The sequence below is a fragment of the Nocardia sp. NPDC050712 genome (assembly GCF_040654295.1).
Lineage (GTDB): Bacteria > Actinomycetota > Actinomycetes > Mycobacteriales > Mycobacteriaceae > Nocardia.
Genome location: NZ_JBFAHT010000002.1, coordinates 1130462 through 1185603, shown reverse-complemented (window position 1 = coordinate 1185603; position 55142 = coordinate 1130462). Strand labels below are relative to the sequence as shown.

The following is a 55142-nucleotide window of genomic DNA, read 5'->3' as shown; positions in this document are numbered from 1 at the left end:
GACGGCCTTGGTGTCGGCGGCGGAGGTGGCCGCGCTGGTCGTCGCCGCGGCGACGGTAGTCGCGGAGGTCGCCGGCGTGGCCGAGTCGTCGTCGGAGCCACAGCCGACGAGCGCCGTGGCGGTCAGTGCGACCAGACAGCACGCGGCGAGGACCGGGCGAAGGGAAGTGCGCATGGTGGAACCCTTTTCAGCTTCTAGGAAGACCGAGCACACGCTCGGCGATGATGTTGCGTTGAATCTCGGAGGTGCCGCCGGCGATCGTTCCGGCGAAACTGCGCAGGTAGCGCTCGAACCAGCTGCTCGTGAAGTGCTCGATGCTCATCGGGGTGTAGGGCCCGGTCATGGCGGGATGGTGCAGACCTTCGGACCCGGCGGCGTTCAGCGCCGCCTCCGAGGCCGCCTGCACCGCCTCCGAACCCAGCAGTTTCAGCACCGAGAGCGCCGGAACATCTTGTTGTCCACGGGCTTCGCGGCCGAGCGCCGCCGAACCGAGCAGCCGCAGCGCCTGTAGATCCATCACGAGCGTCGCGAAGCGGTCCCGGTCCAGCTCGGTCCGGGGCCGGGAATCGGCCACCAGATCCTCGAGCCGATCGGCGAAACTGAGCCACAGCAGCGTGCGCTCGTGGCCGAGCGATCCGGTGGCGACCTGCCACCCGCCGTGCAGCGTGCCGACGAGGTTCGCCGCGGGCACCCGCACGTCCTCGAAGAAGACCTCGTTGAAGTCGAGATCGTCCGGGGCGCAGGCGGAGGCGAACGGACGCCGGGTCACACCCGGTGTGCCGGTCGGGATCAGCAGCACACTGATGCCCTTGTGTTTCGGCGCGTCCGGATCGGTGCGGACGAAGGTCAGCAGCACATCCGCGTGGTGCGCGCCGGAGGTCCAGACCTTCTGCCCGTTCACCACGAAATGCTCGCCGTCCAGGACGGCGCGGGTCCGCAGCGACGCCAGATCCGAGCCCGCCGAAGGCTCGCTCATCCCGAGTGCCGCGGTGAGCTCCGCGCGCAAAATCGGTGTGGCCCACTGCTTCTTCTGCTCCGGGGTGCCGAAGGTCAACAGCGAGGCGGCGATGATGCCGAGGCCCTGTGGATTGAAACTGTGATAGATCCGGCGCTTGGACAGCTCCTGGAGATGCGCGTACTGCTGAAGTAGCGAGGCGTTCCGGCCGCCGAACTCGGGTGGATTCCCCGGTAGCAGCCAGCCGTTGTCGAACAGCAGGCGCTGCCATTCGCGCGCCCAGCCCGGCACCTCCGCGCTGGAACGCGAACGCTGCGCGACAGTGGCCGGGTCCGGCAGGTGCTCGGCGAGAAAGGCGACGAATTCGGCGCGAAAGGCCTCGACGTCGGCCTCAAAGGTGAGTTGCACGGTACTCCTCGGCGATCAGCGCCCGGTGCACCGCCGCGCCGCCGAGCAGCAGCTCGCCGAACTTGGCCCGCTTGAGCGCGAACTGCACATCGTTTTCCCAGGTGAATCCCATGGCGCCGAACAACTGCACGCCATTGCGGAACACCAGCGACTGGCATTCCCCCGCCGCCGCCTTGGCCATGGCCGCGGCGATCTCACGCCCGGAATGGGCTTCGGCGATGGTCAGCGCCGCGTAATACGCCAGCGCGCGGGCTCGTTCGATGGCCACGTGCATGTCGGCCGCCTTGTGCTTGACCGCCTGGAACGCGCCGATCGGCACGCCGAACTGCTCGCGGGTACGCACATGCTCGAGCACCGCGTCGAGAATGCGCTGACAGGCTCCGACCACGGTCAGCGCCATTCCGGTCAGCGCCGGCGGGCGCGCGGCGGGCGCCGGGACGGGACCGCGATCCGCGTCGCCGACCCGGACGTTCTCGAAGCGCACCTCGGCCATGTGCACTACCGGATCGAAGATCTCGGTACGCGCCACCGTGACGGCCGCCGCAGGCACCACGAAGACGCCGGCGGCGGTGACCACGGCCAACCGCTCGGCGCGATCCCCGTCCAGCACCCGGCGGGCGATGCCGTCCAGGCGCCACTCGGTGCCCTCCCGGCGAGCGCGCACACCCTCGTAGACGGCCGCACCGGTTTCACCCGGGCGCGCGAATTCGGTTACCAGTGGCGCGAATTGACTCATGGTCGCCAGATACGGCGTGGGGTCGTTCGCCCGGCCCAGCTCCTCGAGGACGATGGCCAGCTCGACCGCGGAGGCCGGCTCGGCGAGCTCGGTCCACCCGTGCTCCACGTAGGCCTGCCACACCGGCGCCGGATCCGTGCCGTCGTCGACGACCGCGCGAACCACCGCCGGCGGGCACCTTTTCGCGACAATGTCGCGCACGGTCTCCTGCCACAACCGTTGATCCGAGTCGAACTCGAAGATCATCCCGGCCTCCCTCGCACTGCCTCGGCGCATCCTGCGGCGAGAATAGCATTCTCATTTCAGGAAAGTAAGAGTCTCAAGCGAGGAACGACACACGGACCTACGGATCAGAACAAGGCACGTTTCCGGTAAGGTGCAATCATGTTCTCCACACATGACGCAGGACCGGTCGCGCCGTGACCCTCCCGAACGACGAGCCGGCCTGGAAGCAGCGCGCCGTGGAGCGCTCGCTGCGCAGCGCGAAACTGCGCGCCGAGCAGCGGGTCCAGCGCTTCCTCGATGCCGCGCAAGCGATCATCACCGAGAAGGGCACCACCGACTTCACCGTCCAGGAGATCGTCGAGCGCTCCCGCCAGTCACTACGCAGCTTCTATCTGCAGTTCGACGGCAAACACGAACTGCTGCTGGCGCTGTTCGAGGACGCCCTGGTCCGCACCGCCGATCAGATCCGCGCCGCCGCGGCGGGCAAGAAGGATCCACTGGACCGGCTCCAGGTAGCGGTCGAGCTGCTCTTCGAGCTGTGCCGGCCGGACCCGACCGCGCAGCGGCCACTGTTCACCGATTTCGCGCCACGCCTGCTGGTTTCGCACCCGGCACAGGTCAAGGTCGCGCACGCGCCGCTGCTCGCGCTGTTCACCGAGCTGATGTCGGACGCGGCCGAGGCCGGCAAGCTACGCCAGAGCGTCGAGCCGAAGCGGATGGCGGCGATCGTCATGCAGACGGTCATGTTCACCGCGCAGTCCAGCGGCAGCACCGACGAGGAGACCATCCACCCGATCACCGCCGGTGAGGTGTGGGAATTCTGCTCGACCGGGTTCGCCGGCAGCAAGTAGCGAGAACGCTATTCTCATTCAATGAGAATTGTGATTACATCGGTCTATGCCCGACCTCTGGACCGATCTGCTCTCCTGCCTCGAGTTGCACCCGAGGTCCGCCGCGACGCGCGACGGCGATCCGAACCCCCGGGGGATGGATCGCCCGGGCAGCCTCGCCACCTTCGAGGGGCCCAACCAGCAGCTGGAATATCACCGCCTGTTCGGCGGGCAGTTGCTGGCCCAGGTGCTGCGCGCGGCCGACCTCGCCTGCCCCGACAAGGCGGTCAAGTCCGTGCACGTGCTGTTCGCGCGCGAAGGCAAGAGCGACGCGCCGGTCCGCTACATCGTGCAGATCCAGCACCGGGGACGTTCGTTCGCGACCCTCGCGATCACCGCGCGGCAGAAGGGTGACGTGATCGCCACCGCCGCGGTCTCCATGCACGCTGCCGAGGACGGGCCCGCACATCAGACCGTCGACCAGGTGCCCCCGGTCCTGGAACCCGAGCACCGCGTGCGGCTCGACCTCATCCCGTGGGAAACCCGCGCGGTCGGCGATCTCGACGCCGCGGCGGCGCACGCCCCCGACTACGACCTGTGGATGCGCACCCCGGAGGTCGGCCCGGAGTACGGCCAGGCGCTGATCGCCTACGCCACCGACCTCAATCTCATCGGCACCGCCCTGCGCCCGATGGAGGGTTTCGGCCAGCGCGGCAACGGCACCGCCTTCACCTCCGCCACGACCTCGCACACCGTCTGGTTCCACCGCCCCTTCCGCACCGACGACTGGCTGCTGATGCGGCATCACAGTCCGGTGCTCGCCCATGGGCGCTGCTTCGGGCGCGGTGATGTGCTCACCGCCGAGGGCACGCTGGTCGCCTCGTTCGCGCAGGAGGCGCTGCTCCGGTTTCGGCCTTGAGGTCGGAGTTGTCGCACTGGCGAGCGGTGATGTGTCACTTCCGGGCTCACACAGCGGCGGCAACAGCGGTGACGCGGCGACGAAACGCTTCCGAACTATTCAGTGGCGGCGGCAGCGGTTCCGCGGTGACCTATCGCTTCCCACTTATCCAGCGGCGGTATCAGCAGTTCCGCAGCGGTGTAGGGGTCTGCGTCGCCGGTGGCGACGGCGGCGGCCAGGCGATCCAGGCTCGGGTGTACGCGTAGGCGGGTTTGTGCGAGAGACAGGATTTGCGCTCGGGCACGGGCGGTGCGGCGGGCGGGGGTGTCGGTGCGGTGGTGGGCTTCGATGGCCTGGGCGAGCTCGGGCAGTCCGTCGCCACGGGCGGCACTCAGAGTAAGAATCAGCACGTCGGTTTCAGTGCGTAAGTCTCGGACGGTCTGATCGGCGCCCTCGCGGTCGGCCTTGTTCACCACGATCAGGTCCGCTACCTCGAGCAGGCCCGCCTTGGCGGCTTGAATAGCGTCGCCCGCGCCGGGATTCAGGATCACCAGCGTGGGGTCGGCGAGGGCGGCGATCTCGATTTCGGATTGGCCGACGCCGACCGTTTCCAGCAGCACCAGGTCGTAGGCCAGCGCCGCCAGCAGCTGGATGGCGGCGGGTACCGCCTCGGCGAGGCCGCCGAGGTGGCCGCGGGTGGCGACGGAGCGAATCAATACATCAGCGTCGTTGATGTGGGCGGCCATCCGGATGCGGTCGCCGAGTAGGGCGCCGCCGCTGTAGGGCGACGACGGGTCTACGGCCAGGACTGCCACTCGCAGTCCCTGTTGCCGGTAGACGCCGACCAGGGCGGCCACGGTGGTGGACTTGCCCGCGCCGGGTGGGCCGGTGAAGCCGATGACGCGCACCGATGCGGGCCCGACCAGCGCCAAAACCTCCGCGCGGCGCGGGCTTTCGACCAGGCTCAGCAGCCGTCCCACCGCGCGCACCGAGCCGGCGCGCGCAGCGGTCACCAGTTCGGCGACGCTCGCGGGTTCGGCGACGCTCATCGGTTTCACGCCGCTCATCGGTTCGCGGCGGTCACCGGGCCGGCACCTCGATCAGCGTCGCGGAACCCATGCCGCCGCCCGCGCACAGCGCCGTGATGCCCAGTCCCCCGCCGCGACGGCGCAATTCGTGCACCATGGTGACGATCATGCGGGCGCCGGTGGCCGCCACCGGGTGCCCCAGCGAGCAGCCGCTACCGTTCACGTTCACCCGGTCGGGATCGAGATCGAACTCCTTGATCATCGCGACCGGCACCGAGGTGAACGCCTCGTTGAACTCGAACAGATCGATATCGCCGATCGACACCCCGGCGCGGGCCAGCGTTTTGCGAATGGCCGCGATCGGGGCCAGCCCGGTCAGCGCCGGATCGACGGCCGAGGAGGCCCAGGACCGGATGGTGCCCAGCGCGGGCAGGCCGGCTGTGTCGCTGGCGATGACGAGCGCGGCCGCACCGTCGTTGGCGCCGGAGGCGTTGCCCGCGGTGATACTGAAGCCTTCGATCTCCGGATGCAGGGGCTTCAGCGACGCCAGCTTCTCGGCGCTGGTGGTGCGGCGCGGATGCTCGTCCACCGCGAAGCGCCCGTGCGGCGTATCGATGGGGATGATCTCGGCGTCGAACCGGCCCGTGTCGATGGCGGTGATCGCGTTGCGGTGGGTACGAAGCACCCAGTCGTCCAGCTCTTTCCGTGTCAGACCGTATTTCACCGCCGTGTTCCAGCCGACCGTGATCGACATGTCGTGATTGGGTGCGTCGGGGCGGGCGGGGTGCGACGGCGAGACCCACGGATCGGTCCATTCGTCCGCACCGGTCCGGAATCGCGCCTTGGGCGCGGTGGAATCGGAGTTCACGCCGCCCGCGATGATCACCTCGTCCATGCCCGCGCGGATCGAGGACGCCGCCGTCTGCACCGCCGCCATGCCCGCGGCGCAATGCCGGTTGTGGGCCAGGCCGGGGACGGTGTCGAGACCGGCGGTGACCGCCGCGTGCCGCGCCAGCACGCCGCCGCCGTAGCGGCCCTCGCCCAGGATCACGTCGTCGATCGGCCGCCCACCGGTGTGGGCGACGCTTGCCGCGACCACGTGGTGGGCCAGGGCGAACGCGTCGGTGTCGCGCAGTGTTCCCTTGCGGGCGGTGCCGATGGGGGTGCGCAGCGCGGAGACGATGACGGCTTCAGGCATGGGTATTCTCCAGTTCGGTGACCAGGTTGCGGCGCAACAGCTTTCCGGTTTCGGTCTTGGGTAGTTCGGGGCGGAACACGATGCTGTCGGGTGTCTTGGCCGACCGCAGCCGCGCCCGCACCCAGGCTTTGATCTCCTCCGGGTCGCCCGCGCCGACCAGGACCGCGACCAGCCGCTGTCCCCATTCCGGATCCGGCACGCCGATCACCGCGGCCTCGGTGATGCCCGGGTGCGCGAGCAGCACATCCTCGATCTCGGCGGGCGCGATGTTCTCGCCGCCGCGGATGATGGTGTCGTCGGCGCGGCCCTCGATGAACAGATAGCCCTGGTCGTCCAGGCGCCCCAGATCGCGGGTGGGAAACCAGCCTTCGGCGTCCAGCGCACTGCGGCCGCCGTACTCGCCGGAGATCTGCGCGCCGCGGGCGAAGACCAGTCCGGTCGTGCCCGGATCGGCGAGTTCGCCGGCCGCCGTGCGGATTTGGATCTCGATCCCGGGCAGCGGGCGGCCCACCGACCCGAGCCGATCACGCACGGCCGGATCCTCGGAGGCGAAGGCGGCACGGTGCTCGTCGGGCCCGAGGAGCGCGATGGAGGAGGCGGTTTCGGTCAGCCCGTAGGCGTTGACGAAGCCGGTGGCCGGGAAGACGCGCAGCGCCCGCTCCAGCACCGGCCGGGGTGTGCGGGACCCCCCGTAGGCCAGGCTGCGCAGACCGGGCGTCGCCGCGTCGGCGCCGGCCACGGCGTCGACGATCCGCGCCAGCATGGTCGGCACCAGCATGGCGTGGGTAACCCGCTCGGCCCGAACGGTATCGAGCCACTCCCGGGCGTCGAACGCCGTGAGGTAGACGATGCGGCGGCCGGTGTAGAGATTCGACAGCAGGTTCGTCAGGCCCGCGATGTGATAGGGCGGCACCGACACCAACGTCGCGTCCGAGGCGGCGGCGGAACCGAATTCGAGGGTGTTCAGCACGTAGGCCATCAGGTGCCGGTGCCGCAGCAGCGCCGCCTTGGGGGCGGAGGTGGTGCCGCTGGTGTAGATGATCACCGCGACGCTCTCGCCGTTCCAGTCGAGCTCGGGTAGCTCCGGATCAATCTGCCCCGCAGTGACTTCCAGCAAGTCGTCCAGGTCCTCGGCGCGCAAGACCAGCGCACCGGGATGGCGGTCCACCAGCGCGCCCAGCTGCTCCGCGCCCAGCCGGTAGTTGAGTGGGACGAACGGCACGCCGGCCAGCACCGATCCGAACAGGGCCACGGGGTAGGCGAGATGGTTCACCCCCAGGTACAGCACCGCGGAGTGACCGCGGAACCGGCCGGCCGCGCGCCGGGACAACGCGGAGAGCTCGGCGGCGGTCAACGACCGGCCCGCGGCCGTCGCGACCACCCGGTCACCGTCCGCGGACACCATATCGAGAATCATGTTGATGTTCATGAGAATGTTATTCTCTCCGAACGAGAGCGTTAATTGCAAGAGAGGACGCGAGATGCAGATCAAGGGAAACTCGGCCCTGGTGGTCGGCGGCACCGGCGGCTTGGGTGAGGCCACCGTGCGCCGGCTGCATGCCGCCGGGGCCGAGGTGGTGGTGGCCGACGTCGCCGATGACAAGGGCAAGGAGCTCGCGGCCGAACTCGGCATCCACTACGTCCACACCGACGCCACCAGCGAGGAATCGGTGAACGACGCCATCGCGGTGGCGGAATCACTGGCCCCGCTGCGGATTTCGGTCGACACCCACGGCGGCCCGGCCGCCGGTGGCCGGCTCGTCGGCAAGGACGGCGCACCGCTGCCGCTGGAGGGTTTTCGCACGACCGTCGAGTTCTATCTCACCGCGGTCTTCAACGTGCTGCGGCTGTCCGCCGCGGCCATCGCGAGAACCGACGCGCTGGAGGAGGGTTCGCGCGGCGTCATCGTCAATACCGCGTCCATCGCCGCCTACGAGGGCCAGATCGGGCAGCTGCCGTACGCCGCCGCGAAGGGCGGGGTGGTCGGCATGACACTGGTGGCGGCGCGGGATCTGTCGCCGCTGGGCATCCGCGTGGTGACCATCGCGCCGGGCACCTTCAATACCCCCGCCTACGGTAAAGCGGCCGCGCAGCTGGAAGAGCACTGGAGCAAACAGGTTCCGCACCCGCGCCGGATGGGCCGCTCGCCCGAATACGGCCAGCTGGTGCAGTCGATCGTCGAGAACGATTACCTCAACGGCGAAGTCATCCGCCTCGACGGCGCCCTGCGGTTTCCGCCGAAATGAGCCACGGTGGCCCCGGGAAGCCCGGGGCCACCGCTGGTTTCAGCTCTTCTTCGCGGCGAGCTGCTCGATGATCGCGTGGAAGTCCGGATGCTGGAAGGAGATCTCCTCGGCGGTGGTGGCGTAGTCGAGAGCCGCGAGGACCGCGCGTTCCAGATGCAGGTTCAGCAGCCGCTTGGTGCTCTCGACCGCCTGCTGCGGTAGCCCCAGAATGCGTTTGGCGCAGGCCAGCGCCTCCGAGAGCGGGTCGGCCACCACGTGATTGACCAGGCCCATCTCGCGGGCCCGCTCGGCTGGGATCCGGGCGCCGGTGAGGGCGTACTCCTTGGCGAGCAGCAGGCTGGTGTGCAGCGGCCAGGTCAGCGGGCCGCCGTCGGCCGCGACCAGACCAACCTGCACGTGTGGATCTTTCAGGTACGCGGTCTCGGCGATGTAGACGATGTCGCTCAGCGCCACCAGGCTGCAGCCCAGGCCGACCGCCGGGCCGTTGACGGCCGTCACGATCGGCACCCGGCAGCGCGCCATGCCGAGCACGATGTCACGGCCGTGCGCGACGGTCTTGGTGCGCAATCGCGGGTCCCGCGCCAGCTCGGCGAGATAGGCGAAGTCGCCGCCGGCCGAGAACGCGGTGCCGCTGCCGGTGAGCACCGCCGCGCGGGCGTCACGGTCCTCGGAGAGTTGCGGCCACAACTTCGCGAGGCCGGTGTGCAGCGCGTCGTTGACGGCATTGAGCGCATCGGGGCGGTTGAGGGTGATGACGCGAAGCGCGCCGTCGGCTTCGACGGTGATTTCGTCAGGCAGGTCGTACACGGTCAGACTTCCAATCCGAGAATTCGCGAGGCGATGATGTTCTTCTGAATCTGCGAGGTGCCGCCCATGACGGACTGCGCGCGGCTGTACAGGTAGGCCGCGAGCAGTTCCGGATCCCCGGTGCCGGTGACAGCCAGCGCGGCGTGCCCGACCGACTGCTCCACCCAGGTCATGAGCAGCTTGTCGAGCGAGCCCTCCGGGCCGTGCGAGACGCCGTCCAGCTGTTCGGACAGCCGCCGGCGCACGTGCAGGCGCAGCATCTCGGTCTCGACCGCCGCCCAGGCGAGTTCGGCGGGCGGCGGGCCGTCGACACGGGCAGCCAACTGCCGCACGAGTTTTCCGTAGCGGGCCGCGTAGCCCAGGGTGGCGGGCTCGCGTTCGTGGCCGACCACGGTCATGGCCAGCTTCCAGCCTTCGCCGGGCGCGCCGACCATCTGGTCGGCCGGAACCACGGCCCCATCGAACTCGACCTGCCCGAATTCCGTGGTGACACCGCTGATCATGCGCAGCGGCCGTTGCCGCACGCCCGGCTGCTTCATGGCGATGACGAATGCCGAAATGCCTTGGTGCCGGGGCGCGGCGGGGTCGGTGCGCGCCAGCAGCAGGCACCAGTCCGCCACATCGGAATAGCTGGTCCAGATCTTGTGCCCGTGGATGAGGTAGTGGTCGCCGTGCCGGGTGGCGGTGGTACGCAGCGAGGCCAGGTCCGAACCGGCGCCGGGCTCGCTGAAGCCCTGGCACCAGCGTTCGCTGCCGTTGATCATGCCCGGCAGGAAGCGCCGCTGGATCTCGGTGCTGCCGTGCCGGCCCAGCCCGCTCACCAGATAGCCGAGGCTGGGTCGCGGCGGCGCGCCCGCGGCGGTCAGTTCCTCGTCGAGAATGACGTCGTACACCGGCGGCAGTGCCTGCCCGCCGATATCTTCCGGCCAGGACAACCCGAAGAAACCGGCTTCGAACAGGGCGCGATGCCACTCCCCCTGCCTGGCCCAGTACTCGTCACCGGAGGTGGGGAACTGCCCCGCCACCGCGGCGAGCCATTCCCGCAGCCGGGTCCGGAACGCGGCCTCCGGCGGCGAATCACGAAAGTCCACAGTCGATTTCCTCCAGTCGGACGGGGAACAGTTCGGTCGAGACCAGGGCCCGCCGCAGGTAGACGTGCGCGAGGCAGTCCCAGGTGTTGCCGATGCCGCCGTGCACCTGGATCGCGGTCTCGCAGACCGTGCGCGCGGCGCGGGCGCAGTACACCTTGGCGATTCGGGCGGCGCCCACCGCCGCGTCGGGGGTGAGTTCGTCCACGGCCCAGGCGGCATGGCGCAGCACGCTGATCGAACCCTCGATGAGCGCCAGCCCCTCGGCGAGCAGATGCGCCACCGCCTGGTAGGAGCCGATCGTATGGCCGTACTGCTCACGCACTTTCGCGTATTCCGTGGCCAGCCGGTGCGCGCCGCGCGCGGTGCCGACCAGGTCGGCGGTCGTGGCGACCAGGGCCAGTGCGTGCCAGCGCGCGGCCTGTTCGGCCGACAGGACGCCGAGGGGGCGCAACGGCGCCCGGATCTCGGCGTCCAGGCGGGTCGGATCGGCGCCATCCAGGGCGGGGCCGACCTCGCCGGCCAGTAAGCCGAGCCCGTCGAAGACCAGCACGCCGTCGCAGTCGCGGGCGTCCACGGCCCGCTCGCCCACCGCGATGGTCCAGTGCCGTGCGCTGTCGAGGCCGTGCGCGCGCAGGTCGTCGGCGAGCACCGGGCCCAGGAACGGCACATCGACCAGACCCCGGCCGAATTCCGCTGCCACGAGGGCGATCTCGACGCCGGAGGCGCCGTCGGAGCGGAGCGAGCGCCAGCCCGCCGTGTCGACGGCCTTCGCCAGCCGGGCGATCCGTGCACTGTCGGCGAGATCCGCGACCGACCCGGGGCCGAGATCGTCGGCCAGTTTGGCGGCGGCGTCGCGCAGCTGGCGCTGCTCACTCGTCAGACGTACGTCCATATTGCTCCTTCAGAACCCGGCGCAGAACCTTGCCGGAGGGCAGACGGGGAATCCGCGGCACGAACACCACGCGTCGCGGCCGCTTGTAGGAGGCCAGCCAGGCGCCGACGTGGGCGCTGAGCTCGCCGGGCTCGACCGGCTCCGAGGCCTGGACAGCGGCGACGATCGCCTCGCCGTCGGCGGTATCGGGTACCCCGAACACCGCGCAGTCGGCCACGGCCGGGTGCGCGTGCAGCACGGCCTCCACCTCGGCGGGGGCGACCTGGAAGCCGCGTACCTTGATCATTTCCTTGAGCCGGTCGGTGAGCCGCAGCCACCCGCCGGTGTCGATCGCACCGATATCGCCGGTGCGATACCAGCTCTCGCTGCGCGCCGCGGCGGTCGCGGAGTCCGGCAGGTACCCGGCCATCAGCGCCGGCGAGCGCGCCTGGATCTCCCCGATCCCGCCCGGCCCCAGCACTTCTCCGGTCTCCGGCGACACCACCCGCAGCCGCACTCCGCGCACCGGACGGCCGACGCTGTCCAGGCACGCGCGCCCGATCGGCGCGCAGGCGATGACGGGCAGCTCACTGGTCCCGTAGGCGGGCAGCCAGCCGACACCGGTCCGGCGGGTGACGGCCTCGGCGACGCTCGCCGAGACCGGCGTCGCACCCCACATGATGTAGCGCAGCGAGGACAGATCGTAGGACTCCAGATCCGGATGCGCGGCCAGCGCGAGCGCGATCGGCGCGACCGCCATTTCCACGGTGATGCGGTCTTTTTCGATGTGACGCAGCATCAGCTCCAGATCGAACCGCCGATGCAGGCGCAGCCAGGCCCCGGTCCGCAGCGCCAGCAGAATATTGAGCAACCCCAGAATGTGGGAGGGCGGAGTGAGCACCTGGATGCGGTCCTGTGCGGTGAAGCGCAGCGCGCTACGCCACTGCTCGACGGCCGCGGCCAGCGACGCGTGCGTGTGCCGCACGGCTTTCGGCAAACCGGTTGTGCCGGAGCTGAACACCAGAACCGCGTCGGCGCCGGGTTCGGGGGCCGGATAGACCCCGGCGGCGGGTGCGATGGGGTCGTCCAGGGACAGCATCGGCATCAGCCCGGCCAGGACCGGGTGATCTCCGAGGGCGTGCGCGGGCCGCGTGATCGCCAGCGCGTGCTCGACCTCGGCCTGCTTCCAGGCCGGACTGAGCAGCACGACCGCCGCCCCGAGCCGCCAGACCGCGTGCACTGCGATCACGAATTCCGGCCGGTTCGAGGACATCAGCGCGACGCGGTCCCCGCCGCGCACCCCACGCTCGCGCAGGGCGGCGGCGAGTCCACCGGCGAGGCCCTCGAGGTGGGGCAGCGTGAATTCGCGCTCCTCGAAAGCGAGCGCTACCGCGTCGGTCATCTCCGGGCCTTCATGTCCCGGCCCTGCTCGACGGCCGATCACCGTGCTCACCCAGCTGTGGCGGTGGTCCGTACCGCGGCCGATAGCCGCCGATCCGAATGGGACTGCCGATCAACCGGTGCCGACCCGCCGTTACGGCGACGTCGGCGGCAGCCTCCAGCGCTTCCGGCAGCGTGCGCACCGCCGCGGCCGGAACACCCAGCGGGCGCAGCCGCTGCTCCCACCCGTCCGCGGTGTCATCGGCCAACGCCGTGGTGACAGCCTCGAGGATGTCGGCACGCCGGGCGACCCGTTCAGCCATCGTCGTGAAACCCTTGATCCCGGCCTCCCCCGCGAAGGACTTCCAAAAACCGTCGTGCGTGATGAACAGCGCCAGATAGCCGTCGGCCGTCGGAAATAATTGCGCCGGCACGTAATACGAATGCGCGCCGAACGGCCTGCGCTGCGGCTCGGTGCCGGTGTTCAGGTACGCCGCAGCGTGATAGTTCAGCTGCGAGAGCATTACATCGCGCAGCGACACCTCCACCTGGCCGCCCCGGCCGGACACGATCTGGGCCAGCAGGCCGAGCGCGGCTGTCAGGCCGGTGGAGTTGTCGGCGGCCGAGTATCCCGGCAGGGTCGGCGGGCCGGTCGGATCACCGGTCAATGCCGCGACGCCGGTCGCCGCTTGGATGATGTAGTCGAAGGCGGGATGATCGCCGGCGTCCAGGCCGAAACCGGTGACGGCGACGCAGACCAGGCGCTCGTTCCAGCGCCGCAGCGCCGCATAGGTAAGCCCGAGCCGGTTGATCGCTGACGGTTTCAAATTCACCAGCAGCGCATGGGATTCCGCTGCCAGCTCGCCCAGGCGTTGCTGGCCCGACGCGTCGTTCAGGTCCAAGCAGACGCTGCGTTTGCCGCGGTTCAGGCTGGCAAAATAAGTATCCCCGACCTGGCGGGAGATGTCGCCCGCCGGTGGTTCGATCTTGATGACCTCCGCACCCAGGTCGGCCAGCAGCAGCGTGGCATACGGCCCGGCCAGCATGGTGCCGACCTCGAGCACGCGGATACCGGCCAGGGGCGCGGTCACCGCAGGTCCTGGGCCAGCGTGGCGATCATCTCGCGGGTGCGCCGCTTGGAGGCGACGAGTTCGTCGCGATCGGCGCCCAGCGGGAGCAACCGGATCGAGAGATCGGTGGCGCCGGCGGCCGCGTAGCGGCGCAGGCCGGCCGCGATGGCCTCCTCGTCGCCCGCGATGCAGAGATCTCCGATATCGCGGGCGGCGCCCTGTTCGAGCAGCCGCTGATAGTTCGGCGATACCTCGGCCTCACCCAGGATGCGGTTGGCGCGGGCGCGGGCCTCGTCGACCTCGGCTGGGCGGCACAGGCATACGGGCAGTCCGGCGACGATGCGCGGCGCGGGCCGCCCGGCCGCCGCGGCCGCCGCGCTGATCTTGGGGACGACATGATCGGCGATCGCACGCTCGTCGGCCATCCACAGGATGGTCCCGTCGGCGTGCGCCCCGGCAAGACGCAGCATGACCGGACCGAGAGCCGCGACAAGCAGCGGCAGCGGTTCCACCGCTCCCAGGTCCAGCGGATTACGGACGGTGAACGAGGCGTTGTCGACCTCGACCGCACCGGGGCCGGCCAAGCCAGCGTTCAGCACCTCGAGATAGTCGCGGGTGTAGGCGGCGGGCCGATCGTAGGGCAACCCGAGCATGTCCCGCACGATCCAGTGATGTGACGGCCCCACGCCCAGCGCGAGCCGGCCACCGGCCGCCGCGTGCGCGGACAAGGCCTGCCGGGCCAGCGCTATCGGGTGCTGGGCCTGCAACGGCACCACGGCCGTGCCCAATTCGATGCGGCTGGTCCGAGTTCCCATCAGCGCCACGGTGATCAAGGCGTCGAAGTCGGTGGGCAGCTGCGGGATCCAGGCGGTGTCCAACCCCGCCGACTCGGCCCATTCGATATCGGCCAGCATGCGGGCGAGCTTGCGCGCGGAATCGCCCTTCTCCGGACCGATCATTACCCCGATGCGCACTATTCCTCCACTGTCTGTCCGGCTCCGGGGGCGGTGGCCCCGGTCAGCGCTCGTATGTCGGTGACCAAAACGTCCAGGGGGGTGCCGGTCGGAAACACCGCTGCCGCACCGGCTTCGAGCAGTTTGGGCACATCGCCGCCCGGGATGGTGCCGCCGACGACCACGGCGATGTCACCCGCGCCGGCCGCGCGCAGCGCGGCCACCACCCGGCTGGTCAGGGCGACGTGCGCGCCGGACAGGATGCTGAGCCCCACGACCGCGACGTCCTCTTGCAGCGCGATCGACACGATGTCCTCGATGCGCTGGCGGATGCCGGTGTAGATCACCTCGAACCCGGCGTCGCGCAGGGTGCGGGCCACGATCTTGGCGCCGCGATCGTGGCCGTCCAGACCGGGTTTGGCGACCAGTACGCGCGCGGTCATCAGAACACCACCGGCTGCTGGAATTCGCCCCAGACATCCTTGAGCGCGGTGGTCATCTCGCCGACCGTGCAGTAGGCGTTGACGCAGTCGATGAGCCTGGGCATCAGGTTCTCGGTTCCTTCCGCGGCACGCGACAGGGTGGCCAGGGTGGCGCGCACGGCGGCGGGGTCGCGTTCGGCCTTCACCCGGGCCAGCCGCTTCAGTTGCAGATCCCGGCCCTCGGCGTCCAATTCGTAGGTGGAGATCTCCGGTGCGGGCTCCTCGGACACGAAGCGGTTCACCCCGACGACCGGACGCTCACCACGCTCGACCTCCTGGTGCAGCTGGTAGGCGGCGTCGGCGATCATGCCCTGCAGATAACCGTCCTCGATCGAACGGACCATGCCGCCGTGGTTTTCCAGGTCGGTCATGATCTCGATGATGCGTTCCTCGGTCGCGTCGGTGAGCGCCTCAACGAAGTAGGAGCCGCCCAGCGGGTCCGCCACCCGGGTGACCCCGGTTTCGTAAGCGAGGATCTGCTGGGTGCGCAGCGCCATGGTGGCCGACTCCTCGCTGGGCAGCGCGAACGGCTCGTCCCACGCGGCGGTGAACATCGACTGCACCCCGCCCAGCACCGCGGCCATCGCCTCGTAGGCCACCCGCACCTGATTGTTCTGCGCCTGCGGGGCATACAGCGACGCGCCGCCGGCCACGCAGCCGAAGCGGAACATCGAGGCCTTGTCGGCCTGCGCGCCATAGCGTTCGCGCACGAGGGTGGCCCAGCGCCGCCGGCCCGCCCGGTATTTGGCGATCTCCTCGAAGAAGTCGCCGTGGGTGTAGAAGAAGAACGAGATCTGCGGCGCGAACTGGTCGATGCTCATGCGCCCGCGTTCGACGACGGTGTCGCAATAGGTCACGCCGTCGGCGAGGGTGAAGGCCATCTCCTGCACCGCGCTCGCGCCCGCGTCGCGAAAGTGCGCGCCCGCCACCGAGATCGCGTTGAAGCGCGGTACCTCGGCGGCGCAGAACTCGATGGTGTCGGCGATCAGGCGCAGCGACGGCTCCGGGGGCCAGATCCAGGTGCCCCGCGAGGCGTATTCCTTGAGGATGTCGTTCTGGATGGTGCCGGTGAGCTTCGCCCGCGGCACCCCCTGCTGCTCCGCCGCGGCGACGTACATGGCCAGCAGGATCGCGGCCGTGCCGTTGATGGTGAAGCTGGTGCTGATCTTGTCCAGCGGAATGCCGTCGAACAGGATCTCCGCGTCGGCCAGGGTGTCCACGGCGACGCCGACCCGGCCCACCTCCTCCCCCACCTCGGGATCGTCGGAGTCGTAACCACATTGGGTCGGCAGGTCCAGCGCCACCGACAGACCGGTGCCGCCCTGCTCGAGCAGATACCGGTAGCGGCGGTTGGACTCCTCGGCCGTCCCGAACCCCGAGTACTGGCGGAAGGTCCACAGCCGGCCGCGATAGCCGGAGGAGAAGTTGCCGCGCGTGAAGGGAAACACGCCCGGCGCGGGCGGGTCGGCACGCCGGTCGTCCGGTCCGTAGACCGGCCGCAGCGGGATGCCGGAGGCGGTGGTGACATGGTCGTTCATTGATGAATACGGTACTTGCAGAAATGGAGAATGCCAATACCATCAAGCGCAAACGGACCGGCCAGAGGAGCGAAATGACCAGTCAGCAGCAACGTTTCACCGACCGCACGATGGTCATCTCCGGCGGCAGCCGGGGTATCGGGCTGGCCATCGCACGCGCGGTGGCCCAGCAGGGCGCCAATGTGGTGGTCCTGGCCAAGACCGCCGAGCCGCACCCGCGACTCCCGGGCACGGTGCACACGGCGGTCGCCGAGCTCGAAGCCGCGGGCGGTAAGGCGGTCGCGGTCGTCGGCGACGTGCGCAACGAGGCCGACGTGCGGCGCGCGGTCGAGGTCGGCGTCGATCGGTTCGGCGGCATCGATTTCTGCGTGCACAACGCCGGCGCCATCGCCACCACGCCCACCGCGGAGTTGCCGGTGAAACGGTTCGACCTCATGCAGGAGATCAACATTCGCGGCCCGTTCCTGCTGACCCAGGCCTGCTTGCCGCATCTGCGCCGGTCGGAGAATCCACACGTGCTCAGCGTGTCTCCGCCGCTGAACCCGAGTCCGCGCTGGCTGGGCGCGCATCCGGCTTACACCCAGTCCAAGTACGGCATGACCCTGCTGGCACTGGGCTGGGCCGCCGAGTTCGCCGCCGACGGCATCGCCGTGAACTGCCTGTGGCCGCAGACCTACATCGCCACCTCCGCCGTGGCCAACCTGCCCGACGGCCCGACGCTGCTCGACTCCGCCCGCGACCCCCGGATCATGGGCGACGCGGCGGCCGAAATCCTGTCCCGCCCCGCGCGGGACAGCACCGGCAGCTGCCACATCGATGCCCACGTTCTGCTCGAATCCGGCGTGCGGGACCTGGCCGGCTACGGCGGCGGCGACCATCCGATCCCGGACATGTTCCTCGACTGACCCGCTGCGCGTTGACTATTTTTCACCGGCGTGGAAACCTGTTATCCAGTTTAGGAGAATCCCATTCTCACGACAGGAGGATACCGATGCGCCTGCCGCCCTTGCCGGCCGAGAGCTGGGACGACGACACCCGCGCCGCGTTCCGGGCGCTGCTGCCCGCCGCGCGCCGCAACCCCGAGGGCGCGGGCCCCGCGATGTCGGTGCTGGCCAACCACCCGGAGCTGACCGAGGCGTTTCTGGGCTTCAGCGTCTACCTGCTGTTCCGCTCCAGCCTGCCGCCGCGGGTTCGCGAACTGGCGATCCTGCGCGTCGCGCACCGGACCGACTGCGCCTACGAGTGGCAGCACCACACCGGGTTCGCGGCAACCGCGGGATTGTCCGAAGCCGACATCGCCGCCGTCCAGAACGGCGCCACGGCCACGGAATTCGATCAGGCCGTACTCGACGCGGCGGACGAGTTACTGGACGAATCCACGCTCTCCGACCAGACCTGGGCGGCCCTGAGCGACCAGCTCAGCGACCGGCAGCGCATGGACCTGGTCTTCACCGTCGGCGGCTACAGCCTGCTGGCCATGGCATTCAACACCTTCGGCGTCATGCCCGAACACGAAAGGTAACCCGGTGGCCCATTTCACCAAACCCGAAGCGGGTAGCTGGACCGAGCAGTATCCACAGCTCGGCACCGGCCCCGTCGACTACACCGACTCCATCGATCCGGCCTTCTACGAGGACGAGCGCAACGCCATCTTCAAGAAGAGCTGGCTCAATGTCGGCCGCGTCGAACGGCTGCCGCGCGTCGGCAGCTACTTCACCCGCGAATTGGCTTGTGTAGGCACCTCGCTCATCATCTCGCGCGGCGCCGATCAGCAGATCCGCGCCTTCCACAACATCTGCCGCCATCGCGGCAACAAGCTGGTGTGGAGCGACTTCCCGAACGAGGAGACGGCGGGGTCCTGCCGCCAGTTCACCTGCAAGTACCACGCCTGGCGCTACAGCCTGGAAGGCGATCTCACCTTCGTGCAGCAGGAGAAGGAGTTCTTCGATCTCGACAAGAAGGACTACGGGCTCAAGACCGCGCGCTGCGAGGTATGGGAAGGGTTCATCTTCGTCAACCTCGACCCGGAGGCCAAGCCGCTCGCCGAGTATCTCGGGCCGATGCTCAAAGGCATCGAGGGTTATCCGTTCCACGAGATGACCGAGGTCTACACCTACAAGTCCGAGATCGGCAGCAACTGGAAGCTGTTCATCGACGCCTTCGCCGAGTTCTATCACGCGCCGATCCTGCATATGAAGCAGGCGACCAAGGACGAGGCCGACAAACTGGCCGGCTACGGCTACGAGGCGCTTCATTACGAGCTCTCCTCCCCGCATTCGATGATCTCCTCCTGGGGCGGCATGGCTCCGCCCAAGGACCTGAACATGGTCAAGCCGATCGAGCGGGTCCTGCGCAGCGGACTGTTCGGTCCGTGGGACCGCCCCGACATCGACGGTCTCGACGAGCTGCCACCCGGCCTCAACCCCGCCCAGCACCGAGCCTGGGGCGTGGACGAATTCGAGATCTTCCCGAACTTCTCGCTGCTGTTCTGGGCGCCGGGCTGGTACCTCACCTACCACTACTGGCCGACCGCGGTGAACAAGCACATCTTCGAGGCGAACCTCTATTTCGCGCCACCGAAGAACGCCCGCGATCGCATGGCCCAGGAACTGGCCGCGGTGACCTTCAAGGAATACGCGCTTCAGGACGCCAACACGCTGGAAGCCACCCAGACGATGCTCGAGACCCGCACCGTCTCGGAATTCCCGCTCAACGACCAGGAAATCCTGCTGCGGCACCTGCACGTGACCGCCCAGAACAAAGTCAAGGAGTACCGAGATGCCGCTACTGCCCGCTGAATTCGCCGATCTGGAGCCGTTCGCGGCCGAGTGGTGCCTGCCCACCGAGGCCGAACGCTATGCCCGGCGGCTGGCCTCGACGATGCCGCAGATGCAGGAGTTCTACGACGCCGCGTTCGCCCGCCTCGAAGCCGCGCTGGACTACTGCGACAAGCAGGACTGGCCGGACCTGCCCGAGGATGCCCGCGCGCTCTTCCATCTCATGCAGTCGCTGGTGATGGTCTCGTTCCCGGTCGAGGTGTGGAAACAGCCACGCGTGCCCGACAGCGGCGCGGCCTGGGCCGAGCTGATCAACGAGCCGGTGGTCTGACCATGCCCAAGGGTTATGTGATTTTCACCGAGGCCATCAAGGACCCCGCGGGCATGGCCGAATACGCCCGCGCCGCCCAGGCGGCGATGCGCGGGGGCGGGCTGCGGCCGCTGGCCGTCGACACCGCACCGAGCGTGCTCGAGGGGGAATGGCACGGCAACCAGACCGTCATCCTCGAATTCGATTCGGTCGAGGCGGCCCGCACCTGGTACGAGTCGCCCGAATACCAGCACGCGGCGAAGCTGCGGCAGGCGGCGGCCGACACCAATGTCGTCATCGTCGCCGGCTTCGAGCCACCGAAACGCGAAGCGTCCCAGCCATGATCACGGTGCGGGCAGCGGGACTGCTCGATGTCGACACCGGCGAAATCGTCCGGCCCGGCATTCTGCGCATCGACGGCGATCGTATCGCCGGCGTGGGGGGCGCGCCCGAGGGCGAAATCCTCGACCTCGGCGAGCTGATCCTGCTGCCCGGACTGATGGATATGGAGGTCAACCTCCTGATGGGCGGGCGCGGCGAAACCGGCCTGGCCTCCAGCGTGCAGGACGACCCGCCCCTGCGGATGCTGCGGGCGGTGGGCAATGCGCGCCGGACGCTGCGTGCGGGTTTCACCACGGTGCGCAATCTCGGCCTCTTCGTGAAGACCGGCGGCTATCTGCTGGATGTCGCGCTCGGACGGGCCATCGACGGCGGCTGGATCGAGGGCCCGCGGATCGTGCCCGCCGGGCACGCCATCACCCCGACCGGCGGCCACCTGGATCCGACCATGTTCTCCGCCTTCGCTCCGGACGTGCTGAAGCTGACGCTCGAGGAAGGCATCGCCAACGGCGTCGACGAGGTACGCAAGGCGGTGCGGTATCAGATCAAGCACGGTGCGCAGCTGATCAAGATCTGCGTCTCCGGCGGTGTCATGTCGCTGACCGGAGCGCCGGGCGCACAGCACTATTCGGATGAGGAGTTGCGCGCCATCGTCGACGAGGCGCACCGGCGCGGGCTGAAAGTGGCCGCGCACACGCACGGCGCCGAGGCGGTCGAGCATGCCGTCGAGGCCGGAATCGACTGCATAGAACACGGTTTCCTGATCGACGACAAAGCGATCGAGGCGATGGTGGCGGCCGGCACCTGGCTGGTGCCCACCACGCGGCTCGCCGATGCCATGGACGTCTCCAAGGCGGCTCCGGCCTTGCAGGCCAAGGCCGCCGAAATGTTCCCGAAGGCGCGCACCTCGGTACTGGCCGCCTACCGGGCCGGGGTGAAGATCGCGGTCGGCACCGACGCGCCGGCGATCCCGCACGGGCGCAACGCCGATGAGCTCGTCGCGCTGGTCGAACGCGGGCTGCCGGCGCTGGATGTGCTCCGGGCGGCCACGGTGCGCGGAGCCGAGCTGATCGGCGTCACCGATCGGGGGCGGCTGGCCGAGGGCCTGCTGGCCGATGTCATCGGCGTGCCGGGCGATCCGTTGCAGGACATCACCGTTACCCAGCAGGTGCGCTTCGTCATGAAAGGTGGCAAGGTCCATGTCCAGAGTTGAAGACCTGCTCGAGATCCAGCAGGTGCTCGCGCGCTACGCGGTGACCATCACCAAGGCCGATATCGAGGGGCTGCTCGCGGTATTCACCCCCGACGGCAGCTACAGCGCCTTCGGCGACACCTACACCCTGGATCTGTTCCCCGAACTGGTGGCCGCCGCGCCGAAGGGGCTGTTCCTCACCGGTCTGCCCGTGCTCCAGATCGACGGCGACAGCGCCGAGGGCACCCAGCCGCTGTGCTTCATCGACCAGAGCACCCACGACATGCGCATCGGCTACTACACCGACACCCTCGTGCGCACCACGGCCGGATGGCGTATCCGGACCCGCCGGATGACCTTCATCCGCCGCAGCGGCGACCACGACTCCGGCATTCCGCACGCCTTCGAGCGTTCGAGGACATGAACGGCCGAACACTGATGACCATCACAGAGTTTCGGACCTCGGTGCGGGCCTGGCTCGACCGGAACGACCTGTCCCCCGGGCCCGATCAGTCGCTCGACGGGCAGGTCGCGCAGCTGGCCCGGGTGCGGCGCGCGCTCTACGACGCGGGCTGGATGCGCTACGGCTGGCCCGCCGAGGTCGACGGGCTCGGCGGGCCCGCCGTCCTGCGCGCGGTGCTGGGTGAGGAGGTCGCCGCCCGCGACCTCGCCGAGCCCGGCATCTACTCGATGATCGAGGTGCTCGCCCCGACCATGATCTCCTACGCCCGCCCGGAACTGGCCGCGGCGATGGTGCCCCGGCTGCTGTCCGGCCGCGAACAGTGGTGCCAGGGCTTCTCCGAGCCCGGCTCCGGCAGCGATCTCGCCTCGATCACCACGAAAGCCGTTCCACGCGAGTCGGACTGGGTGATCAGCGGTCAGAAGGTATGGACCAGCCTGGCACAGTACTCCGCGCGGTGCGTCCTGCTCACCCGCACCGCGCCGGGCCACGACGGCATCACCGCCTTCTTCGTCGACATGGACTCCCCCGGCATCACCGTGCGGCCGCTGCGCACCATGCACGGCGTCGACGAATTCGCCGAGGTGTACTTCGACGACGTCGTCGTGCCCGCCGACCGGATGCTCGGCAAGCCCGGCGACGGGTGGCGGGTGGCGATGGATCTGCTCCCGCACGAACGATCCGCCTGCTTCTGGCACCGCATCACCTACCTGTTCACCCGCCTCGATCGCATCCTGGCGCACACCGCGATCCCCGACGACGCGGAACTCGGCGAGGCCTACCTCGCCCTGCACACCGCGCGCTGCCGATCCCGCACCACACAGCTCCGGCTGGCCGGCGGCGCGCGCCTGGGCCCGGAGACCTCCATCGACAAGGTGCTGCTGGCCACCGCCGAGCAGCGGCTCTTCGACACCGCCCGCGACCTGCTGCCCGGCGTCCTGGAACTCACCGACCCCGAATGGCGGACCGAGTACCTGTACTCGCGCGCCGCGACCATCTACGGCGGCACCGCCGAGATCCAGCGCAACATCATTGCCCGCCGCCTGCTCGAGCTCGGAAAAGAGTGAGCCATGGTTGATTTCGCTACCGCGCCGGATGAACTCGCACTGCTCGAGCAGACGGTGCGCAAGACCATGCTCGCCGCCACCGGCGCCGAACTCGACCATGCGCTGGCCGAACTGGGTTGGCTCGACATGCTCACCGATATCCCGGGTGTCGCGATACCGCTGGTTTTCCGGCTGCTGGGCGAGACGGGCGCGCACGCACCGGTGCTGAACGACGTCATCCAGCACGCGGCGGGTCTCGCCTTGACCGGCACCACACCGCTGCCTTTCACGGGGGGCACCTGGCTGGTGTGGGAACGGACCGACCGGCCCGGCACGACCGTCGACGAGCACCTGCCGCTGCATGCGGTGCATCTTGCCGGGCTCGAGCGGCAACAGGCGCCGGCGGCGGGCCGGCGCGCGCTGGCCTGGTGGCTTGTAGGTAGCAGCCGCGCAATGCTGGCGCTGGCTCGGCGGCATGCCTTGGAGCGCACGCAGTTCGGGCGGCCGGTTGCGTCGTTTCAAGCGGTTCGGCATCGGCTGGCCGAGACGCTTGTCGCGATCGAGGGCGCGGAGGCGACTCTTGCCGTCGCGGACGGTGAGCTCGGTGCGCTGCTGGCCAAGGCCGCGGCCGGGCAGGCCGCTCAGATCACTGCCCGGCATTGTCAGCAGGTATTGGGCGGCATCGGCTTCACCGCCGAGCACGACCTGCATCGGCATCTGCGCCGCACCCTCGTGCTGGACGGATTGCTGGGCAGCACAAGAGAACTCGTTCGCGAAGCCGGGCGATGGATTCGCACCGAAGGTGCGGCCCCGCGGCTGGCGCAGCTGTAAATCCGACCATCGATAGCGGAGGAATTGGTTCCCATGGCCCGACCCCCCTCGTTCCAGCGGGCGACCGTGACCCGGATCATCAAGGAGAGCGCGGACTCTCGCAGCTTCATCCTTGCCCCACACGACGAGCCGCTGGTCTATCAGGCCGGACAGTTCTGCACTTTCCGCGTGCCGGTGGACGGTAAGAACCTCTACCGGTCCTACTCGATGTCCAGCGCACCGGAGACCGACGGCGAGCTGATGACCACCGTGAAGCGGGTGCCGGGCGGTCAGGTGTCGAACTGGTTGCACGACAATGTTTCCGAGGGCGACGCACTCGAGATGAGCCGGGCGGCCGGGCGATTCTGCCTGCGCCCGGCGGTGGTGCCGCTGCTCGGTTTCAGCGGGGGCAGCGGTATCACCCCGGTGCTGTCGCTGACCAAGAGCGCGCTGGCGAGCACCGATCGCCAGGTCCGGCTGCTGTGCGCGGACCGCGATCAGCCCTCGGTGCTCTTCGAGGCGGCGCTGCGCGAGCTGGCCGAGCGCTATCCGGGACGGCTGGAGGTCATCCGCCACCTCGACTCCGACCGCGGCTTCCTCACCCCGGATCAGGTACGCGCCTTCGTGGGCGCGGACGCCCATGCGGACGCCTACGTCTGCGGGCCGGAAGCGTTCATGGAGATGATCGAAAACGCCCTACCGGGACCAGGACTCGTCTTCAGCGAACGATTCGGTGCGCCCGCCCCGGGGATAACGGCCGCGGCCCCCGCGGTAGCCGAGCTCGCGGACTCGATGGCACGGCCAGATCCCGCAGCGGCGTCACCGCCCGCCCCTGCCGCCCCTGCCGCCTCCGATGCGGGCGGGACGGTAACGATCTTTCTCGATCGAAAAACAGCCTCGGTTCCCACCCGGGCCGGCGAGACGCTGTTGCAAGCCGCGCGGCGGGCGGGGCTGACCCCGCCGTTCTCCTGCGAACAAGGCAATTGCGCCACCTGCATGGCTCGGATCACTGAAGGCAGCGCGACGATGACGGTGAATGACGCGCTGACCGACGATGAGGTCGCCGACGGCTATGTGCTCACCTGCCAGGCCGTGCCCGATAGCCCCACGGTCACCGTCCGATACGAGTAGTCGGTCGCCGAATCTTTCTCTAGTTCAACAATATTCGCTCATTTCACAAGTACGGAGGACGGCATATGGCCAAGGCACTCGCGCCCGAGGTCTCGACGTGGCCCGCGGCGGATCCGCAGCTCATCGGCAGCGGTTGCGGTGATTGCGGGGCGGTGACCTGGCCGCGCCAGCAACGCTGCCCCCGCTGCAGCGGGCCGGACATGACCGATCGGCTACTGCCCCGGCGCGGCACCCTGATCGCTTGGACCACACAGGGATTCGTTCCCAAGCTGCCCTACGCCGGGCAGGAGACGGCCGATTCGTTCGAGCCGTTCGGCATCGGCCTGGTGCAGCTCGGCGACGAGGTCCGCGTCGAAACCCGGCTCACCGAAGCCGATCCCGATCGGTTGCGCACCGGGATGGCGGTGGAGCTGGCGTTCGTGCCGCTGTACGCCGAGGCCGACGGCACCGAGGTCGTGACCGTGGCCTTCACGCCGGTCTGAGCACGACTTTCGGATGAGTAGAGGAGTAACCCCATGAACGACGTTGCCATCATCGGCATCGGCATCCACCCGTTCGGCCGCTTCGCCAAGACGGCGATGGAAATGGGCGCGGAGGCCATCCAGGCCGCCCTGTCCGACGCCGGAATCCAGTGGAAGGACATCCAATTCGGGTTCGGCGGCAGTTACGAGGTGAGCAACCCGGATGCCGTCACCCGCCTGGTCGGCCTGACCGGGATCCCGTTCACGAACGTGTTCAACGCCTGCGCCACCGCGGCCAGCTCGATCGAGCAGACCGCCGAGGCGATCCGCTCGGGCCGCTACGACGTCGGCATCGCGGTCGGCATGGACAAGCATCCGCGCGGCGCGTTCACCGACGATCCGGCCAAACTCGGCCTGCCCGGCTGGTACGCGGAGAACGGGCAGTTCGTCACCACGAAGTTCTTCGGCATCAAGGCCAATCGGTACCTCACCGATCACGGCATCTCCCAGCGCACGCTGGCCAAGGTCGCGGCCAAGAACTATCGCAACGGCGTGCTCAATCCGAATGCGTTCCGGCGCAAGCCGATCGGCGAGGACGAGATCCTGAACTCACCGATGCTGAACTACCCGCTGACGCACTACATGTTCTGCACCCCCGACGAGGGCGCCGCGGCGGTCATCATGTGCCGCGGCGACCTGGCCAAGCGCTACACCTCCACGCCGGTGTATCTGCGCTCCTCCGCGATCCGGACCCGCCGCTACGGCGCCTACGAGGTGCACAGCACCTGGGCCGCGGTCGACGAGGACGTCTCACCGACGGTCTACGCCTCGGCCGACGCCTATGCCGCCGCCGGCATCGGGCCGGAGGACGTCGACGTCATCCAGCTCCAGGACACCGATGCCGGCGCCGAGGTGATCCACCTGGCCGAGAACGGCTTCTGTGCGGACGGCGACCAGGAGAAGCTGATCGCGGAGGGCGCCACCGAGATCGGCGGGCGCCTGCCGGTCAACACCGACGGCGGCCTGATCGCCAACGGCGAGCCGATCGGCGCCTCCGGCATCCGGCAGGTCTACGAGCTGGTACTGCAATTACGCGGGCAGGCAGGCGACCATCAGGTACCCGGTAAGCCCAAAGTCGGCTACGCCCAGGTCTACGGTGCGCCGGGCACCGCCGCGGCGTCGATCCTGTCGCTCTGAACCACACAGCACTGCCGCCGCCCCGGTGCGGGGCGGCGGCAGTGTTGTCTGATGCTTCTATAGCGCAGCCTATTTGAGCATGCTGCCGGCATCGACGGGCAGCGTGACACCGGTCAGGTAGCGCGCCTCGTCGGAGGCCAGGAACAGCACCGCGTTGCTGACGTCGACCGACTCCACCCACGGGATGGGCAGGATGTGGAACATCCGGCAGATGGGCTCGAGATCGGCGGGACCCGGGTTCTCCAGGTCCGGCCGGAAGAGCTTGTAGGTGCCCTCGTTCATCACCATCGGGGTGTTGACGTGCGTCGGGTGCACCGTGTTGACGCGAATCGAATGATGCCCCAGCTCCACCGCGAAGGTGCGCATCAGACCCACCACGCCGTGCTTGGCCGCGATGTAGTGGCCGACATTCGGGTAGGCCTTGAGGCCGCCGACCGAACTGGTGAGCACGATCGAGCCACCGCGCTCACCCGCGATCAGATGCGGGATGGCGGCCTTCACGCTCTTCCAGACGCCACCGAGATTGACGTCGATCATGTCCTGCCAGAGGGTTTCGTCGAGTTCGCTCAATTGGCCGCCCTCGTTCCCGATCCCGGCGTTGGCGACCACGACGTCCAGGCGCCCGAGCTGTTCGACGCCGCTGTCCACCGCGGCCCGCAGCGCCGCGTAATCGCGCACGTCGACCTCCGCGGTGACCACGCGCCGCCCCTGCGCCTTGACCAGATCCGCGGTGGTCGCGAGGTCCTCGGGGGTAGACATCGCGAACGGCACATTGTCGAGCTGCTTGCAGACATCGACGGCGATGATGTCGGCGCCCTCCTGCGCCAGCCGCACCGCGTGACTGCGGCCTTGGCCGCGCGCCGCACCCGTGATGAATGCGACCTTTCCTTCGACCCGTCCGGTCATTGCTTGCCTCTATTCGCTATTCGGTGGTGAATTCGATGTGCAGCGCTTGGAGCCCGCGCAGGATGTAGGTGGGTTCGTAGTCGTAGCGGCGCGCGTCGGCGGGGCCGTGCCGCTGCTCGTCGATGCGGATGTCGAGCAGGCGATCGAGGATCCGCGCGAAGGAGACCCGGCCTTCCACCCGAGCCAGCGGCCCGCCGGGGCAGGTGTGCGCGCCGCGCCCGAAGGCGATGTGCTCCCGGGCATTCGGGCGATCGAGCCGGAACTCGTGCGGTTCCTCGAAGCGGCGCGGGTCGCGGTTGGCGGCGCCGGGGCAGAGCATGACCGTCGTCCCGATCGGCACGTCCACCCCGCCCACCTGGGTGTTCTGCTTGGCCAGGCGGAACATGCTCTTCACCGGCGCCTCCATCCGCAGCGTCTCCTCGACGAAGAGCGGAATCCGGCTGCGGTCCGCGCGCAACTGCCGCTGGATCTCCGGGTTGTCGGCCAGGAACCGGATACCGGAGGTCAGCAGTTTGGCCGTGGTCTCCTGGCCGGCCGCGAAGAGGAAGGTGGCCGAGCGGACCACGTCGAGGACCTCGGGGGTGGAGCCGTCCGGATACTTCGCCAGGGCCAGCTGGGTGAGCACGTCCTCGCGCGGTTCGGCGCGCCGGTCCTCGATGTAGGAGGCGAACTTCTCGTCCAGCCAGGCCAGCGGATTGCTGGACAGCGCATCGTCATCCAGCGCGCCGACCCGGGAACCCGGCCGATCGGCGCCGAGCACGACCCGGAACTTCTGGTGGTCTTCCTCCGGCACGCCGAGCACGTCGGCGACCACCAGCAGCGAGAAGGGTTTGGCGTAGGCGGCCCCGAATTCACAGCGCCCGTCGGCGAGGAATTCGTCGAGTTGCTGGTCGGCCAGCCGCCACATGAACTCCTCGTTCTCGCGCAGCCGCGCCGGGGTGAGCAGCCGGTTCAGCACCGACCGCGCGAAGGTGTGCTGCGGCGGATCCATGGTCACCATGTGCTCGAACATCGGCATCTTGTCCCGGTGCAGGTCGATCAGCGCGCCCAGATCCTCGCCCTCGACCTCGAAGGGCAAGGCCGGGAACGGACCGCCGACGGCGATGATCGAGGAGAAGGTGTCCGCGTTCTTGGTCACCTCGGCCGTTTCCTCGTATCCCGTCACCGCGAACACCCCGCGATGCGGCAGGGCGGTCACCGGGCATCGGGCGCGCAGGTGGTCGTAATACGGATGCGGATCGGGAACCAACGCCTGATCCGTGAAGTAGTCGACTGTGTCGAAATCAGTCATCCTGGCCAGCTCCTGCCATCGGTGAGGGAGATTCAGTCGATGGTAACGCTGATCTTCTTGTTTGAGAACATCATTCTCATAACCGTACCGCGAACGCGGAGGCGGCCGGGGTGGAAGACCACCCCGGCCGCATGCCGGACGTATTCGAAACCCTCAGGGCCTCACTCGACTTCGATCGCCCGCTCGGGGCAGGCTTCGACGGCCTCCGCTACCGCCCCTTCCAGGCCGGCGGGCACCGCACCGACCCTCACCTCGGAATATCCATAGTCGGTGAGGGTGAACACCTCCGGGCACAGGGACACGCAGACACCGAAGCCGCGGCAACGATCCACATCGATACCGACCTTCATCGACCACCCTCCTTCGTGCCGCCGCGACGACCTCCGCGCCCCGGCGGCTACCGTTTCTGGAGAATGTCATTCTCCAGTTCAGAATTGAGGGTTACACACGCCCGGGCGCGCGTCAATGGAGGTTCGCTGCCGATCAGCCCATGGGCAGCAGATCCGCCGCCAGGGCGGGCGTACCGACCCGGAAGGTCTCCACCGCGCTGGCCGGACCCGAAGCGCGGGCGGCGACATGGGCCCGCTCCTTGAACGCCTTCGCGGCGGAACTCATTCGGTACTGCACCGGACCGCCGACCCGGCAGTCGAGCTCGGCGGGCCAGGTCTCACCCCACAGGGCGACCTCGAATTCCGCGGTGTCGAGGCTGTCGAGCAGGCCCGCCCGGATGCGCGAATCGGTACCGAACAGCGCCGTATCCACCGCGAGCAGATCCGGCCGCGCTTTGACGCTCGTCGTCAGGCAGGTCTCCAGATCCAGCACGTCGGCGCCGAGGATCCGGACCGGGCGCGGGTCGTCGCACTCGGCCACCGCCACCCATACCTCCCAGCCGGCCAGCACCCGGTCGAACAACCAGCCACCGGCATTCTGCACTACCGCAAGAGGATTCGGACCGAGGATCGCCAGCCGGTAGCGGAGCTCGCGGGTCTCGACATGTTCGATGGTCGCGTCCACCGATGCCAATATGCACTCCTGCGGTGCAAAGGAATTCACCAATCGAGTCGCCATGTGGGGTCTCCGTCTCACCGATGAGCTCGGTCGATACCTGCGGAAATGGGGATCTCCTGGGAGGGATATCGGACCGCGCGCTGGTTATAGCGTGATTTACTTAACACTGCGTTCGACGGAAGGTCAACCGTGGAAAACCCGCCGGCACCACCCACTCCAGGAGTGGCCTTCGCGCCCGTGAATCGGCCGCCCGGTGCGCGAGAGCGGCCGGGCACTACCGCCCCGGCGCAGCGCGACGATCTCCGCACCGATGGCCAGCGCGGTTTCCTCCGGCGTGCGGCCGCCCAGCTCCAGGCCGATGGGCGAATGCAGCCGCCGCAGTTCATGTTCGGTGATTCCCGCCGCCCGTAGTTCGGTGCGCCGCGCGCGGTCGGCGCGACGCGAACCCATCGCTCCGACGTAGGCCACCGGTAGGCGCAGCGCCTGGGCCAGCACCGGGATATCGAACTTCGGATCGTGCGAGAGCACGCAGAGCACCGTCCGCCGGTCGACCTCGGCCGTACTCAGGTACCGGTGCGGCCAATCCACCACCACCTCGTGCGCGCCGGGGAAGCGCGCGTGGTCGAGGAAGGTCCGGCGCGCGTCGCAGAGCGTGACGCGGTACCCGAGCAGCCGCCCGACCGCGCACAGCGCACCGGCGAAATCCGTTGCACCGAACACGATCATGCGCGGCGGCGGAGCGAAGGACTGCACGAAGACCATGCGTTCGCGATCGGCGCAGCCGATCACCCGCACCGCGGTCGACCCGGCATCGAGCATGTCCCGCGCCTGCCGCAGCACGGCCAGGTCGGCGCCGTCGAGATCGAAGCCGGCGCCGACCGCGTCGTCCGCACGCACGGCGAGGACCGCCCCGGAAGCCAGGTCGCACACCCACGCCGCCGGTGTCCGCGCGTCCAGCACGGCTTCGACCACCGCGAATTCGGCCACCGTCACCCGATGGATGAAGACCTCCACCTCACCGCCGCAGGTCAAGCCGACCGCGAAGGCATCGGAGTCGCTGTAGCCGAACGCCTTTCGGAGCGGCTCACCGGTCTCGAGAACTTCGAGGCAGTGCTCGTACACCGCGGATTCCACACAGCCGCCGGACAGGCTGCCCACTACCGAGCCCGCCGCGTCGACCGCCATGGTCGCGCCGATCGGACGCGGCGCGCTGCCGCGAACCGCCGTCAGGGTGGCCAGCGCGTAGGTGGTCCCCGCCGCCTGCCAGCGCCGCAGGTGTGCGGCGAGATCCCGCATGGTCGCCCCCTTCAGCGTGCGTAAATTACATTCTCCTATCTTGCGATAGTACATTTCCGTTTCTGGCATAGTAGATATTGACACTGCGCAAACGGCACTGCTAAACAGGTGCTCAGCAGCGGCCTGCCCGCATCGTCTCCGATGTGAACGGAGGATCACCCATGACGCGTATCTGCCAGTCGCGCACCACAATCGATCTACATCGCCGGGCCTCCCGATGACCCGCACCGGCACCGAGACCGCCGGTGTCGTCGGCACCCGGGTACCCCGGCTGGAGGACCTGCGCCTGCTCACCGGCGCCGGCGCCTTCGTCGACGACGTCACCCGCCCCGCCATGGGCCACGTGTGCTTCGTGCGCAGCCCGCTGGCTCGCGCCCGGATCACGGGTGTCGACAGCACCGCGGCCCTGGCCCTGGCCGGGGTGCTGGCCGTCTACACCGCCGCGGACCTGAATCCCGACGTACGCGAGATCTCCTACGCCTTGGACATGATCGGCCTGCCGCCGGTGCCGCGCCCACCGCTCGCCGACGACGAAGCCCGGTTCGTCGGCGATCCGGTGGCGGTGGTCGTCGCGGTCGACCGCTATATCGCCGAGGACGCCGCGGAACTGGTGCTGGTCGACTACGACCCGCTGCCGCCGGTGCTCGACTTCCGCACCGCGGCCGAATCGACCGAACTGGTGCACGCCGCGTTCCCCGGGAACTCGGCCGGTGCGATGGGCGGGCGACCACCGGCCGATCTGGATCCGGTCTTCGACTCGGCGGCGCACGTGGTGCGCCAGCGCATCCATCAGCAGGCCTATTCGCCGGTGCCGATGGAAACCCGGGGCATCGTGGCCGAATGGTCCGCCGCCACCGCCGAAATGACCATCTGGACCTCTTCGCAGTCGCCGCACGAGGTGCGCGGCTTCTGCGCGCGGCTGCTCGGCGTCGACGAGCATCAGGTCCGGGTGATCGTCCGCGACACCGGCGGCGGGTTCGGGCAGAAGGTCGCGCCACAGCGCGAGGACATCTGCGTCATGCTGGCCGCGCGCCGGCTCGGCACCGCCGTGAAGTGGATCGAGGACCGCCAGGAGAATCTGATGTCGGCGGGGATGGCCCGGCACGAATACGGTGATATCCGAATGGCTTTCGACGCCGAGGGCACGATCCTGGCCGCCACCATCGAGCACGTCCAGAACGTGGGCGCCTACCCGATACCGTCGCCGGTCACCGCCGGCATGGTGGTCGGCTTGCTGCTGCCCGGGCCGTACCGAATTCCCCAGGCGGGGTTCAGCGCGGGCTTCGTCTACACCAATACCGTCGGCCGGGTGGCCTACCGGGGCCCGTGGCAGTTCGAGTCGGTGGCCCGCGAAGTGCTGCTCGATACCGCGGCCCGGCAGATCGGCATCGACCCGGTCGAACTGCGGCGCCGGAACATGCTGCGGCAGGGGGATCTGCCCTACGCCAACGCGAACGGCATGCCCTACAGCGACATCACGCCGCTGGAGACCTTCGAGCAGGCGCTGGCGATGCTGGACTACGACGCCTTCCGCGCCGAACAGCGCCGGGCCCGGGCGCAGGGGCGCTACCTCGGGGTCGGCACCTGCACCTATGTCGAACCCACCACCGGCAATACGCCCTTCCACGCCACCGAGGGCGCGACCATCCGGATCGAGCCGTCCGGGAAGGTGAACGTCTATGTCGCCGGTGGTTCGGCGGGCAACAGTCTCGAGACCACCGTGGTGCAGTTGACCGCCGACGCGCTCGGCGTCGACATCGCCGATGTGCGCACCGTGCAGGGCGATACCGCGGTGACGCCGTTCGGCGGCGGCACCGGCGGCAGCCGGTCCGGTTCCATGACGGCGGGCGCCATCGCCGAAACCGCCGCCGGACTGCGGGAACGTCTACTCGCCATCACCGCGCACAAACTCGGCGTGCCCGTCGAGGAGGTCGAGTTCACCGGCAGCCGGGGCTTCGCGCGCTCGGCCCCGGACACCACGGTGACGCTGGCCGAGCTGGCCGCCCTCGCCTACTTCCAGCCCGATGCCCTGCCACCGGGCGTCCCCGCGGGGCTCGAGGCCAGCGGGCGGCATCGGGTCGGCCAGTTGATGATCTGGGCGAACGCGACCCATCTGTGTACCTGCGAGGTCGACATCGAGACCGGTCAGGTGACGCTGCTGCGCTACATCGTCAGCGAGGACTGCGGGCCGATGATCAATCCCGCGGTGGTGGAGGGCCAGATTCATGGCGGCACCGTGCAGGGTATCGGCGGCGCGCTGTACGAGCACCTGGCCTACGACGAGGACGGCAATCCCATCGCGACGACCTTCCTGGACTATCTGATGCCGACCGCCGCCGAGGTGCCGCTCATCGAGATCGGGCACATCGAGACACCGAGCCCGGGGCCGGGCGGCTACAAGGGTGTCGGCGAGGGCGGGGCGATCGGCTCGACACCGGCGGTGCTGAACGCGGTAGCCGATGCGCTCGCACCGCTCGGTGTGCGGATCTCTCAGCTGCCGCTGTCCCCCGCCACCATCGTCGAGCTGGTGGAGCAGGCGCGCGCGGGGGTGACCGAATGAAACCCGCCGCCTTCGCCTATCACGTCCCGGACACCGCCGAGGCGGCGGTGACGCTGCTCGCCGAACTGGGCGAGGAAGCCAAGTTCCTCGCCGGCGGCCAGAGCCTGGTGCCGATGCTGGCCCTGCGGCTGGCGGCGTTCGAGCATCTGATCGACCTCCGCGCGGTCGCGAGCCTGCGCGGCATCGAAGGACGCGCGGACTCGGTGTGGATCGGCGCCGGTACCACGCACGCCGAGGTCGGGCGCTGCGCGGAGATCAGCCGCCGAGTGCCGCTGCTGGCCCGGGCGACTCCGCTCATCGGGCATTTCCAGATCCGCAATCGCGGCACCATCGGCGGCGCGATCGCGCATGCCGACGCGGCGGGTGAGTACCCGGCCGTGGCACTCGCGCTGGACGCCGGACTCGAAGCCCTGTCCCCGCGCGGGCGGCGCGTCATCCCGGCGGCGGATTTCTTCACCGGGATGTGGAGTACCGCGCTGGCCGCCGATGAATTGCTCACCGGCATGACCTTTCCGGTCTGGCCGGGCCGGTGCGGCTTCGCGATCGAGGAGTTCGCCCGGCGCAGTGGAGATTTCGCTCTCGCGGGCGCGGTGATCGCGGTGCGGCTGGACGCCGGCGGCCGGGTCGACCGGTGCGCCGTCGTGGTCTTCGGGCTGGGGCCGACGCCGGTGCGCGCCGCCCGGGCCGAGGCCGAACTGCTCGGCCGGGAAGTGGCCGAGGTGAACGCCGCGGCGATCGGGCGGACCGCGGTGGCCGAGCTGACCTCGATTCCCGCGGATCTGCACGGATCCGCCGACTATCGGCGGCGGATCGGCACGGCGATGGTGGCACGAGCGTGGCGGCGGGCCGCCCAGGAGGCAAGTGATGACTGAGATCGACATCCAGCTGCGGATCAACGGCGCCACCCGCCGGGATCGGGTGCCTGCCCGGCTCACCCTGGCCGACTACCTGCGCGAGCGATGCGGGCTGACGGGCACCCATCTGGGCTGTGAGCACGGCGTCTGCGGGGCGTGCACGATCCTGATGGACGGCCGGGCGGTGCGCGCCTGCCTCGTCTTCGCCGTGCAGGCCGACGGCGCGGAACTGACCACCATCGAGGGCATCGCCGCACCCGACGGGACACTGTCGCCGGTACAGCAGGCCTTCCGCGACCATCACGGTCTCCAATGCGGTTTCTGCACACCGGGTTTCATCGTCTCGGCCACCGCGTTCCTGCGCGAGCACCCGGACCCGACCGATCGTGAGATCCGCGAGGGTCTGTCCGGAAACCTGTGCCGCTGTACCGGATATCAGGGCATCGTGTGCGCTGTGCGCGCCGCGGCCACCACGAGCGCCGAATCGAAGGACCTGCCATGAAACTCGAGAACACCTTTCGCATTCCGGTTCCGGCCGCCGAGGCCTGGCCGGTATTGCTCGACCTCGAACGGATCGCGCCGTGTGTACCCGGGGCGACTCTGACCTCCCGGGACGGCGACGACTTCCACGGCAAGATCAAGGTCAAGCTGGGGCCGGTCGGGCTCACCTACAACGGCATCATCAAGGTCGCCTCGCAGGACCCGAAGGCCCGGATCGCGGTCCTCGAGGGCGGTGGCCGCGAAGCCCGCGGCAACGGCACGGCGCAGGCGACCATTATCTGTCGGCTGGTCGAATCCGGTTACAGTACAGAGGTTCTCGTCGAGACCGAGCTCGCGATCACCGGTAAGCCCGCCCAGTTCGGGCGGGGCGCGCTCGCGGATGTCGCGGGGACGCTGATCGGGCAGTTCGCCACCAATCTGGCCAGCGAGATCACCAGCACCGCCCAGTCCGCCGCTCCCGCGGTGGATCCGAAGCCCGTCGCGGCGGCGGGGGCCCGGCCCGAGAAGCGCGCGGTTCCCCGCGCATCCGCCGAGCCGATCGATCTCCTGGCAGCCGCCGGCGTGGGCAGAAGCGGACGAGCCCTCGCGGTGGCTGCCGGAATCGTCCTGGCGCTGGCCCTGATTCTGCGCCGTCGCCGCCGCTCGCGCGGCTAGCTCGCCGCTCGATCCGTCCCGGCTCACGGAGCGGGACGGATCGAGATCGAGGTGGTGTCCAAGAATCCGTCGAGCCCTTCCCTGCCGAACTCGCGACCGATGCCGCTGTTCTTGACACCGCCGAACGGCGCGAAGGGGTCCATGCTGTAGGGCTGATTGATGCCCAGGGTTCCCGTGCGGATCCGCCGGGCCACCGCCAGACCCCGGTCGAGATCGGGCGTCCAGACCGAGCCGGACAGCCCGTATTCGGTGGCGTCGGCGAGCTTTACGGCGTCCTCCTCGTCGGCATAGGGCACCAGGCTCAGCACCGGCCCGAAAATCTCTTCCTGCGCGATGCGCATGGCGTTGTCCACGTCGGCGAACAACGTCGGCCGGACGTACCAGCCGCGCTCCACGCTGTCGGGCAACTCCGTGCCGCCGACGAGTAGCTGGGCGCCTTCGCGCTGCCCCTGTTCGATGTAGCCGCGCACGCGCTGCTGCTGGCGTTGCGAGACCATCGGGCCGATTTCGGTGCCCGCGTCGAAGGGATCGCCCACGGTCAGCTTTTCGACCATGCTCACCAGGGCGTCGACGTACTCACGATAGCGACTGCGGGGCAACAGGATCCGAGTCTGCGCGACACAGGCCTGGCCGCTGTTCATCAAACCGGCCACCCGCATGCCGGACGCGACATCCGCCGGGTCGGCGTCCTCCAGCACCACCGCGGCGGACTTGCCGCCCAATTCCAGGCCGACCTTGCGCAGCGCGGATCCGCAGGCTCCGGCGACTTCCCTTCCGGCAGCGGTGGATCCGGTGAACGACACCTTGTCCACGCCGGGATGCGACACCAGATACCGGCCGATCGCCCGGTCGCCGGGCAGCACGCTGACCACCCCCGGCGGCAAGCCGACCTGCTCGAGCAGCTCCGCCATGAGGTTCGCGTCCAGCGGCGTCTCCGGCGCGGGTTTGAGCACGACGGTGCACCCGGCGAGCAGGGCGGGGATCAGCTTCGCCACCGTCAGGAACATCGGCATGTTCCACGGGATGATCGCGGCGATCACCCCGGTGGGCCGCTTGCACACCAGGACATCCGAGCCGAGGTAACCCGGCCGGGTCTCGGTCCACGGATACCCGGCGGCGAGTTCGGCGAAAGCCCGGATCATCGCCCCGGGCAGCCGGGCCTGGGCCGACCGCGAGAACGTCAGTGGCGCACCCATTTCCGTGGTGATCAACTGCGCGATCTCCTCCACTCGCTCGGCATAGAGCTCGGCCAGCCGGCGCACGAGGGCGACACGTTCGGCCGGGTCCAGCCGCGGCCACGGCCCGGTGTCGAACGCCGTGCGGGCCGCCGCGACGGCTCGATCGACATCGGCCGGGGCCGGCGCGGGTACCCGCGCGACCGGCTGTTCGGTGTGCGGCGAAAGGACCTCGATGGTCGCGGTACTGCTGGGAGCGACCCACTCGTTGCCGATGAAAAGTTGCTCTGTACCGCGCATTCGCTACCTCACAGGGCTGTGGTGTTCTTGTGGATCCGGCCGTCCTTCATCACGAAGCGCACGTCCTGGACGGTGGTGATATCGGTGGTGGGATCGCCGGGGACCGCGATGATGTCGGCGAGCAGGCCCGGCGCCAGCCGGCCGCGGTCCTCGACCCCGAGCAGTTCGGCGGCGGTGCCGGTCGCGGCTCGCAGGGCTTGCACCGGCGTCATCCCGCGGTCCACGAGCGCCCACAGCTCCTTGGCGTTGTCGCCGTGCGGGACCGCGGGCGCGTCGGTGCCGCAGGCGATCTTGACCCCGGCACGGATCGCCTTGCGCAGCGTCTCCCGGGCGCGCGGGAAGACCTCGGCGGCCTTCTTCTGTAGCGCGGGAGCCGCTTTGGAGACGTCGAGCCCCTCGGACAGATAGCTCGTGGGCACCAGGAAGGTGCCGTGCTCGACCATCATCGCGAGGGTGTCGTCACTGGCCAGCGAGCCGTGCTCGATGCAGTCCACGCCCGCGGCGACGCAGGCGCGGATGCCGGCGTCTCCGTGGGCGTGGGCGGCGACCCGGACCCCGGCGCGGTGGGCTTCGTCGACGATCGCCGCGAGTTCCTCGTCGGAGTACTGCTGGGCGCCGGCCACGGTGCCGTGCGACATCACCCCGCCCGAAGCCGAGATCTTGATGACCTCCGCGCCGTACTTGATCTGATAGCGCACCGACTCGCGGACCTGCGGGACCCCGTTGGCGCGGCCCTCCTCCACACTCAGCGGCATGATGTGGGGCGCGAGCCGCTGGAACATCGTCGGGTCGAGGTGGCCCCCGGTCGGCGTGATGGCATGCCCCGCGCCGACGATGCGCGGGCCTTCGACCCAGCCCTGCTCGATCGCCCGGCCCAGATCGACATCGAGCAGATAGCCGCCGGTCTTCACCATCAGCCCGAGATTGCGCACGGTGGTGAATCCGGCGTGCAGCGTGGTGCGCGCGTTCATGGTGGCCCGCAGCGTCCGATAGACCGGATCGTCCTGCACGCCGTGCATCGGATTCGGCAGTCCCGTCGGGGTGTCGGGCCCGCCGATGAGCAGATTGATCTCCATGTCCATCAATCCGGGCAGCAGCGTCACCTCGCCCAGGTCGACGATCCGAGCGCCGGTGGGCAGCCGCGCGGGATCGACGTCGGTGATCCGGTTACCGCGCACCACGATTACCGCCGGGGCCCGCACCTGTCCGGCGTCGATATCGACCCAGCGCGCGGCGCGCAGCACCGTGCCACCCTCGGTCACGGCAGTTCCGGCTCGAGGACGCAGGTCAGCTCCGAGGAACCCGAATCGGGAATCCGCGGCTGCCGCCACACCTCCACCGGAAAGGACACCATGATCATCGAATACAGCAGGTACATCAGATTTTTGGCGTCCTCCGGCAGCTCGTCGAGCGGGAATTTGTCGCAGTAGGCGATCGCGTCCTCGGCCCGCGGGGTGATCGCGTCGTAGAAGCGCTGCATCTCGGCCATGGAACTGGCCAGGCGTTTGTCGTACCGGGCCGGTTCGCCGGCCAGGCACCACTCCCGCGCGTACGCCTCCAGATCGGCGAACTCGCCGGGCAACAGGGATTCACTCATGATCGCCTCACTCATTGCCGCGCCGCCGCGCGCTCGCGCTGGTAGTCACCGACCCAGTCGGCGGCCACCTTGTGCAGGTGCCGCAGCAGAATTTCCTGGTCGTTGAGCTGGAAGTGGCTGACCGCGCGGGACTCGAGCATCAGCTGGGTCGCCTCCAGGGTGGAGGCGTCTTGCAGCCCGTATTCCTTGAAGGTGAGCGCGGACATCTCGTGCGCGATCCGGTCGCGCGGGCTGCGGGCCGGCGGAAAATACAGATTGCCCTCGAAGAGATGGGTGTTGTGCGAGGTCGGCCAGTACTGATAAGTCAGATACCAGCCGCCGGACCAGATCAGGATGACGAAGTTCGGCCACAGCTGGAACGAATCCAGGCCCCACGGGTCACAGCCGGCCGGGTTCAGACCGGCGGGCATCTCGCCGAGATCCGGGACGTCCCAGGGCCCGAACAGTCCGCTGCGGGTGATGTCCTCCATGGGCTTGCGCATCGTGGGATCGAGTTCCCAGGTGACGACGCCGGAAGTGCTGACCAGGCGGTGCGGGCCGTCGAGCTGATAGTGCGGCGCCTCGAAACCGGCCTGCTGTGCCGCGACGGAGAAATTGTCGGGAGTTTGCTTTCCGTGCAGGATCGGCGCGTGATAGAACTCCTGGAAAGCGTCCATATAGAGCTTCCAGTTGGCGCCGACCTCCGATTTGTAGGAATAGCGCTCGGTGAGCTTGTCGAACGGATAGCCCGCCAGCCCGGTGATCATGGGCCCGAGGAATTCCCGCAGCGACTGGCGCGGCTCGGCCGCCAGATTCACGAAGATGAATCCCGACCACACCTCGCAGTGCACCCGCACCAGCCCGAGCTTGCTCTTGTCGAGGTCGAAGAATTCCGCTTCCTGCTGCACGAAGGCCAGCGACCCGTCCAGACCGTAGCGCCAGCCGTGGTATTTGCAGGTGAACTGCCTGCAGGTGCCGGCGGTCTCTTCGCGCGGAAAGTCGTTCCACACCAGCTTGTTTCCGCGATGCCGGCAGATGTTGTGGTAGGCGTTGATGCCGCCGTCCCGGTCGCGGGAGAGGATGATCGAGGTGTGCGCGGCGTGGATCTCCTTGGTGAAATAGCTGCCGGTACGGGGTAGTTGTTCGATGCGCCCGACCTGTAGCCAGGCGCGTTTGAAGATCGCGTCCCGTTCGAGTTCGAAGAATTCCGGCGCGATCGAATCCTCGTAGGACATCGGCTCGGTGCTCAGTTCGGGATAGTGCTGGGTCCAGCTGCCCTCGGCGGGCTTGGGCCAACGAGGCATGGCGTACTCCTGGGTAAGGGGATGGGCGGGCCGCGGTCACCGGATCGGTTCTTCGCCGAGCACGGTGGTGCGCAACATCTCTCGGGGCGAATCCGCCGGATAGGGCGCCGCGCGATGGATGACGCCGCGGTTGTCCCAGATGACGGTGTCGCCCACCGACCATTCGTGGGTGTAGACCCGCGGCGGCGCGGTGCAGCGGGCCAGCAGACCGTCCAGCAGCGCCCGGCTCCGGTCCGGCGCCAGGCCCAGGACGTGGTCGGTCGATGCGCCGAGCACCAGGGAGCGCCGCCCGGATTTGTGGGTCCAGATCAGCGGATGCTCCTTGGTCGGGCGCTTGCGCCAGGCGGCGAGCTGCTCGGGCGTCGGCTCCCGGGTGACCAGGCGCTGTGAGGCTTCCAGCGAATGCACCACGCGCAACGGCGCGAGCGTGAGCTTCTCCTGGGCGCCGAGATTCTCGTAAGCCTTGTAGGTGCTGGCGAATTCGGTTTCACCCCCGCTGGCGGCGACCGCCTTGGCGGTGAGCATCGTGGCCAGCTGCGGGTAGGCGTCGTCCTCGGGCGTGCAGCCGTCGATATGCCAGTCGAAGGTCGCGCGCAGGTAGCCGGCCGAGGAGTTCTTGGCGGTGTCGAGACTGACCCGGTAGATGCCCTCGACCGGATGGTGCCCGGGCGCGGTGTCGACCTGACCGAGCTTGCGGCAGAACGCGACCTGGGTTTCCGGATCCAGGTGCAGATCGCGGAAGACGAGCACGCCGTGCTCTTCCAGGGCGGCCAGCACGGTGGCGGGGATCGAGTCGTCGGAGAGCAGGTGGTCCGGGGCGAGGCCGGTGATCTCCGCACCTACCTCGTGTCCGAGCTTGTCGATGGTGATGGTCACGGGTGCGGCTCCTTGATCCGTTCGAGTTCGGCGTCGGCGCTGTCGGTAGGTTTGGGTTGCTGGAAGATCTCGACCGCCATGGCGACCATGACCAGCGAATAGACCAGGCGCAGGAGCGCGAGCGCGTCCTCGGGCAGATCGTCCAGCGGGAATTTGTCGCAGTAGGCGATCGCTTCCTCCAGGCGCGGGAAGAACGCGTCGTAGAAGGTGATCAGCTCCGGCATGGCGCAGGCCATCCGGCGGGCCCAGCGCTCGGTTTCGGTGGCCAGGCACCAGGTTTCGGCGAATTCCTCGAGGTCGGCGAAAGCGGGCGGCAGCACGGGAGTGGTCATGTCACGCCTTCCCAGCGCTCAGATAGTCCTCGACCCAGTCGGCGACGGCCTGGTGGAAATGCCTGACCAGGATTTCCTGGTCGTTGACCGGGAAGCTGGTCACGCCGGCGGTGCGGTAGGCCGATTCCAGCGCGGTCTGGGTGCCGGTCAGCATGCCCGCGTCCTGGAGCGCGAACTCCTTGAACACCACCGAGGCGACCTCGTGCTCCACCCGTTCGCGCACCGTGCGCGCGGGCTGGAAGCACAGCATGCCCTCGAAGCGGTGGGTGTTGTAGGAGGTCGGCCAGTAGCGGTAGAGCAGATACCAGCCGCGGTAGATGAGGATCTCGATATTCGGGAAGATCTGGAAGTTGTCGATGCCCCAGGGGTCGACCCGGCCGGGATTGAGACCCCTCGGAGGCTCCCCCACATCGGGCGATTCCCACGGCCCGACCAAACCGCTGCGGGTGACCCGCTCGATCGGATACATGAACTCCGCCGGCAGGGTCCAGCGCCGCGCGCCACCAGTGGAGACCATGCGGTGCGGCCCGTCGAGCTGGAAATGCGCGCATTCGAAACCCTTGCCGGGCGTCCGCACCGCGCTGGGTATCTGCTGCGAATGCAGACCCGGCACGTGGTAGTACTCCTGGAACGCGTCCGCGAACAGTTTCCAATTGCTCTGGTTGTCGGCCGAGAACTCGTACCACTCGGTCATCTTGCCGAACGGGTAGCCGTCCAGATCGGTGATCATCGGACCGAGGAATTCGCGCAGGGTCTGCTGCGGTTCCGCCGCGAGGTTGACGAAGATGAAGCCGGACCACACCTCGCAGTGCACCGGCACCAGCCCCAGTTTCGCGTGGTCGAGGTCGAAGAACTCCGCCTCCTGCTGCACGAAGGCCAGCGACCCGTCCAGACCGTAGCGCCAGCCGTGATATTTGCAGGTGAACTGCCGGCAGGTGCCGGCGGTCTCGGCGCGCGGAAAGTCGTTCCACACCAGCTTGTTTCCCCGGTGGCGGCAGACATTGTGAAAGGCGTTGACGCCGCCGTCACGATCACGCACCACGATGATCGACGTGCGGGCCACGTCGAGTTCCTTGGTGAAATAGCTTCCGGTGCGCGGAACCTGTTCGACCCGACCGACATTGAGCCACGCGCGCTTGAAGATCGCCTCGCGCTCGATCTCGAAGAATTCCGGCGAGACCGAGTCCTCGAACGACATCATCGAGGTGCCCAGCTCGGGATAGTGTTCGGTCCAGCTGCCCGCGGCGGGCTTGGGCCACTGCGTGCTCATATCACCGACCCGCCGTTCACGCCCAGCACCTGACCGGTGATGTACCCGGCCTGCTCCGAGCACAGGAACAGGCACGCCGCCGCGATGTCTTCCCCCGTGCCCAGGTGCCCGACGGGGATCGCCCGGGCCATGGTGGCGTTGTCGGGCAGATTCCCGGCCGCCTGCGACTGCCGCGACATCGGCGTATCGATCCCCGAGGGCGGAATGGTGTTGACGGTGATGCCCCGCGCCGCGTACTCACGCGCCAGGCCCTTGGTCATCGCGACCACCGCGCCCTTGGCCGCGGTGTAGTGCACCATGCCCGGCGAGCCACGCTGCGCGCTCGACGACGAGATCGTGACGATCCGTCCCCACCCCGCCGCGAGCATGTCCGGGATCGCGGCTTGGACGCAGTGGAAGACGCCGGTCAGATTCACGTCGACGACGCGTTGCCACGCCGCCGGGGAAATTTCGGTGAACGGTGCGAACCCCACCAAACCCGCACTCGTGACCAGGATTTCGACCGGACCGAACTCGGCGCGGACCTTGCGCAGCGCCTCGTGCACGGCGGCCCGGTCGGTGACGTCGACTTCGCACGCCATCGCCGCGCCGCCCGCGGCGCGCACCTGCTCGGCGGCCCGCTGCGCGGCGGCCCCGTCGATGTCGAGGACCGCGACGCGCGCACCGGCGCCGGCGAACGATCGGCAGATGGACAGGCCCATCCCGGACGCACCGCCGGTCACGACGACGACCCGCGCGATGCCCGAAAGAGGCTGATCAGAAGGAGGATTCGAGGGAGTCAGCACTGGCAACACCACATTAATCGAGTGATTAATTAATCGAGTGATTAAGATATACGGCAGAGGATTCGCTACTGTCAAGACACTCAGGAGGCCCCACCGATGAAGACCGAGCGCGGCGGCACCGCCGAGAGCGTGACCACCCGAGCCGCGCTGCTGGACGCGGCCGAGCAGATCATGCGCGAGGAGGGCTACGCCGCGGTCAGTACCCGCCGTATCGCCGCGCTGGCCGCCGCGAATTCCGCGCTGGTGTACTACTACTTCGGCAACATGGACAAGCTGTTCGTCGAACTGTTCCGGCGCGGCGCCGAGCGCAGCTACCAGCGCCAGCTCGAGGCGCTGCGATCGCCGCAGCCGCTGTGGGCGCTGTGGGAGTCCATCCACGACCAGTCGCATACCGCGCTGACCATGGAATTCGTCGCGCTGGCCAACCATCGCAAAGCCATCCGCGCCGAAATCACCGAGTCCTCCAGGCGATTTCGCGCGTTGCAACTGACCGCGGTCTCCGACATCCTCGCGGGCTACGGCGCACCGACTCGGCCCTACACGCCCGGCGCGCTGGTCCTGCTGATGTCCAGCATCTCCCGCTTCCTGCGCATGGAGGAGGCCTTCGGCATCGACACCTGCCACGCGGAGACCATCGAACTGATCGAGACCTACCTGCGCGACCTCGAGGGCGAGCGCCGGACCGGATCCTGACACGGTCGACATCAGCGTGGCAGCAAGTCCTTCCAGGCCGTGACACCGGGCTGCGCCAGATCGGTCTGCGCGTAGAGTTCACCGTCCGGTCCGACGTATTTTCCCGTGCGCGGGTCGTACCGCGCGATCCCGATCGAGGGCGACAGCAGCTTGTCGGGGCGCGAATCCGATGGAATGCCTTGTGCTTCCAGGCCCGGGTCGCGCGGGTACGGCCCGACGACGGGCTGACTGTCGGCCACCGGCTCGAATTCCTCGTCACTGTTGCAGAGCGCGGCCGTCGGCGCCCGCTTACCGGGGTGGCCGAGGCAGGGGAAGTTCCGCGCACCGCGCACCGCGATATCCGAATCCTGAGGCAGCTTGCAATACATGCCCTCCGGTGTGTCGATGGTGGTGATGTCGGAGGGCAGGCGCCACGACGACGGCGGGAGGAAGCCGACGGTGCAGGCCGGTGGGTCCGAGGTGCCGCTGAGCCGGAAGTCGCCCAGCCCCCAGCCGGAGGCGTTGTTGGTCGGATGCACCGCCTCGATCATCGAGATCGCCGGCGGCAGCAGCACCAGGACCTGTTCCAGCGCAGCGTGATAGGTCACGCCGAGCCGGCCCACGCTGGTGAGGTTGGCGAGCAGCACGGGCAGGGTCAGCCGTACCGAGTCCAGCAGCTGCGCGACATCGCGGGCAGCGCCCGGGCCGGTCCGCAGCAGGGTGCGCAGGTGCGGGTCGTCGGCCACCAGCTGCGCGGTGACACCGGACAGGCTGCGGGTCCAGATCCGGATCGCATCCGCGGTGCGCGCCTGCGAATCCAGCAGCGGCCCAGCGTCTTCCACCAGGGTGCGAGTCGTCGCGCCGACGCCGTTCAGGGCGGCCGACAGCGTCCCCGCCGAGGACAGCAGCGAATCCAGATCGTAGGCCGCGCCGTTGACGCCCTGGAACAGTTCTCCGAGCAGGTCGTGCAGCTTGTCCTCGGGGATCGTGTCGACCAGCGCGCTGAGCCGGTCCAGCATCGGCCCGACCGGTTGCGGAATCGCGGTGTCGCGCTGCGCGATCACCGAACCCTCGTGCAGATAGGGCGGGGAATCGGTGCGCGGGCGCAGTTCCACGTACTGCTCCCCCACCGCCGAGACACTGCGCACCTCGGCGGCCACGTCGGCGGGGACAGGCCAGGATCCGCTGATCGCCAGCGTGGCGCGTACGCCGCTCTCGGTCAGGTCGACACGGGTGACCTTGCCTATCTCGACACCGCGATAGGTGACGTTGGCGAAGCGGTAGAGGCCACCCGCGGCGCGCAGCTCGACGGTGACGTCGTAGCTGCCGACCCCGGCCAGGGTCGGCAGTCGCATGTAGACGGTCGTCATCACGACTATGCCGATGACCGACAGGATCGCGAACACGACCAGCTGTGCCCGGACGAATCGCGTCAGCAACATCAGCGGCCTCCGGGGCTCTGGGGTGCGGGGGGCTGGATCCCGACGGCCAGCGGATTCCTGGTCTGGGCGGCGTAACCCGGATCGCCTACGGCCGCCTGGATCACGGCGGTCGGATCACCCCAGGGGGTACCGAGCAGGAGCTCACGCCGCAGGCGGGGAATCGTCAGGTCGACGGTGGCCATCAGGTTGACGTAGTCGCCCTTGAGCGCATGGTCGATGCCGTATTGGCCGTAGGGATAGGTGGTGGCGAAGGCGACCGCGGCCGCGACGCGGTCGCCGACATCGGCGAGCGCGGCCAGGGTGGGCTCGAGCTGCTCGAGGTTGGTGACGAGGTCGCCCTGCACTTCCGAGACGACCCCGGCGGCGACGTTGCCGAAGGTCTTCAGCCGGTCCAGGGCCGTGATGAGGTCCGGCCGGACCGCGTCCAGCGCGTCCAGGGCGGGCGGCAGTTCGCGCAGGACCTCGGTGACGACATCGCGCTGGGCGGCAAAGGTTCCGGCCAGCCGATTCAGGCCCGCGATGGTGGCGACGATATTGCCGCGCTGGCCATCCAAGGTGGCCATCAGGGTGTCGAGGCGGGTCAGCAGCGCCCCGATCTTGTCCTGGCGGCCGGTGAACGCCTCGTTCAGGCTGTGGATGATGTCACCGATCTGGCCGAGGCCGCCACCGTTGACCACCACCGAGATCGAGGCCAGCGTCTGCTCGGTGGAGGGATAGGTCGACGAGGCGCTGAGCGGAATGACCGCGCCGGGCGCCAGCTGTCCCGTGGGCGCGACGCCGGGCGGGGTGTTCAGGGCCAGATGGCTCGAGCCCAGCAGACTGGTCTGCCCGATCGCCGCGACCGCGTTCGCCGGCACGACCGTGGCCGGCCGCAGCGCCACCTCGACGTCGGCATGCCAGCCGCGCAGGGTGATGGCGCCGACGCTGCCGACCACCACGTCGTCGATCATGACCGGCGAATTCGACACCAGGGTACCGACATTCGCCATCTCCACGTGGATGACCGTGGCGCCCGCCTCGTGTCCGGTCGCGCCGGGCAACGGCAGCGAGTTCACCCCGTGCCAGCCGCAGCCGGTGGCGCCGACGAGCGCGCAGGCCCCGACAGCCAGCAATGTGCGATGCATACTCAGCGCCCTCCGGGGAACAGGATGTCGATCAGGCTCGGCGGCGGCGGTGCCTGCGCCCGGCTGTCGACCACCTGGGGAATCAGGTGCGGTTCGGTGTAGATCAGATTGGCCGGATCGGCGGTCGGGCTGAGCACCGGATTGACCGCCACCGGAAGGTAATTGAACTCGAGCAGCTTCAGGAACGGCCCGAGATAGTCACGACAGCGGGTCGCCGATTCCGCGGCCGTGAGATTCTCCAGGCTGGCGATGCCGCCGCAGATGAACTGAATCGGGTTGGTGAAGTTGTTCAGCGCGAAAACACCTGCCTCGGTAGCGGTATCGGGGTTGTAGATGTTGTAGAAGTTGGCCAGGCTGGTCGGAAACAGGTGCAGCAGCTCTTCGAGATCGCCGCGGTGGTCGACCAGGTTCTGCGTCACATTCGCCAGCCGCTGTACCTGTTCGCTCGCACGGTCCCGATTGCTGTTCACGAACCGCTGGATGTCGCCGACCGCGACCGACAGATTCGACAGCGCCGCGTCCAGATCCGAGCGGCTGTCGTCGAGCAGACTCGCCAAGGTGGCCAGCCGGTTCTGGAATTCCACGATCTGGACGTTGCTGCCGCGCAGCACGGTGACGAACCGCTGCAGGTTCTCGATGATCTCGACGATGTTTCCGCTACCCTGCGCGAGGATCCGCCCGACGCCGGACAACTGCGTCAGCGTCTGCCGCAGTTTCTCCCCGTTCCCGGCCAGCGCGTTCGCCGCGCTGTCGATGAACCGCCCCGTCGAGCTGCCCGAGAGCGTATCCGGGCCCAGATCGGTTGCCAGCCGGGTCAATTGGGACTTGATCTCATCCCATTCCACCGGCGCGGCCGTGCGCTCGAGCGGAATGACCGCACCGTCCGCCAATACCGCGCCGCTACCCCGGTAGGACGGGGTGAGCTGCACATAACGCGCGGCGACCAGGCTCTGCGCCACGATCACCGCCTTCGCGCCGGCCGGGATCGCCACGTCCCGATCGATGTCGAGCACCAGCTCCGTCGTGGTGCCGCGCGGTTCGATGGCGGCGATCCGGCCGACCTCGACGCCCGCCACCCGCACCTCATCACCCGGGTAGATGGCGGTGGCCGAACTGAAGACGGCCCGAATCGAGGTGGGCGCGAACACGACTCGCTGGACTACTACGGCTCCCGCGGCGAGCAGGACCACCACCGCCAGCACCCCCGCGAGGCGCCGGATCCGTGGGCTTCTCATCTGGGCGCCTCCGCGTTCGGCATCGGAATCACACCGAAGGCCTGATCGATGAACGGCTGAATCACTTCCGCCGGAATGAGATTGGCGACATAGGCGTTGTAGAAGGGACCGCTGGAGACGATCTCGCCCTGGGTCAGGGTGACCTTCACCAGACCGGGCAGCGCTGCCGCGATGGTGTCGCGATTGCGCTCCAGCATGGCCACCACCGAATTCAGGCGGTCCAGCGTCGGTCCGAGCTCGGCTTCGGTGTCGGCGACCAGGCCGGAGAGCTGCTGCGCGACCACGGCGGTGTTGGCCAGCAGATCGACGATCGCCTGCCGCCGCTCGGTGAGCACACCGAGCAGCGAGTTCCCGTTCAACAGCAGCGCGTTGAGCTGATCGCCGCGCTCCGCCAGAATGCCGCTGACCTCGGCGGTGGCGCCGAGCAGATCGCGCAGCGAGGCGTCGCGCTCGTTGATCGAGCGCGACAGCGCACTCAATCCGTCGAACGCCGGACCCAGCTGGGGCGCGACGCGATCGAGCGTCGAGGACAACATCGCCAGGGCGTCGTTGAGCGCCTCGGTGTCGATATCGGAGACATTGGTCGTGAGGTCACCGACGGCGTCGGTCAGCGAATACGGCGAGGAGGTGCGCGATACCGGAATCACGTCCGACGACCGCAGGGTCCCCTCGCCTTCGGAGATCACCGTCAGCACCCGCTTGCCGAGCAGCGAGCCGGTTTTGATGTGCGCCGAACTCAGGTCCCCGAGCCGGACGCCGGCATCCAGGGTGAACACGACCCACGCGTCGCCGTCGCGCAGGGACACCTTCGCGATCCGGCCGACCTCGACACCCGAGACGACGACGTCGTCGCCCACCCGCAGACCGCCGGCCTCGGTGAACACCGCCTGGTAGCGGACGGTCGTGCCCCACTCCAGGAAGCGCTGGGACTGCAACCCGATCAGGATCACGCAGACGATGAGAACGATGCCGACCAGGCCGTGCCGGGCGAGATGCGTACCGCGATATTCGAGCATGGCTAGGGCGCACACCTTCCCGTGTCCTGTGTGACGGCGGGCAGCACCACGACCGCGCCGGACGGGTCGTTCACCCGGACGGTGAGCGCGCACAGGTAGTACTGGATGAAGTTTCCATAGGTGCCGGTGCGCGCCATCTTGCGAAAGTTCTCCGGTGCTCGGCGCAGCGCCTGTTCGAGGGTGAGCTGGTCCTCGTCCAGTGCCGGTGCGAGCCGGGCCAACTGGTCGACGGTGCCCGCCAGCGGCGGGCGGGCCTGGGTGAGAAGGTCCGCCACAGAGGCGGTGCCGTCTTCGAGCGCGGTGATCGCCGCGCCGATCGGGTCGCGGTCCTGCGCGAGCTGGGTGACCAGCTGCTCGAGCTTGTCGATGGTGACGGTGAACTGCGCGCCGTCCTGGGACAGCGTCCGCATCACCGTGTTCAGGTTGTCGATCACCTGCTGCACCACCGTGCCGTTGTCGGCGAGTGCCGTGGTGAACGACGCCGTCCTGGCGAGCAGCGAATCCAGCGAGCCCTCGCGGCCCTGCATGATCTCCAGCAGCGACCAGGTGAAGCTGTTCACCTCATGTGCGCTCAGGCCCTGGATCACCGGCTTCAACCCGCCGAGCAGCAGGTCGAGATCCAGTGCGGGCATGGTCTTCTCGGCCGGGATGCGGGCTCCGGGGCGGAGAATATCGGTGGAGCCCGGCCCCTCGGTGAGTTCCAGGTAGCGGTCCCCCACCAGATTGAGGTAGCGGATCGCGACCCGGGTCCCGCTGGTGAGGGCGATGCCGCGGTCGGTCTCGAAGGCCACCGTCACCTGATGGTCGGCGCGCAGCGAGACCCGCTGCACCGTGCCCACCCGCACACCGGCGATCCGGACGGTGTCGCCCGCCCGCAACCCCGAGGAATCGGTGAAGTCCGCGGAATAGCCCTCCGCCGAACCTGAGCGGTAGTTGCTGAACACGACGAGCAGGACCCCGGACAACACCAGCATCACCGCCGCGAAGACCCCGAATTTCAGCAGCGGGCCGTTGCGTTGCGCGTTCATCGCACAGCACCGCCCGGGGCGACACCGAACAGAATCTGTTGCAGCGAGTCCACATTGAGCCGCACGTCCTGGTCGCCCCGCTCGAACGGGTTGGCGCCGACATCGGCGACCACGAATTTCGGGCGCCCCTCGTAGGGCACGGGCAGCACCGAGCATTGCGGCCCGCCGCTCGCGGCGACCTTGGGCAGGTCCTGCGGATAGCGGTAGGGGTAGGTGCCGAACAGGAAATTGGCCGAGATGGCCACGCCTTCGTGCTCGGCCGGCGGTAGCTCGTTCAAAGTGGCCAAGCCCTCCACCGAGCAGCGCAGCGCCGCCTCGTAGTTCGCGGTGAGTTCGGTGGTGGGCACCAGCAGGCGCAGGGTCGTCGCCAGGGCATCCCGGTTGTCACCGAGTACCTGGGTTCCGGTGTCGGACAGGCCGATCAGTCCGGTCAGCAGCGCGTCGAGGTTGTGCTGCTCCTCGACCACGGTCCGGCTGATGCGCGTGGCGTTGCCCGCGAGGTCCAGTAGCGCGGGCGCGGCGTCGGCGTAGGCCTCGACCACCGGCGGCGCCAGGGTGAGATCGTTCGCCAGCGCGGGCAGCGCCGGCTCCACCTGCGCCAGAAAGGCTTCCAGATCGGTGAGCATCCGGCCGGTCTGCTCGCCGCGACCCTTGGTGGCCGCGGCGATGGCGCCGAGGGTCTGATTCAACTTCTCCGGTTCGATGCGGCCGAGCACCTGGGTGAGCTGCTGGAACACCGTGTTGACCTCGACCGTGACCTGGCGGACATCGAAGACGTGACCAGCCGCGATCGAGGTACGGACCGGATGGTCCGGGGCGATGAATTGGACGAACTTCGCGCCGAAAACGGTGGTGGCGGAGATGTCTACGGTGGCGTCGGCGGGAATCAGCCGGAGCTGATCGGCGTCGATGGCCAGCTCGATCGCCGCGGTCCCGTCCGGACGTTCCTCGATCGTGACCACCTTGCCGATCGTGACGCCGCGCAGCTGCACCTTCGCGTCGGGATACATCACCAGGCCCGCACGCTCCGACACCACGGTCACGGGCACGGTGTCGGCGAGGCCGCCTCGAAACAGAGCGACCGCGCCCGCGACGAGGGTCACGAGTATTCCCAGAGAAAGCACACCCGCCAAGGGGCGCAACAGTTTCGATATCACGGACTCCCCTAGCCGGACAGATTGAAATTACCGTTGGCGCCGTACACCGCCAGCGAGACGAGCAGCGTGATCGACACGACCGCGATGAGCGACGTGCGCACCGCGTTGCCCACCGCGGTACCAACCCCGGACGGCCCGCCGCTGGCGAAGAAGCCGAAGTAGGTGTGGATCAGCAGAATCGCCAGCCCCATCAGTGCCGCCTGGGCGAACGACCACACCAGATCGATCGGATTGAGAAAGGTCGAGAAGTAGTGGTCGTACAGCCCGGCGGACTGGCCGAGCAGGAACACCGTGGTGAACCGGCTCGCGATGAACGAGGCGATGACCGCCAGCGCGTACAGCGGTGTTATCGCGATCATCCCGGCCACGATCCGGGTGCCGACCAGGTAGGTGATCGGTTCGATGGCCAGCGCTTCGAGGGCGTCGATCTCCTCGTTGATGCGCATGGCGCCCAATTGCGCCGTCGCGCCGGCGCCGAAGGTGGCGGCCAAGCCGATCCCCGCGACCACCGGGGCCGAGATCCGGACGTTGATGAACGCCGAGAGGAATCCGGTGAGCGCCTCGATGCCGATATTGCCCAGCGAGCTGTACCCCTGCACCGCCAGGGTGCCGCCGGTCGCCAGGGTCAGGAATCCCACGATCACGACCGTGCCGCCGAAGACCGCCAAAGCGCCCGCGCCCATGCTGATCTCGGCGATCAGGCGGATCGTCTCGCGGCGGTAGTGGACGGCGGCGAACGGTGCGCGGGTGAGCGCTTTGACGTAGAAGATCAGGTGATCGCCGATGCCGCTCAGGATCTCGAGGGGCCGGCGCGCGCGGCGCACCGCGCGTGGGTATCTGGCTGCGATGGTCATGGCGTGTCCCTCATCTCGCCGTCATCTGAATGCCGATGGCGGTGACGACGACGTTGATGACGAACAGCGACATGAACGCGTAGACGACGGTTTCGTTGACCGCGTTCCCGACCGCCTTGGCGCCGCCCGTCACGATCAGCCCCCGATAGCAGGCGACCAGGCCTGCGACGACGCCGAACAGCAGCGCCTTGACCGACGAGATCAGCACTTCGTTCACCCCGGTGAGCAAGGTGATCCCGGCGGCGAAGGCGCCCGGGTTGACGTCCTGGACGAAGACCGAGAAGACATAGCCGCCCAGGATTCCGATGACGCAGACCAGATTGTTCAGCAGGAACGCCACCAATCCGGAGGCGAGCATGCGCGGGGTGACCAGGCGCTGCACCGGATTGATGCCCAGCACCTGCATCGCGTCTATCTCCTCGCGGATAGTGCGCGAGCCCAGGTCCGCGCACATGGCGGTGGCTCCGGATCCGGCCACGATCAGCACCGTCACCATGGGCCCGACCTGGGTCACCGCGCCGAAAGCCGCTCCCGCGCCGCTCAGATCGGCGGCGCCGAGTTCGCGCAGCAGGATATTGAGGGTGAAGCTGACCAGCACGGTGAACGGAATCGCCACCAGCAGGGTCGGCACCATCGATACCCGCACGATGAACCAGGACTGCTCCAGGAACTCCCGGGTCTGGAACGGCCGGCGGAACGCGAATCGCACGGCGTCCGAGGACATCGCGAACAATCCGCCGACCGTCTGCAGGACACCTGAGCCGCGCCGGGACAGTCCCGGAGACCAGCTCCGAACTCTGGCCGCCATGCTCCACCGGTCTTCCACTCAGGTGAGGAAATGTGATTCTCGTCTATGACGAAGGTTACATGTCAAAAACGATAACGCAATACTCGTCAGATCTTCCGAATCGTTCTCATACCTCTCCGAGTGTGAGCTCAAAATGGTCGGGACGCGGCACTTTTGGTGATAACGTCGTTCTCGCCAGCAAAGAAGCAACGGTTTGGAAGTGCCATGAAGGATCTCGCGGATCCAGACACCGACGTGGGCGCGCTGCGGTTGGCCGCCGACGAAGCCCAAGCGGTCGCGGAAGAGGCCGAGGCCGCCGCACAGGAAGCCAAGGCCGTGGCGACGGCGGCGCGCGCCCGGGCTCGGGCCACCCGGCTCCGGCAGCGGGCCGAGGCCGCGGCGACGCCACAGGCGCAGCCGGAGCCGAGCGCCGAGGCTGACGAAACCGGCTCGGGGACAGCCGAATCCGGCCCGCCACGGCGCCGAGCACTGGTCGCCGCCGCCTTCTTGATGATCGCCGCGGCGGCGGGCTTTGCCGGCTACTCGGGGTGGCAGCACCACCAGCTCACCGAAAACGAAATGCGCGCAGCGGAATTCACCGCGGCGGCGCGGCAAGGGGTGCTCGCGCTGACCTCGCTGGACTTCAACCATGCGAAGGACGACGTGCAGCGCGTGCTCGATAATTCAGCCGGCGCGTTCCACGACGACTTCCGGGGCCGCGCCGAGGATTTCACCAAGGTCGTGCAGCAATCCCAGGTCACGACCGAGGGCAAGGTCAACGCCAGCGCGGTGGAGTCGATGACCGAGGACTCGGCGGTGGTGCTGGTCGCCGCCACCTCCCGGATCACCAACTCCGCGGGCGCGCAACAGGAACCACGGGTCTGGCGGCTCAGCGTCACGGTGTCGCGAGTGGACGGCGGGCTCAAGATATCGAAAGTCGAGTTCGTTCCATGATCACCACAGCCCGCGCGTGGCTCGGCCGCGCCCTGACCTTCTTGCGCGCCGCACCCGGAGCGGTCGCGCTGGCGGTATCGACCATCGCGGTCGTTCTCGCCGCCGCGACGCTCGTCTGGTCGCAGTATCTCCCGGACCGCCACACCGGCGACACGAACTCCGCGGCCGCGCTGGCCGCCGCCAAAGACGGCACTGTCGCCTTGCTGACCTACGCTCCCGAGACACTCGACCGCGACTTCGCCTCGGCGAAATCCCATCTCACCGGCGACTTCCTGACCTACTACGGCCAGTTCACCGATCAGATCGTCACGCCCGCGGCCCGGTCGAAGTCCGTCAAGACCAGCGCGGTCGTGGTCCGCGCGGCGGTCTCGGACCTGCGCCCGGAGGCCGCGACCGTCCTGGTGTTCATCAACCAGACCACGACGAGTTCGGAGAAACCCGAGCCGGCGATGACGGCCAGCAGTGTGCGGGTCGCCCTCACCAAAGTCGAAGCGTCCTGGCTGATCTCGTCGTTCGACCCGGTATAGCTAGGGCAGCTTGATGACCGACAGGTACATCTCGAGCGTCGGGCGGTACAGGTCGGTGTCGTTGAGCTGACTCCCGAGTACCACCGAATCACAGGTGGCGATGAGCACGTGCGCGAACGTCAGCGGCGCGATCAGCAGGGTTCCGCCGATCCGGCCGAGGCCCTCGACGATGAACTCCGCCAGCGCCTCGACCACCTCCAGGCGCTTGGCCGCGACCCGTTCGCGCACTTCGGGATTGCGCAGCAGATACAGCGTGAACTCGTGCCCGAGCGCGGCCTGCTCGGCCCCGCGATCGCTGCCGAGCAGGCGCCACCGCTGGGCGATCTCGTCGAGTTCGCGCGGGCCCACCTCGCGCACGGCCGACAGCAGCTCGGCGAAGGTATCGAAGTAGCGCCGCCAGTACCGATCACTCACCGCGAGGAAGAGATCCTCTTTGGTGCTGAAGTGCTTGTAGATGGCGCCCTTGGTGTAGCCGGCGGTGTGCGCGATGTCGTCGAGAGTTGCTGCGGTGAAGCCTTTTTCGGCGAACACCGCCTCCGCGGCGTCGAGCAGAAGCGATCGAGTATGCGCCAACCGACGCTCCGCTGTCCACCGTTCCACCATGTCGGCGAGTCTAACAGCAGGATCTGAGAACCCCATTGGCATCTCAGATACCCGTTGGTATATTGACCTGGTCGCACAGGCGGCGCTGATCCGCATCCCGCATCCGAGCGGTCGAGCGAGCGCCGCTGGACATCGATTCAGAAGGAGGCAGTTTCATGACGGAACTGTCGAGTAAGAAGACCGCTCCCCACGTCACCGAGCCACTCGGCGACACCGCCGCGCTCGGCACACAGGCACCGGCGAAGAGCACGCCGGTCCGGATCTGGGCCATTATCGGCGGCGTAATTCTCGCCTTCCAGCTCTACGTCTGGATCCGGTGGCTCACCGGCCCCAATTTCGAGCGGGTGCCCACCGGCCCGAGCGATCCACCGACACTGATGAAGACCGTGCTCGTCATCTGGACAGTCGTCATCATGGCCGGTCTGCCGGTCGGCATCTATTACTTCATCGTCCGGCCGTGGCGGCGCGAACGCCGGATCACCACCGACGGCATGCTTCTGGTGGCCTGCGGCCTGCTGTTCTTCCAGGATCCGCTGCTGAACTACTTCAACACCTGGAGTACCTACAACACCTGGATGTTCAACCGGGGCTCCTGGGTATTGGACGTGCCGGGCTG

The 55142-nt window shown here is 68.5% G+C and carries 59 protein-coding genes (2 of these 59 running past the window's edge); 23 read left to right on the top strand and 36 right to left on the bottom strand.

Going from position 1 to position 55142, the window contains the following annotated elements; genetic code table 11:
- The 3 genes in view from AB0H76_RS16225 to AB0H76_RS16215 are tightly spaced (at most 13 nt apart) and all read right to left on the bottom strand, a layout consistent with a single transcriptional unit that may run on beyond the window.
- A protein-coding gene (locus AB0H76_RS16225) for a hypothetical protein (protein ID WP_357323632.1) crosses the window boundary here: on the bottom strand, positions 1-174 show its 5' portion. Its footprint begins 327 nt before the window's first position; only the first 174 of its 501 coding nucleotides appear in the window; it begins with the start codon at positions 172-174; its stop codon lies off the left edge, out of view.
- Positions 175-187: 13 nt separating this feature from the next.
- The gene (locus AB0H76_RS16220; RefSeq protein ID WP_357323630.1) at positions 188-1363 is read right to left on the bottom strand and encodes an acyl-CoA dehydrogenase family protein; all 1176 of its coding nucleotides are present in this window, start codon (positions 1361-1363) and stop codon (positions 188-190) included.
- The gene (locus tag AB0H76_RS16215) at positions 1347-2345 is read right to left on the bottom strand and encodes an acyl-CoA dehydrogenase family protein (RefSeq protein WP_357323627.1); all 999 of its coding nucleotides are present in this window, start codon (positions 2343-2345) and stop codon (positions 1347-1349) included. Before AB0H76_RS16215 ends, AB0H76_RS16220 begins: the two co-directional genes overlap by 17 nt.
- Positions 2346-2518: 173 nt before the next feature.
- Between AB0H76_RS16215 and AB0H76_RS16210 the strand changes: the two genes are divergently transcribed.
- Together AB0H76_RS16210 and AB0H76_RS16205 are read left to right on the top strand one after the other, a co-directional pair.
- Positions 2519-3175, top strand: coding sequence for a TetR/AcrR family transcriptional regulator (locus AB0H76_RS16210; RefSeq protein ID WP_357323625.1), 657 nt, complete (start codon positions 2519-2521; stop codon positions 3173-3175).
- Positions 3176-3221: 46 nt separating this feature from the next.
- Positions 3222-4073, top strand: a complete 852-nt coding sequence (locus tag AB0H76_RS16205) for an acyl-CoA thioesterase domain-containing protein (protein ID WP_357323622.1) — start codon at positions 3222-3224, stop codon at positions 4071-4073.
- Between the two features lie 95 nt (positions 4074-4168).
- On the opposite strand, the gene AB0H76_RS16200 is transcribed toward AB0H76_RS16205, so the two are convergent.
- Genes AB0H76_RS16200 through AB0H76_RS16190 form a run of 3 tightly spaced genes read right to left on the bottom strand, consistent with a single transcriptional unit; the run spans position 4169 to position 7707 of the window.
- Complete coding sequence (locus tag AB0H76_RS16200; RefSeq protein ID WP_357326207.1) at positions 4169-5101, bottom strand: GTP-binding protein; 933 nt, start codon at positions 5099-5101, stop codon at positions 4169-4171.
- A 31-nt stretch (positions 5102-5132) separates the two neighbouring features.
- The gene (locus tag AB0H76_RS16195) at positions 5133-6278 is read right to left on the bottom strand and encodes a thiolase family protein (protein WP_357323619.1); all 1146 of its coding nucleotides are present in this window, start codon (positions 6276-6278) and stop codon (positions 5133-5135) included.
- Complete coding sequence (locus AB0H76_RS16190) at positions 6271-7707, bottom strand: AMP-binding protein (RefSeq protein WP_357323617.1); 1437 nt, start codon at positions 7705-7707, stop codon at positions 6271-6273. The genes AB0H76_RS16195 and AB0H76_RS16190 overlap by 8 nt, the downstream gene beginning before the upstream one ends.
- 52 nt (positions 7708-7759) lie before the next feature.
- On the opposite strand from AB0H76_RS16190, the gene AB0H76_RS16185 reads away from it, so the two are divergent.
- On the top strand, positions 7760-8524 hold the full coding sequence (locus AB0H76_RS16185; RefSeq protein ID WP_357323614.1) for an SDR family NAD(P)-dependent oxidoreductase: 765 nt from the start codon (positions 7760-7762) through the stop codon (positions 8522-8524).
- A gap of 39 nt (positions 8525-8563) precedes the next feature.
- On the opposite strand, the gene AB0H76_RS16180 is transcribed toward AB0H76_RS16185, so the two are convergent.
- Genes AB0H76_RS16180 through AB0H76_RS16145 form a run of 8 tightly spaced genes read right to left on the bottom strand, consistent with a single transcriptional unit; the run spans position 8564 to position 16716 of the window.
- On the bottom strand, positions 8564-9331 hold the full coding sequence (locus AB0H76_RS16180) for an enoyl-CoA hydratase/isomerase family protein (protein WP_357323611.1): 768 nt from the start codon (positions 9329-9331) through the stop codon (positions 8564-8566).
- 2 nt (positions 9332-9333) lie between these two features.
- Positions 9334-10422 (bottom strand): acyl-CoA dehydrogenase family protein, encoded by a 1089-nt coding sequence (locus AB0H76_RS16175; RefSeq protein ID WP_357323608.1) that lies wholly within the window; start codon positions 10420-10422, stop codon positions 9334-9336.
- Positions 10409-11314, bottom strand: a complete 906-nt coding sequence (locus AB0H76_RS16170) for an acyl-CoA dehydrogenase family protein (RefSeq protein WP_357323605.1) — start codon at positions 11312-11314, stop codon at positions 10409-10411. The genes AB0H76_RS16175 and AB0H76_RS16170 overlap by 14 nt, the downstream gene beginning before the upstream one ends.
- Positions 11292-12695 (bottom strand): AMP-binding protein, encoded by a 1404-nt coding sequence (locus AB0H76_RS16165; RefSeq protein ID WP_357323602.1) that lies wholly within the window; start codon positions 12693-12695, stop codon positions 11292-11294. The genes AB0H76_RS16170 and AB0H76_RS16165 overlap by 23 nt, the downstream gene beginning before the upstream one ends.
- 10 nt (positions 12696-12705) lie before the next feature.
- Complete coding sequence (locus tag AB0H76_RS16160) at positions 12706-13764, bottom strand: CoA transferase (protein ID WP_357323599.1); 1059 nt, start codon at positions 13762-13764, stop codon at positions 12706-12708.
- The gene (locus tag AB0H76_RS16155; protein ID WP_357323598.1) at positions 13761-14717 is read right to left on the bottom strand and encodes a TIGR03564 family F420-dependent LLM class oxidoreductase; all 957 of its coding nucleotides are present in this window, start codon (positions 14715-14717) and stop codon (positions 13761-13763) included. The genes AB0H76_RS16160 and AB0H76_RS16155 overlap by 4 nt, the downstream gene beginning before the upstream one ends.
- The gene (locus AB0H76_RS16150; protein ID WP_357323594.1) at positions 14717-15139 is read right to left on the bottom strand and encodes a cobalamin B12-binding domain-containing protein; all 423 of its coding nucleotides are present in this window, start codon (positions 15137-15139) and stop codon (positions 14717-14719) included. The genes AB0H76_RS16155 and AB0H76_RS16150 overlap by 1 nt, the downstream gene beginning before the upstream one ends.
- Positions 15139-16716 (bottom strand): methylmalonyl-CoA mutase family protein, encoded by a 1578-nt coding sequence (locus AB0H76_RS16145; protein ID WP_357323592.1) that lies wholly within the window; start codon positions 16714-16716, stop codon positions 15139-15141. The genes AB0H76_RS16150 and AB0H76_RS16145 overlap by 1 nt, the downstream gene beginning before the upstream one ends.
- 74 nt (positions 16717-16790) lie before the next feature.
- Here AB0H76_RS16145 and AB0H76_RS16140 point away from each other — a divergent pair, with 74 nt between their 5' ends.
- The 12 genes from AB0H76_RS16140 to AB0H76_RS16085 all read left to right on the top strand — a co-directional run bounded on the left by AB0H76_RS16140 (position 16791) and on the right by AB0H76_RS16085 (position 26439).
- A complete protein-coding gene (locus AB0H76_RS16140) occupies positions 16791-17621 on the top strand; it encodes an NAD(P)-dependent oxidoreductase (protein WP_357323589.1) in 831 nt (276 codons plus the stop codon).
- Between the two features lie 86 nt (positions 17622-17707).
- The gene (locus tag AB0H76_RS16135; protein WP_357323586.1) at positions 17708-18238 is read left to right on the top strand and encodes a carboxymuconolactone decarboxylase family protein; all 531 of its coding nucleotides are present in this window, start codon (positions 17708-17710) and stop codon (positions 18236-18238) included.
- Between the two features lie 4 nt (positions 18239-18242).
- Positions 18243-19514 carry an aromatic ring-hydroxylating dioxygenase subunit alpha gene (locus AB0H76_RS16130; RefSeq protein ID WP_357323583.1) on the top strand — a complete coding sequence of 424 codons (1272 nt, stop codon included), beginning with the start codon at positions 18243-18245 and terminating at the stop codon, positions 19512-19514.
- Entirely contained in the window at positions 19495-19824 is a 330-nt protein-coding gene (locus tag AB0H76_RS16125) for a hypothetical protein (protein ID WP_357323580.1), read from the top strand. The genes AB0H76_RS16130 and AB0H76_RS16125 overlap by 20 nt, the downstream gene beginning before the upstream one ends.
- 2 nt (positions 19825-19826) lie before the next feature.
- Complete coding sequence (locus AB0H76_RS16120; RefSeq protein WP_357323577.1) at positions 19827-20147, top strand: DUF1330 domain-containing protein; 321 nt, start codon at positions 19827-19829, stop codon at positions 20145-20147.
- Positions 20144-21355, top strand: coding sequence for an amidohydrolase family protein (locus AB0H76_RS16115; RefSeq protein WP_357323575.1), 1212 nt, complete (start codon positions 20144-20146; stop codon positions 21353-21355). The genes AB0H76_RS16120 and AB0H76_RS16115 overlap by 4 nt, the downstream gene beginning before the upstream one ends.
- Complete coding sequence (locus tag AB0H76_RS16110; RefSeq protein ID WP_357323572.1) at positions 21342-21758, top strand: nuclear transport factor 2 family protein; 417 nt, start codon at positions 21342-21344, stop codon at positions 21756-21758. Before AB0H76_RS16115 ends, AB0H76_RS16110 begins: the two co-directional genes overlap by 14 nt.
- 14 nt (positions 21759-21772) lie before the next feature.
- Positions 21773-22861: an acyl-CoA dehydrogenase family protein gene (locus AB0H76_RS16105; protein ID WP_357323570.1), complete on the top strand. Its 1089-nt coding sequence runs from the start codon at positions 21773-21775 to the stop codon at positions 22859-22861.
- A gap of 3 nt (positions 22862-22864) precedes the next feature.
- On the top strand, positions 22865-23671 hold the full coding sequence (locus tag AB0H76_RS16100; RefSeq protein WP_357323568.1) for an acyl-CoA dehydrogenase family protein: 807 nt from the start codon (positions 22865-22867) through the stop codon (positions 23669-23671).
- A gap of 33 nt (positions 23672-23704) precedes the next feature.
- Positions 23705-24781, top strand: a complete 1077-nt coding sequence (locus AB0H76_RS16095; protein WP_357323565.1) for a ferredoxin--NADP reductase — start codon at positions 23705-23707, stop codon at positions 24779-24781.
- A 65-nt stretch (positions 24782-24846) separates the two neighbouring features.
- Entirely contained in the window at positions 24847-25263 is a 417-nt protein-coding gene (locus tag AB0H76_RS16090) for an OB-fold domain-containing protein (protein WP_357323562.1), read from the top strand.
- Positions 25264-25296: 33 nt separating this feature from the next.
- The gene (locus AB0H76_RS16085; RefSeq protein WP_357323559.1) at positions 25297-26439 is read left to right on the top strand and encodes a thiolase family protein; all 1143 of its coding nucleotides are present in this window, start codon (positions 25297-25299) and stop codon (positions 26437-26439) included.
- A 69-nt stretch (positions 26440-26508) separates the two neighbouring features.
- Here the strand turns inward: AB0H76_RS16085 and AB0H76_RS16080 are convergent, their stop codons facing one another.
- The 5 genes from AB0H76_RS16080 to AB0H76_RS16060 form a co-directional block, all read right to left on the bottom strand.
- Positions 26509-27345: a mycofactocin-coupled SDR family oxidoreductase gene (locus AB0H76_RS16080; protein ID WP_357323556.1), complete on the bottom strand. Its 837-nt coding sequence runs from the start codon at positions 27343-27345 to the stop codon at positions 26509-26511.
- Positions 27346-27361: 16 nt separating this feature from the next.
- Positions 27362-28636 (bottom strand): cytochrome P450, encoded by a 1275-nt coding sequence (locus AB0H76_RS16075; RefSeq protein ID WP_357323553.1) that lies wholly within the window; start codon positions 28634-28636, stop codon positions 27362-27364.
- A gap of 161 nt (positions 28637-28797) precedes the next feature.
- Entirely contained in the window at positions 28798-28986 is a 189-nt protein-coding gene (locus tag AB0H76_RS16070) for a ferredoxin (protein ID WP_357323550.1), read from the bottom strand.
- A 133-nt stretch (positions 28987-29119) separates the two neighbouring features.
- Positions 29120-29650 (bottom strand): hypothetical protein, encoded by a 531-nt coding sequence (locus tag AB0H76_RS16065; RefSeq protein WP_357323548.1) that lies wholly within the window; start codon positions 29648-29650, stop codon positions 29120-29122.
- A gap of 177 nt (positions 29651-29827) precedes the next feature.
- Entirely contained in the window at positions 29828-30940 is a 1113-nt protein-coding gene (locus tag AB0H76_RS16060; RefSeq protein WP_357323545.1) for an XdhC family protein, read from the bottom strand.
- A 217-nt stretch (positions 30941-31157) separates the two neighbouring features.
- Here AB0H76_RS16060 and AB0H76_RS16055 point away from each other — a divergent pair, with 217 nt between their 5' ends.
- From AB0H76_RS16055 to AB0H76_RS16040, 4 genes are read left to right on the top strand one after another with little or no spacing between them, the layout of a single operon-like run.
- Positions 31158-33500 (top strand): xanthine dehydrogenase family protein molybdopterin-binding subunit, encoded by a 2343-nt coding sequence (locus tag AB0H76_RS16055; protein ID WP_357323542.1) that lies wholly within the window; start codon positions 31158-31160, stop codon positions 33498-33500.
- Positions 33497-34372: an FAD binding domain-containing protein gene (locus tag AB0H76_RS16050; protein WP_357323539.1), complete on the top strand. Its 876-nt coding sequence runs from the start codon at positions 33497-33499 to the stop codon at positions 34370-34372. Before AB0H76_RS16055 ends, AB0H76_RS16050 begins: the two co-directional genes overlap by 4 nt.
- On the top strand, positions 34365-34856 hold the full coding sequence (locus AB0H76_RS16045; RefSeq protein WP_357323536.1) for a (2Fe-2S)-binding protein: 492 nt from the start codon (positions 34365-34367) through the stop codon (positions 34854-34856). Before AB0H76_RS16050 ends, AB0H76_RS16045 begins: the two co-directional genes overlap by 8 nt.
- A complete protein-coding gene (locus AB0H76_RS16040; RefSeq protein WP_357323533.1) occupies positions 34853-35509 on the top strand; it encodes an SRPBCC family protein in 657 nt (218 codons plus the stop codon). Before AB0H76_RS16045 ends, AB0H76_RS16040 begins: the two co-directional genes overlap by 4 nt.
- Positions 35510-35532: 23 nt before the next feature.
- Here the strand turns inward: AB0H76_RS16040 and AB0H76_RS16035 are convergent, their stop codons facing one another.
- From AB0H76_RS16035 to AB0H76_RS16000, 8 genes are read right to left on the bottom strand one after another with little or no spacing between them, the layout of a single operon-like run.
- Complete coding sequence (locus AB0H76_RS16035; protein ID WP_357323530.1) at positions 35533-36984, bottom strand: aldehyde dehydrogenase; 1452 nt, start codon at positions 36982-36984, stop codon at positions 35533-35535.
- A gap of 8 nt (positions 36985-36992) precedes the next feature.
- A complete protein-coding gene (locus AB0H76_RS16030) occupies positions 36993-38246 on the bottom strand; it encodes an amidohydrolase family protein (RefSeq protein ID WP_357323527.1) in 1254 nt (417 codons plus the stop codon).
- Positions 38243-38581, bottom strand: a complete 339-nt coding sequence (locus AB0H76_RS16025; RefSeq protein ID WP_357323525.1) for a hypothetical protein — start codon at positions 38579-38581, stop codon at positions 38243-38245. The genes AB0H76_RS16030 and AB0H76_RS16025 overlap by 4 nt, the downstream gene beginning before the upstream one ends.
- Before the next feature lie 11 nt (positions 38582-38592).
- The gene (locus AB0H76_RS16020) at positions 38593-39864 is read right to left on the bottom strand and encodes an aromatic ring-hydroxylating dioxygenase subunit alpha (RefSeq protein WP_357323523.1); all 1272 of its coding nucleotides are present in this window, start codon (positions 39862-39864) and stop codon (positions 38593-38595) included.
- A gap of 36 nt (positions 39865-39900) precedes the next feature.
- Entirely contained in the window at positions 39901-40740 is an 840-nt protein-coding gene (locus AB0H76_RS16015; protein ID WP_357323520.1) for a TauD/TfdA family dioxygenase, read from the bottom strand.
- A complete protein-coding gene (locus tag AB0H76_RS16010; RefSeq protein WP_357323517.1) occupies positions 40737-41072 on the bottom strand; it encodes a hypothetical protein in 336 nt (111 codons plus the stop codon). The genes AB0H76_RS16015 and AB0H76_RS16010 overlap by 4 nt, the downstream gene beginning before the upstream one ends.
- Before the next feature lies 1 nt (position 41073).
- On the bottom strand, positions 41074-42342 hold the full coding sequence (locus tag AB0H76_RS16005; protein WP_357323514.1) for an aromatic ring-hydroxylating dioxygenase subunit alpha: 1269 nt from the start codon (positions 42340-42342) through the stop codon (positions 41074-41076).
- The gene (locus AB0H76_RS16000; protein WP_357326204.1) at positions 42339-43082 is read right to left on the bottom strand and encodes an SDR family NAD(P)-dependent oxidoreductase; all 744 of its coding nucleotides are present in this window, start codon (positions 43080-43082) and stop codon (positions 42339-42341) included. The genes AB0H76_RS16005 and AB0H76_RS16000 overlap by 4 nt, the downstream gene beginning before the upstream one ends.
- 141 nt (positions 43083-43223) lie before the next feature.
- On the opposite strand from AB0H76_RS16000, the gene AB0H76_RS15995 reads away from it, so the two are divergent.
- On the top strand, positions 43224-43820 hold the full coding sequence (locus AB0H76_RS15995; protein WP_357323511.1) for a TetR/AcrR family transcriptional regulator: 597 nt from the start codon (positions 43224-43226) through the stop codon (positions 43818-43820).
- A gap of 11 nt (positions 43821-43831) precedes the next feature.
- On the opposite strand, the gene AB0H76_RS15990 is transcribed toward AB0H76_RS15995, so the two are convergent.
- Genes AB0H76_RS15990 through AB0H76_RS15955 form a run of 8 tightly spaced genes read right to left on the bottom strand, consistent with a single transcriptional unit; the run spans position 43832 to position 52463 of the window.
- Complete coding sequence (locus AB0H76_RS15990) at positions 43832-45238, bottom strand: MlaD family protein (RefSeq protein WP_357326201.1); 1407 nt, start codon at positions 45236-45238, stop codon at positions 43832-43834.
- 2 nt (positions 45239-45240) lie between these two features.
- Positions 45241-46365, bottom strand: coding sequence for an MCE family protein (locus AB0H76_RS15985; RefSeq protein ID WP_357323508.1), 1125 nt, complete (start codon positions 46363-46365; stop codon positions 45241-45243).
- Positions 46366-46367: 2 nt separating this feature from the next.
- The gene (locus AB0H76_RS15980) at positions 46368-47600 is read right to left on the bottom strand and encodes an MCE family protein (protein ID WP_357323505.1); all 1233 of its coding nucleotides are present in this window, start codon (positions 47598-47600) and stop codon (positions 46368-46370) included.
- Positions 47597-48616: an MCE family protein gene (locus AB0H76_RS15975; protein ID WP_357323502.1), complete on the bottom strand. Its 1020-nt coding sequence runs from the start codon at positions 48614-48616 to the stop codon at positions 47597-47599. Before AB0H76_RS15975 ends, AB0H76_RS15980 begins: the two co-directional genes overlap by 4 nt.
- A gap of 2 nt (positions 48617-48618) precedes the next feature.
- Positions 48619-49644 carry an MCE family protein gene (locus AB0H76_RS15970; protein WP_357323500.1) on the bottom strand — a complete coding sequence of 342 codons (1026 nt, stop codon included), beginning with the start codon at positions 49642-49644 and terminating at the stop codon, positions 48619-48621.
- Positions 49641-50768, bottom strand: coding sequence for an MCE family protein (locus AB0H76_RS15965; RefSeq protein WP_357326199.1), 1128 nt, complete (start codon positions 50766-50768; stop codon positions 49641-49643). Before AB0H76_RS15965 ends, AB0H76_RS15970 begins: the two co-directional genes overlap by 4 nt.
- 41 nt (positions 50769-50809) lie before the next feature.
- On the bottom strand, positions 50810-51655 hold the full coding sequence (locus tag AB0H76_RS15960; protein WP_357323497.1) for an ABC transporter permease: 846 nt from the start codon (positions 51653-51655) through the stop codon (positions 50810-50812).
- A gap of 10 nt (positions 51656-51665) precedes the next feature.
- Positions 51666-52463 (bottom strand): ABC transporter permease, encoded by a 798-nt coding sequence (locus AB0H76_RS15955; RefSeq protein WP_357323494.1) that lies wholly within the window; start codon positions 52461-52463, stop codon positions 51666-51668.
- Positions 52464-52667: 204 nt separating this feature from the next.
- Here AB0H76_RS15955 and AB0H76_RS15950 point away from each other — a divergent pair, with 204 nt between their 5' ends.
- The gene (locus AB0H76_RS15950; RefSeq protein WP_357323491.1) at positions 52668-53396 is read left to right on the top strand and encodes a VirB8/TrbF family protein; all 729 of its coding nucleotides are present in this window, start codon (positions 52668-52670) and stop codon (positions 53394-53396) included.
- Entirely contained in the window at positions 53393-53923 is a 531-nt protein-coding gene (locus AB0H76_RS15945; protein ID WP_357323488.1) for a twin-arginine translocation pathway signal, read from the top strand. The genes AB0H76_RS15950 and AB0H76_RS15945 overlap by 4 nt, the downstream gene beginning before the upstream one ends.
- Here AB0H76_RS15945 and AB0H76_RS15940 read toward each other — a convergent pair whose 3' ends face one another.
- On the bottom strand, positions 53924-54526 hold the full coding sequence (locus tag AB0H76_RS15940) for a helix-turn-helix domain-containing protein (RefSeq protein ID WP_357323486.1): 603 nt from the start codon (positions 54524-54526) through the stop codon (positions 53924-53926).
- Between the two features lie 155 nt (positions 54527-54681).
- On the opposite strand from AB0H76_RS15940, the gene AB0H76_RS15935 reads away from it, so the two are divergent.
- A protein-coding gene (locus AB0H76_RS15935; RefSeq protein ID WP_357323483.1) for a spirocyclase AveC family protein crosses the window boundary here: on the top strand, positions 54682-55142 show its 5' end (the start). Its footprint extends 712 nt past the window's final position; 461 of the gene's 1173 nt are visible here — the first part of the coding sequence; it begins with the start codon at positions 54682-54684; its stop codon lies beyond the right edge, outside the window.

What these genes read in the sequence shown, in the direction of transcription:
- AB0H76_RS16215 (WP_357323627.1), bottom strand. Translation starts at nt 2,345, where the DNA reads ATGATCTTCGAGTTCGACTCGGATCAACGGTTGTGGCAGGAGACCGTG.
- AB0H76_RS16205 (WP_357323622.1), top strand. Translation starts at nt 3,222, where the DNA reads ATGCCCGACCTCTGGACCGATCTGCTCTCCTGCCTCGAGTTGCACCCG.
- AB0H76_RS16200 (WP_357326207.1), bottom strand. Translation starts at nt 5,101, where the DNA reads ATGAGCGTCGCCGAACCCGCGAGCGTCGCCGAACTGGTGACCGCTGCG.
- AB0H76_RS16195 (WP_357323619.1), bottom strand. Translation starts at nt 6,278, where the DNA reads ATGCCTGAAGCCGTCATCGTCTCCGCGCTGCGCACCCCCATCGGCACC.
- AB0H76_RS16190 (WP_357323617.1), bottom strand. Translation starts at nt 7,707, where the DNA reads ATGAACATCAACATGATTCTCGATATGGTGTCCGCGGACGGTGACCGG.
- AB0H76_RS16185 (WP_357323614.1), top strand. Translation starts at nt 7,760, where the DNA reads ATGCAGATCAAGGGAAACTCGGCCCTGGTGGTCGGCGGCACCGGCGGC.
- AB0H76_RS16170 (WP_357323605.1), bottom strand. Translation starts at nt 11,314, where the DNA reads ATGGACGTACGTCTGACGAGTGAGCAGCGCCAGCTGCGCGACGCCGCC.
- AB0H76_RS16165 (WP_357323602.1), bottom strand. Translation starts at nt 12,695, where the DNA reads ATGACCGACGCGGTAGCGCTCGCTTTCGAGGAGCGCGAATTCACGCTG.
- AB0H76_RS16150 (WP_357323594.1), bottom strand. Translation starts at nt 15,139, where the DNA reads ATGACCGCGCGCGTACTGGTCGCCAAACCCGGTCTGGACGGCCACGAT.
- AB0H76_RS16145 (WP_357323592.1), bottom strand. Translation starts at nt 16,716, where the DNA reads ATGAACGACCATGTCACCACCGCCTCCGGCATCCCGCTGCGGCCGGTC.
- AB0H76_RS16140 (WP_357323589.1), top strand. Translation starts at nt 16,791, where the DNA reads ATGACCAGTCAGCAGCAACGTTTCACCGACCGCACGATGGTCATCTCC.
- AB0H76_RS16135 (WP_357323586.1), top strand. Translation starts at nt 17,708, where the DNA reads ATGCGCCTGCCGCCCTTGCCGGCCGAGAGCTGGGACGACGACACCCGC.
- AB0H76_RS16125 (WP_357323580.1), top strand. Translation starts at nt 19,495, where the DNA reads ATGCCGCTACTGCCCGCTGAATTCGCCGATCTGGAGCCGTTCGCGGCC.
- AB0H76_RS16120 (WP_357323577.1), top strand. Translation starts at nt 19,827, where the DNA reads ATGCCCAAGGGTTATGTGATTTTCACCGAGGCCATCAAGGACCCCGCG.
- AB0H76_RS16115 (WP_357323575.1), top strand. Translation starts at nt 20,144, where the DNA reads ATGATCACGGTGCGGGCAGCGGGACTGCTCGATGTCGACACCGGCGAA.
- AB0H76_RS16110 (WP_357323572.1), top strand. Translation starts at nt 21,342, where the DNA reads ATGTCCAGAGTTGAAGACCTGCTCGAGATCCAGCAGGTGCTCGCGCGC.
- AB0H76_RS16105 (WP_357323570.1), top strand. Translation starts at nt 21,773, where the DNA reads ATGACCATCACAGAGTTTCGGACCTCGGTGCGGGCCTGGCTCGACCGG.
- AB0H76_RS16100 (WP_357323568.1), top strand. Translation starts at nt 22,865, where the DNA reads ATGGTTGATTTCGCTACCGCGCCGGATGAACTCGCACTGCTCGAGCAG.
- AB0H76_RS16095 (WP_357323565.1), top strand. Translation starts at nt 23,705, where the DNA reads ATGGCCCGACCCCCCTCGTTCCAGCGGGCGACCGTGACCCGGATCATC.
- AB0H76_RS16090 (WP_357323562.1), top strand. Translation starts at nt 24,847, where the DNA reads ATGGCCAAGGCACTCGCGCCCGAGGTCTCGACGTGGCCCGCGGCGGAT.
- AB0H76_RS16085 (WP_357323559.1), top strand. Translation starts at nt 25,297, where the DNA reads ATGAACGACGTTGCCATCATCGGCATCGGCATCCACCCGTTCGGCCGC.
- AB0H76_RS16080 (WP_357323556.1), bottom strand. Translation starts at nt 27,345, where the DNA reads ATGACCGGACGGGTCGAAGGAAAGGTCGCATTCATCACGGGTGCGGCG.
- AB0H76_RS16075 (WP_357323553.1), bottom strand. Translation starts at nt 28,636, where the DNA reads ATGACTGATTTCGACACAGTCGACTACTTCACGGATCAGGCGTTGGTT.
- AB0H76_RS16070 (WP_357323550.1), bottom strand. Translation starts at nt 28,986, where the DNA reads ATGAAGGTCGGTATCGATGTGGATCGTTGCCGCGGCTTCGGTGTCTGC.
- AB0H76_RS16060 (WP_357323545.1), bottom strand. Translation starts at nt 30,940, where the DNA reads ATGCGGGATCTCGCCGCACACCTGCGGCGCTGGCAGGCGGCGGGGACC.
- AB0H76_RS16055 (WP_357323542.1), top strand. Translation starts at nt 31,158, where the DNA reads ATGACCCGCACCGGCACCGAGACCGCCGGTGTCGTCGGCACCCGGGTA.
- AB0H76_RS16050 (WP_357323539.1), top strand. Translation starts at nt 33,497, where the DNA reads ATGAAACCCGCCGCCTTCGCCTATCACGTCCCGGACACCGCCGAGGCG.
- AB0H76_RS16045 (WP_357323536.1), top strand. Translation starts at nt 34,365, where the DNA reads ATGACTGAGATCGACATCCAGCTGCGGATCAACGGCGCCACCCGCCGG.
- AB0H76_RS16040 (WP_357323533.1), top strand. Translation starts at nt 34,853, where the DNA reads ATGAAACTCGAGAACACCTTTCGCATTCCGGTTCCGGCCGCCGAGGCC.
- AB0H76_RS16035 (WP_357323530.1), bottom strand. Translation starts at nt 36,984, where the DNA reads ATGCGCGGTACAGAGCAACTTTTCATCGGCAACGAGTGGGTCGCTCCC.
- AB0H76_RS16025 (WP_357323525.1), bottom strand. Translation starts at nt 38,581, where the DNA reads ATGAGTGAATCCCTGTTGCCCGGCGAGTTCGCCGATCTGGAGGCGTAC.
- AB0H76_RS16020 (WP_357323523.1), bottom strand. Translation starts at nt 39,864, where the DNA reads ATGCCTCGTTGGCCCAAGCCCGCCGAGGGCAGCTGGACCCAGCACTAT.
- AB0H76_RS16010 (WP_357323517.1), bottom strand. Translation starts at nt 41,072, where the DNA reads ATGACCACTCCCGTGCTGCCGCCCGCTTTCGCCGACCTCGAGGAATTC.
- AB0H76_RS16005 (WP_357323514.1), bottom strand. Translation starts at nt 42,342, where the DNA reads ATGAGCACGCAGTGGCCCAAGCCCGCCGCGGGCAGCTGGACCGAACAC.
- AB0H76_RS15995 (WP_357323511.1), top strand. Translation starts at nt 43,224, where the DNA reads ATGAAGACCGAGCGCGGCGGCACCGCCGAGAGCGTGACCACCCGAGCC.
- AB0H76_RS15985 (WP_357323508.1), bottom strand. Translation starts at nt 46,365, where the DNA reads ATGCATCGCACATTGCTGGCTGTCGGGGCCTGCGCGCTCGTCGGCGCC.
- AB0H76_RS15980 (WP_357323505.1), bottom strand. Translation starts at nt 47,600, where the DNA reads ATGAGAAGCCCACGGATCCGGCGCCTCGCGGGGGTGCTGGCGGTGGTG.
- AB0H76_RS15975 (WP_357323502.1), bottom strand. Translation starts at nt 48,616, where the DNA reads ATGCTCGAATATCGCGGTACGCATCTCGCCCGGCACGGCCTGGTCGGC.
- AB0H76_RS15970 (WP_357323500.1), bottom strand. Translation starts at nt 49,644, where the DNA reads ATGAACGCGCAACGCAACGGCCCGCTGCTGAAATTCGGGGTCTTCGCG.
- AB0H76_RS15960 (WP_357323497.1), bottom strand. Translation starts at nt 51,655, where the DNA reads ATGACCATCGCAGCCAGATACCCACGCGCGGTGCGCCGCGCGCGCCGG.
- AB0H76_RS15955 (WP_357323494.1), bottom strand. Translation starts at nt 52,463, where the DNA reads ATGGCGGCCAGAGTTCGGAGCTGGTCTCCGGGACTGTCCCGGCGCGGC.
- AB0H76_RS15950 (WP_357323491.1), top strand. Translation starts at nt 52,668, where the DNA reads ATGAAGGATCTCGCGGATCCAGACACCGACGTGGGCGCGCTGCGGTTG.
- AB0H76_RS15945 (WP_357323488.1), top strand. Translation starts at nt 53,393, where the DNA reads ATGATCACCACAGCCCGCGCGTGGCTCGGCCGCGCCCTGACCTTCTTG.
- AB0H76_RS15940 (WP_357323486.1), bottom strand. Translation starts at nt 54,526, where the DNA reads ATGGTGGAACGGTGGACAGCGGAGCGTCGGTTGGCGCATACTCGATCG.